Below are 57,671 nucleotides of genomic sequence, written 5' to 3'. Positions count from 1 at the left end.
GAAGGCGAGCACGCTTTCCTCGGTCAGGCTGAACTCGGTGATGTTGCCGAATTCGAGCCGGTTCACCACCGTTCCCGCGACCGCGGCGATGGCGATCGGCGCGAAGGCATGCACGGCGAAATGGCGCAGCACCACCTCGAGCGCGAAGAGCGTGCCCGCGATCGGCGCGTTGAACGAGGCCGACACGGCCGCGGCCACCGCGCAGCCCAGCAGGTCGCGGCCGGTCATGCCGCTGGCGTTGATGCGCTGGCAGACCCAGGTCGAGATCACGCCGGCCATGTGCACGACCGGCCCCTCGCGTCCCGTTGAGCCGCCGGTCGAGAGCGTGACCAGCGACGCCAGCGCCGAGGCGATGCCGGCGCGGATCTCGACCCGCCCGTCGCGGAGCGCCGCGCCGTTTATGACGTCGGCGACACCGCGCGATATCCCGTCGGGCGTCATGGCGTTCAGGATGATGCCCACGACAAGCCCGCCGATCACGGGGACGATCAGCACGACCCACCAGGGCAGGGTTTGCAGGTGACTGGCCAGCATCACGTCGTCGGTGCCATAGATCAGGGTCTGCAGCGCCGAGATCCCCTTGCGGAAGAACAGCGCCGCGAAGCCGGCGGCGATCCCGATCAGAAGCGCGATCAGCCAGAACTGGATCTGGCTCGGTCCCTTCTCGCGCATGGTGCGCCAGGCATGCCGGAGGTTCCTGACCCCGCCGGTCAGCTCCCGTTCGAGAAACTCTCGGATCTGCCTGAGCACCGTTCCCTACCGCATGGCGAACCGGCTTTTCCCTGCCGCCGCACTGGCCTAGTGTCGGTCCGACCCGGAACAGGAGGCTCAGATGTCGATCCAGCAGGCAATTACCGAACTGCAGGCAGTCTTAGGCGATCGCATCACCACCTCCAAGTCCGATCTCGACCTGCACGGTCAAAACGAGACCCATTTCCCGCACCTGCCGCCCGACGCGGTGGCCTATCCCGAGACCACCGACGAGGTTGCCCGGATCGTGCGAATCTGTGCGGCGAACGACTGCCCGATCATTCCCTGGGGCGTCGGTACCTCGCTCGAGGGCCACGCGCTGGCGCTCAAGGGGGGCGTGACGATCGACTTCGTGCGGATGGATCGCCTGCTGGAAGTCAACGACGCCGACATGGACTGCACCGTGCAGCCCGGCATCACGCGCGAAGCGCTGAACACCGAACTGCGCGCCACGGGCCTGTTCTTTCCCGTCGATCCCGGCGCCAACGCCACCATCGGCGGCATGGCCGCGACGCGGGCCTCGGGCACCACGGCCGTGCGCTACGGCACGATGCGCGACAACGTCCTGGCGCTCGAGGTGGTGACGGCCGACGGGCGGATCATCCGCACCGGCAGCCGGGCGCGCAAGACCTCGGCCGGCTACGACCTGACCGGGCTTTTCCTGGGCTCTGAGGGCACGCTCGGCGTCATCACGGCGCTGACGCTGCGCCTGCAGGGCCAGCCCGAGGCGATTTCCGCCGGCATCTGCGCCTTCGACGAGATCGGCGACGCGGTCAGCGCGGTGATCACGACGATCCAGATGGGCATTCCCATGGCCCGGATCGAGTTCGTGGACGAGGCCACCGCCGCCGCCTTCAACGCGCAATCTGGCGCAGGCATGCCGGAAAAGCCGCACCTGATGGTGGAATTCCACGGCTCCGATGCCGGCGTGGCCGAGCAGTCGGAACGCTTCGGCGAGATCGTGGCCGAGTTCGGCGGCTCCGAGTTCCAGTGGTCCAAGCAGACCGAGGAACGCAACCGGCTCTGGAAGATGCGCCACAACGCCTACTATTCCTGCTTGCAACTGCGCCCCGGCGCGACCGCGGTGGTCACGGATCTCTGCGTGCCGATCTCGCGGCTCGCCGAGGCGGTGGCGGAGACCCGCGCCGATATCGACGCAAGCCCGATCCCGGGTCCGATCCTCGGCCATGTGGGTGACGGGAATTTCCACGCGATCCTGCTGGTCGAACCCGGCAACCACGCGGAAATGACGGCGGCCAAGGCGCTGTCGCACCGGATGGTCGAACGCGCGCTCAGGCTCGGCGGCACGGTCACCGGCGAGCACGGGGTCGGCATGGGCAAGCTCGACTACATGGAAGCCGAGCACGGCGCCGGCTGGGACGTCATGGGCCAGATCAAGCGGGCGCTCGATCCGCAGGGCATCCTGAACCCCGGCAAGATGATCCGCGGAGCGTGAGGCGCGATGCTGCCCGCCACGCCCGGTGATTTCCCGCGCGCCTTCGCAGAGGCCTGGATGAACCGCGACGCGGGCGCGCTGGCCACGCTCTTCGCCGAGGACGCGGATTTCGTGAACGTCGTCGGCATCTGGTGGGAAGATCGCGCCGCCATCCGCCGCGCCCACCAGTACGGGCTGACCACCTTCTTCGCCGAGAGCCGGCTTGCCCTGGGCTGCGTCAAGACGCGTGCTCTCGGCGCCGGCATGGCCGTGGTTCATGCGCGGTTCCGGCTCTCGGGACAGCTGCGGCCGAAGGGCGGCACCGCGCCCGACCGGCAGACGATCCTGGTCGCCGTGCTCCGCGACACCGGCGCGGGCTGGCAGGCCGTGGCGGCACAGAACACCGACATCGTGCCGGGGGCGGAAACCCACCTGGCGGGCGAGGACGGGCTGCGTGCCGCGGATTACCGGGCCTAACCCCCGAGCAGCGCCTCCGCCGCGGCCCGTGCCTCGTCGGTGACGCGGTCCCCGGCCAGCATCCGGGCGATCTCGTCCACCCGCGCGGCCCCGGACAGGGGCACCACGGCCGAGGTCGTCTGATCGCCCTCGACCCGCTTTTCCACCCGCCAGTGGTGGGCACCCTTCGCCGCGACCTGCGGCGAGTGGGTCACCACCAGCACCTGCGCCCCGTCCGCCAGCCGCGCGAGCCGCCGGCCCACCGCGTCGGCGGTCGCGCCGCCCACGCCGCGGTCGATCTCATCGAAGATCATCGTCAGACCCGCCTGGCGGCCCGTCAGGCACACCTTGAGCGCCAGCAGGAAACGCGACAGCTCGCCGCCGGAGGCGATCTTGTCGAGCGGCCCGGCCGGGGCGCCGGGGTTCGTCGCGACGCGGAAGGTCACGGCGTCGCGCCCCTCGGGGCCGGGCTCCGCCGGGGCGATCCCGGTCGTGAACACGGCCCGCTCCATCTTGAGCGGCGCCAGCTCGTCGGCCATCGCCGCATCGAGTCGCGCGGCCGCCTCGTGGCGGATCTCGGACAGGGCGCCCGCGGCGGCGTCATAGCCACCCTCGGCCTCGGCCAGGGCGGATTTCAGGCCGGCGATTTCCTCGGCGCCGCGATCGATCGCGTCGAGCCGGGCGCGCAGGTCGCCGGCAAAGCCGCCCAGCTCGTCGGGCAGAACGTCATGCTTGCGCGCCAGCGCGCGGATCGCGAAGAGCCGTTCCTCGATCCGCTCCAGCTCGTGCGGGTCGAAATCGAGCGCCTCGAGGCATTGTTCGACGCCCTGCGCGGCCTCGCCCAGTTCGGTCAGCGCGCGGCCAAGCGCCGCGAGCGGCGCCTCGAGCTGCTCGCCGGCCTGGTCGTGCGCATCTTCGAGCCAGCGCAGCGCGTCGCCCATCAGCCCCTCGGCCCCCTCGGGACCCAGCGCCGCATGCGCCCGCGCGATGTCCTCGCGGATTCGCTCGGCGCCCTGCATCAGGCGCCGCCGGCGGTCGAGGTCGGCCTCTTCCCCGGGCTGCGGGTCCAGCGCGTCCAACTCGCCCACGGCGTGACGCAGGAACTCTTCCTCGCGCTCGGCCTCGGCCAGCTGCGCCTCGGCCGCGTCGAGCGCCTTGCGCGCCGCCGCCCGCGCGCGCCAGGCCGCGCGCGTGTCGGCCAGCTGCGCATCCAGACCCGCATAGGCATCCAGCAGCGCCCTGTGCCCGCGCGGGTTCAGCAGGCCGCGGTCGTCCTGTTGGCCGTGAAGCTCCACCAGCATGTCCGAAAGCGCGCGCAAGACCTCGCCGGAACAGCGCCGGTCGTTGACCCAGGCCTGCTTACGCCCGTCGGGGCGGTTGACACGGCGCAGGATCAGCTCGTCGCCGGCGGGCAGGCCGGCCTCGTCGAGCACGGCGCGCGCCGGATGCGTCCCCGGCAGGTCGAAGACCGCGACGACCTCGCCCTCCGCCGCCCCGGCGCGCACCAGCTCCGCACGCCCCCGCCAGCCCAGCACGAAGCCGAGCGCGTCCAGCAGGATCGACTTGCCCGCGCCGGTCTCGCCGGTCAGCACATTGAGCCCCGGCCGGAGATCCATCTCCAGCCGGTCGATGATCAGCATGTCCCGGATGTCGAGGCTTCGCAGCATGCGAGGTGGCTCCCGTCAGAGCCACTCGCCGCGGATCGTGCGCCGGTAGACCGCGCGAAGCCAGCTGTCGCCGCGCGCCTCGGGCGCGAGGCCACGACCGGTCAGCAGCCTGTAGCTGTCGTCGTAGAACGGGCTGCCTCGGTAGTTGTGGCCGAGGATCGCGGCGGCGGTCTGCGCCTCGGCGGCGAGGCCGAGCGACAGGTAGGATTCCACCAGCCGGTGCAGCGCCTCGGGCGTGTGCGTGGTGGTCTGGAAATCCTCCACGACGGCCCGGAAACGGTTGATCGCCGCGGTGTAATGCCCCCGCTTCAGGTAGTAACGCCCGATCTCCATTTCCTTGGCCGCCAGGTGGTCGAAGGCGAGATCGAATTTCAGCATCGCGGACTGCGTGTATTCGCTGTCGGGATAGTTTTCGATCACCCGCCGGAATGCCTGCAGGGCCTGGTAGGTCAGCCCCTGGTCGCGACCGATCTTGTCGATCTGGTCGTAATAGCTCAGCGCCAGGAGGTACTGCGCGTAGGCCGCGTCCTCGTCGGCGGGGTAGAAATCGATGTAGCGCTGCGCGGCGGCGCGGCTCTGCTCGTATTCGCCGGCCTGGTGCCAGGAATAGGCCGTCATGATCAGCGCCCGCTTGGCCCATTCGGAATAGGGATAGAGCCGCTCGACCTCGACGAAGTATTCGGCCGCGCCGTCGGGATTGCCGGAGTCCAGCCGCGCCTCGGCGCGCTGGTAGATTTCCTCGGCCGAGTAGCTGTCCAGAGGGGCTTCGCGCGATCCGCCACCACAGGCCCCGAGCACCGCAAGAACCGCAAACGCGCCCAGGGTTCCCGCCAGTCTCCTGCCTCGTGCCATGAACACCAAACCCCGTCTTGTCCTGTCCGCGGCATGGCTGCCGCGCCGGTTTCTCCTAGCACATAAAAACCGGAGGAAAAACGGTTTCCGCGCCTCAGGCGACCCGGGAGAGATCGCCGTGTTCGATGCCCACCCCGGGCAGCATGGCCGCGGTCTCGGCATCGCATTCCATGACCTCCACCGCGCCGGGCGTGGCGAAGAGCTTGTGCAAAAGCGCGTTCGTGACCGCGTGACCGGCGCGCAGCCCGGTATAACGGCCGAGAATCGGCGCCCCGGCAAGCGCGAGATCGCCCAGCGCGTCGAGCATCTTGTGGCGGACGAACTCGTCGGCGTGGCGCAGCCCGCCGGGCGAGAGCACCTCGGCATCCTGCACGACGACGGCATTCTCGTAGCTGCCCCCCCTGGCGAGACCCGCGGCGCGCATCGCCTCGACGTCGCGCTGCCGGCAGAAGGTCCGGCTGTCGCACAGCTCGCGCACGAAAGCCCCGTTGGACAGGTCGAGCCGAAGTTCCTGGGTGCCGATGGCCGGTTCGTCGAACTCGATCCGGTAATCCATCTCGAACCGGTCGGCCGGCTCCAGGCGCGCCATCGCGTCGCCGTCGCGGATCTCGATCGCCTCGCGCACCCGGAACACGAAGAGCGGCGCATCCTGCGAGCGCAGCCCGCGCCGCAGGATCTCGCGCACGATCCGGGCCGAGCTTCCATCGAGGATCGGCACCTCGGGCGCGTCGATTTCGACCAGGGCGTTGTGAACCCCGCACCCGGCCAGCGCGGCCATGACATGCTCGACCGTCGAGACCTCGACACCCTCGGCGTTGACCAGCGGCGTGCAGAGCTGCGGCGCCGTGACCGCGTCGTAGCGCGCCGGGATCATGTTGTCGCGATCGGTGACGTCGGTGCGCCGGAACCAGATGCCGTGATTTGCCGGCGCCGGACGCAGCGTCATGCGCACCGGCTTGCCGGAATGCAGGCCTGTTCCCGGAATCGCGATGTCTGCCCTGAGCGTCGTCTGTACCATGCGGTCCATCTTGGAATCTGTCGCCCCGGGCATGAGTCACACCCCGGGCCGGGTTACCGCAGAGGGGTAGAGCCGCAAGGGTTACACCTCAACTCAATCTTTATTTCTCTCTGAAACATAGGGAATCCGGGGGCGCGGAAATCCGCTCATCCCGGGAAATCCAAACTCCAGGCTCTTGAAAAGCAACAAGAAAAAGGCCGGCAACGCCGGCCTCTTCCCTGGGATTGTGACGGCTTCAGTTCGCCTGGCGTCGCAGGAAGGCCGGGATCTCGATCCGTTCCTGTTCCGGATCGGTCTCCTCCTCTTCCTCGATATGGGTCTGGGCCGGCGTCGCGCGGCGCGTCGGCGGCTCCTGGACGGCGCGCGGTTGCGCGGGGGCTTCCTCGCCGTGATGGCCCGTCATGCGGTTGATGAGCGAGTTGATCCCGAAGAGCTTCCGGTCTCCATGCGCGCCGCGATCCTCCTCGGTCGCGCGCGGCTGCTGCTGCGCGCCCTGCGGCGTCTTGTTGACCGCGGCGCGCAGCCGCTGCATCGCCTCGGGCGAGGCGGTGCCGGGTGCGGGCGGCTTCGGCGCCACATAGGCATCGGCTTCGGCCGCGGGCGGATCCTGCCGGGCGGCCGGCTCGTGCTGCGGCTCCGGCTGGTAGGCCGGCGGCGGCAGGTCGTCCGCGGCAGCCCCGGGCGCCCCCCGGTTGTCGGCGGCAAAGCCAGTGCCGGTGGCGGCGGCGGGCTGTTCCTCGCGCTGGAAATCCCCGAAGAGCGACGGCTCGCCCTGCGGCTCCGCCGGCTGGTCGTGCTCGGCATGGGGGTGCTGCTGGGTCTCGAACAGCGCTGCCGCGGCGGCGGCATGTTCTTCCTCGGCGACGGTGGCCGCCGGCTTCAGCGGCTCGGAAATCCGGCGGCGCGGCACCGGCATGTCGGCATGGACGTTGGAGGCGTCGATCCCGGTGGCCACCACCGACACCCGCATGGTGCCTTCCATGTCCGGGTCGAGCGTCGAGCCGACGATGATGTTGGCGTCCGGGTCGACTTCTTCGCGGATCCGGTTCGCCGCCTCGTCCAGTTCGAAGAGCGTCAGATCATGCGCGCCCGTGATGTTGATGAGCACACCCTTCGCGCCCTTGAGGCTGATCTCGTCCAGAAGCGGGTTCGCGATGGCTTTCTCGGCGGCCTGGATGGCGCGATCTTCGCCGTCGGCCTCGCCGGTGCCCATCATCGCCTTGCCCATCTCGTCCATCACCGCGCGGACATCGGCGAAGTCGAGGTTGATCAGGCCCGGCCGGACCATCAGGTCGGTGACGCCCTTCACGCCCTGGTAGAGCACGTCGTCGGCCATCGAGAAGGCCTCGGTGAAGGTGGTCTTCTCGTTGGCAAGCCGGAAAAGGTTCTGGTTCGGAATGATGATCAGGGTGTCGACGACCTTTTGCAGCGCCTCGACGCCTTCCTCGGCCTGGCGCATGCGCTTGGCGCCTTCGAACTGGAAGGGCTTGGTCACGACGCCGACGGTCAGCACGCCCAGCTCGCGGGCGGCATGGGCGATGATCGGCGCCGAGCCCGTGCCGGTGCCCCCGCCCATCCCGGCGGTGATGAAGCACATATGCGCCCCGGCGAGATGGTCGACGATTTCCTCGATGGTCTCCTCGGCGGCGGCCGCACCGACCGACGGGCGGGCCCCCGCGCCGAGGCCTTCCGTGACCTTCACGCCCATCTGGATCTTCGACTGGGCCCGGGCCTGCGACAGCGCCTGCGCGTCGGTGTTGGCCACCACGAACTCGACGCCGTCGAGTTGTTTCTCGATCATGTTGTTCACGGCGTTCCCGCCGGCTCCGCCGACACCGAACACGGTGATCCGCGGCTTGAGGTCCTGATGATCGGGGATTGTGAGGTTCAAGGTCATCGGTTCCGTCCGCCTGTTTTCATTTCCGGCCGGGGCCGGAGTCCGCCTGTTTGATTCCACAGCGTAACCAACGCGTTCCGCGAGGTCACCAAAAAAACGCCAATTTGACACAATATATGGGCGCTTTCCCCGCCAATTCGGCGGGATTTTGCTGAGTTCCCCAGATATTGCGGTTTACCAGTTGTCCCTGAACCACTTCACCGCCCTTTTCAGCGATCTGGCCGGGTAGCGTTCGACCGGGATCTCGAAGTCCCACCATTCGTCCTGCGGATGCGCTGCGAACAGGCAGAGCCCCACCGCAGAGGAAAAGGCCGGCCCGGTCGCGGCCTGCGGCAGCCCCTGCACGCGCAGCGGGCGCCCGAGCCGGACATGCTGGCCCAGGATCTTGCCCGCCAAACCGTCGAGCCCCGGGATCTGGCTGGCCCCGCCGGTCAGCACGATCCGCTGGCTCGGCAGATGCTCGAAGCCGGCGGCGTCGAGCCGCTCGCGCACCTCTTCGAGGATCTCCTCGACGCGCGGGCGCATCACGCCGATCAGCTCGGCGCGGCTGACCGTACGCCGGTCGTGTTCCCAGTCGCCGGTCTCGCCGCCGATCTCGATCATCTCCCGGTCGTCCATGCCCGTGGCCACCACGCCGCCATAGAAGGTCTTGATCCGCTCGGCGGTCTGCATCGGCACCTGCAGGCCCTTGGAAATGTCGAGCGTGACGTGGTCGCCGCCCAGCCGCACGCTGTCGGCATAGATCATGTGCTTCTTCATGAAGATCGACAGCCCGGTCGCGCCGCCGCCCATGTCGATACAGGCCGCGCCAAGCTCCTGCTCGTCCTCGACGAGGCTCGCGATGGCCGACACATAGGCCGAGGAGGCGATCCCGGCCAGCTCGAGATCGCAGCGCTTCACGCAGTAGAGCAGGTTCTCGACCACCGCCCCGTCGACGGTCAGCAGATGCATGTCCACCGAGAGCCGGTTGCCGATCTGGCCCCGCGGATCCCCGAGACCGCTGCGATGGTCGATGGCGAAATTGACCGGCTGCGCGTGGAGCGCCTCGCGCCCCGCGCCGTAATCCGGCACGTCGCAGGCCGACAGGACCCGTGCGACGTCGCATTCGTCGACCGCGCCGTTCTCGAGCGGGATCGCCCCTGCCAGGCCGTAGCTGCGCGGGCGTGCGCCCGAGAAGCTGGCGATCACGTGATCCACCCGGACATTGGCCATCTTCTGCGCGCCCTGCACCACGGTACGGATCGCGCGTTCGGTTTCCTGCATGGCGTCGATCTCGCCGAACCGCACCCCGCGCGAGCGGGTCGTGGCGGCGCCGATGACGCGGAACCGCGATTGCCCGGCCATCGGCCCGACGCCGTCGGCGGTCTTGACGGGATCCAGGCCGTCGAAGCGCAGCACGAGACAGGCGATCTTGGACGTGCCGACATCCAGAATGGCGACGACGCCCCTCTGCATGGCGGCCTGGCGCTTGTTCCGCATCGCGCGTTGGGACTGGTAGAGATCGGTCATCAGGCGTCTTCTCCGTCATCCAGGCTTCTGAAACGGCGCAATTCTTCCAGCGCCTTGCCACTGAGCCGCAGCGTCGGGCGGCGCCCGTCGCGCATGTCCACGACGCTGACGTCGCGGGCGAGCACGTCCTGCGCATCATCGAGCGCGATGACCCGTTCGAGCGCCGCGACCGGGTTCCTTTCGGGCAGCATGATCCGCTGGTCGCGGTCGAGCACCAGGTCCCAGCGCCGCTCGCCCATGCGGGTCAGCCCGCGCACGCGGTCGCCGATGGGCGTCGCCGCGGCGAGCACCTGCAACGCCTCCGCCACGACCCGGTCGGCACCGTCGCCGGCGACGAGCGGCAGGTCCGGGCGCGCGTCCCGCGCCGGGATCGCGGCGACGCGGTGACCGCCCTCGTCCAGCAGTTCGAGCCCCTCGCGAGACCGCCACACGACCGCCGGCAGGCGTTCATCGACGCTCACCTCCAGCACACCGCCCGCGACGACGCGCAGTTCCGCGCCCGCCACGGCGTCGAGGCCGGCGACCTGTGCGCGCATGTGATCCAGCTCGAGATCGAAGGAGCTGACGGGAAAATCCACCGGCAGGATCTCGCGGATGTCGGCGGAAAGCTCGGGCGACGCGCCCTCGATCCGCATCAGGTCGACCATGAATTCGGGGCGCTGCTCGATCGAGCGGCGGATTTCTGCGACGTGGCCGCGCAGCGCGTCGAGCCGGTCGGCATCGCCGAGATACCAGGCGGCGCCGCCGGCGATGACGGCCACCGGCAGCCCCTTGCGCAGAAGCGCGCGGTAGAACGGCGTCAGCCACATCCGTTCGATCCGGTAGGCCCAGCGGCTCGGCGCCGGATCGCGGCGCGGGGTTGGATCGCGCCTTATCGGCCGCATGATGCATCCTCCACCAGCCAGCGGCAGAGCGGCCCGAACCCCATGCCGCAATACTCTGCCTGCTCGGGGGTCAGGGAGGTGGGGGTCATGCCCGGCTGGGTGTTGGTTTCAAGCAGGTAGAGCCCCGCGGCCCCGGCGGACTCGTCCCAGCGGAAATCGGTCCGGCTCACGCCACGGCAGCCCAGCGCCGCATGGGCACGACGGGCATAGTCCATGCAGGCGTCATGGATCTCGGCCGGTACGTCGGCGGGCACCTCGTGGCGCGACCCGCCGGCGGCGTATTTCGCCTGGTAGTCGTACCAGCCCTCGGTGAGGATGTCCGTGACGGTGAGGGCGCGGTCCCCCACGACGCTGACGGTCAGCTCGCGCCCGGCGACGTACCGCTCCACCATGACCGTGGCCGGCATGTCGTCCGCCAGGCGCGGCGGCGCGTCGGCGCCCTGCGGCACGATGTAGATCCCGACCGAGGATCCCTCGTTGTTCGGCTTGATGACATAGGGCGGGTCCATAGCGTGGGCCGCCGCGGCCACGTCACGCGCCACCAGCCGGCTCTCGACCACCGGCAGGCCGCTGGCGGCGTAGACCTCCTTGGTGCGCTGCTTGTCCATGGCCAGCGCCGAGGACAGCACGCCGGAATGGGTATAGGGCAGGCCCAGCCATTCGAGCAGTCCCTGCACGCAGCCATCCTCGCCCCAGCGCCCGTGCAGCGCGTTGAAGGCGACGTCGGGGCGAATGGCGTCGAGGCGCGCGGCCAGGTCCCGGCCCGCATCCAGCTCGATCACTTCGAATCCCTCGTCCCGGAGCGCGGCCGCGCATTCCCGCCCCGAAGAGAGCGAAACCTCGCGCTCGACGGACGGGCCGCCCATCAGCACCGCAACTCTGGGGGATGTCCTGCTCGACATACCCGCCTCTGTGCCTCGTGGACCTGTCGCGCAGGTCCTTGGTTATTCGTTGTTTTCCGGGGCCGGTTGGCCGACCCTCATGATCTCCCACTCTAGCGAAATTCCGCTGTGTTGGAAAACTCTTTTTCGAACCTCTTCGCCGAGAGATTCCAGCTCGGCCGCCGTGGCCGTGCCGGTGTTGGTCAGGAAGTTGGGATGCTTCGGGTTCATCTGCGCCCCGCCCCGCCGCGCGCCACGCAGCCCGGCCGCGTCGATCACCGACCAGGCCTTCAGCTCGTGGCTGTCATCGGCCTGCCCGGTCGAACTGAAGCCGGCGGGATTGCGAAAGGTCGACCCGGCGGTGCGGTCCTTCGTCGGCTGGGATGCGTCGCGCCGGGCGAGCTGGTCGGCCATCTTCGCCTCCAGCGTGGCCGGGTCGCCCGCCCCGCCTTCCAGGACCGCCTCGACGATCACCGTGTCGGGCGCCAGATCGGTGCGGCGATAGGCAAAGGCGAGATCCGCGGCCGTGAGCGTCACGATCTCCCCGGCCCGCGTCACCGCCGTCGCCTCGACGAAGACATCGGCCATGTAGGTGCCGTAGCAGCCCGCGTTCATCCGCACGGCGCCGCCGATCGCCCCGGGTATCGTGCGCAGGAAGGTCAGGTCGATCCCGGCCGCGGCCGCGCGCCTGGCGACCTGCGCATCGAGCGCGGCGGCGCCCGCGCGCACCCGGGCGCCCTCGACCGCGATGCCGTTGAACCCGCGGCCGAGCCGGATCACCACGCCGCGGATGCCGCCGTCACGCACGATCAGGTTCGAGCCGACCCCCATCGGGAAAACCGGCACCGCGCGCGGCAGGGCCTTCAGGAAGGCGGCCAGATCGTCGATGTCGGCCGGCTGGAAGAACCACTCCGCCGGGCCGCCCACGCGCAGCCATGTCAGATCGGAGAGCGGGCGGCCTGCGGTCAGGCGGCCGCGGGGGGCGGGCATGGTCGTCGGGCTCATGGCTCGGCCGGTCCCTCGCCCCCGAACCGCCGCCGCAGCCAGCGCCAGAAATGGTAAACGGGCCAGCGCAGCATCGAAGCCCCCGCCGCGAGCACGAGCAGTCCCACCCAGGGCCCGTTCTCCCAGGTCACGTAGCCCAGCAGCGGAACGCCCACGGCGATCAGCCCGTAGGCGGCGGGCCAGTGGTCGCGCTTGCTCGGGAACATCGCGATCACGTTCGCCACCAGCGCCCAGAGGCAGGCCAGGATCAGCGAAAGCGTCATGCCGCGAGATCCTCGACCAGCCCGTGCGCCCAGGCCGAGATGGTGCCGGCGCCGAGACAGATCACCATGTCGCCCGGTTTCGCCTCCGCCGCGACGAGCGCCTTGAGTTCCGCCTCTCCGTCCAGCGCCACCGCGTGGCGATGGCCGTGGCGCACCAGCCCGGCGACCAGGTCGTCGCGGCTGGCACCGGGAACCGGCGCCTCGCCCGCGGCATAGACCTCGGCGATCGCCACGACGTCGGCGTCGTTGAAGCAGGAGCAGAACTCCTCGAACAGGCTCGACAGGCGCGAGTATCGGTGCGGCTGGTGCACTGCGATGACCCGGCCCTCGGCCGCCTGGCGCGCGGCGCGCAGCACCGCGGCGATCTCGACCGGGTGGTGGCCGTAATCGTCGATCACCGTGGCGCCGTTGACGGTCCCCACCCGCGTGAAGCGGCGATTGACGCCGCCGAACGCCGCCAGCGCGGCGCGGATCTCGGCGCGCTTCATGCCCAGGTGACGGGCCACCGCCACCGCTGCCAGCGCGTTCGAGACGTTGTGATCGCCCGGCATGGGCAGACTGCAATCCTCGATCCGCGTGCCCTCCGCCCGCAGCGCGATGTCGAAGCGGGCGATGCCGCCCTCGTAGTGCAGGTTCTCGGCGCACACGTCGGCCTGGGCGTTGAAGCCGAAGGTCACGACTCGGCGGTCGCGCACCCGCCCGACCAGCGCCTGCACCTCCGGGTGATCCGTGCAGCACACCGCCAGCCCGTAGAAGGGAATGTTCGACACGAAATCCTGGAAGCCCTGGCGCAGCGCGTCGAAGCTGCCCCAGTGCTCCATGTGCTCGGGATCGATATTGGTGACGATGGCGATGGTCGCCGGCAGCCGGTTGAAGGTGCCGTCGCTCTCGTCGGCCTCGACCACCATCCATTCGCCCCCGCCCATCCGCGCGTTGGAGCCGTAGGCATGGATGATGCCGCCATTGATCACCGTCGGGTCCAGCCCACCTGCATCGAGCAGCGTGGCCACCATCGTCGTCGTGGTGGTCTTGCCATGGGTGCCGGCGACCGCGATGTTCGACTTCAGCCGCATAAGCTCGGCCAGCATCTCGGCGCGGCGCACCACCGGCAGGCCGCGCCGGCGGGCCTCTTCCAGCTCGGGATTGCCGTCCTTGATCGCGGAAGAGATCACCACGACCTCGGCCGCCGCCAGGTTCCCGGCCGCCTGCCCGATCGTCACGCGGGCGCCCAGCTCGGCCAGCCGCTCGGTAATCTTGGACTGCTTCAGGTCAGACCCCTGCACGGTGTAGCCGTGGTTCAGCAGCACCTCGGCGATGCCGGACATGCCGATCCCGCCGATACCCACGAAATGGATCGGGCCCAGTTCCAGGGGCAGTTTCGTCGCCGCGTTCATGCCTCGTCCTTTCCGGCCAGCGCCTCGACCAGGCCCGCCAGCGCCTCCGCCGCGTCGGGCCGTCCCTGCGAGACCGCCGCCGCCGACATCTGCCGCGCGCGGTCCGGATCGCCCAGGATCGCCTGCATATGCTCCGCCAGCCGCCCGGCATCAAGCCCGTCCTCAGCCAGCACGACCGCCGCGCCGGCCTCTTTCAGCCCGCGGGCGTTCGCGGTCTGGTGATCCGCCGTCGCGGCCGCGAAGGGGATCAGGATCGCCGGGCGTCCGACGACCGAGATATCCGCCACGGACGAGGCCCCGGCCCGCGCGATCACCAGCTGCGCCTCCGACAGGCGGCGGGGCACGTCGGCGAAGAAGGTCGCGACCTCGGCCTCCATGCCGAGATCGCGGTAGGCGCGGAGCACGCGTTCGACATCTTCCTCGCGCGCCTGCTGCGCCACCCGCAGATGCGCCCGCAGCGGCGCCGGCAGTTCGGCCACCGCGGCGGGCACGAGGTCGGCCAGGATCCGCGCGCCCTGGCTGCCGCCGATGGCCAGCAGGCTCATCGGGTAGTCGCCGGGCGGGATATAGCCCGCGCCCGCGCGCTCGCGGATCGCACCGCGCACGGGGTTGCCGGTATGAACGGCCTCCACCCCAGCCGGCAGCGCCGTCGGCCATGTGCCGCAGGCGACCCGGTCGACCCGTTTCGCGAAAAGCGCGTTGACCCGGCCGAGCACGCCGTTCTGTTCGTGAATCATCCGCGGCAGGCGCAGCGCCCAGGCCGCGGCCATCGCCGGGATCGCCGGGTAGCCGCCGAACCCCGCGACCACCGCCGGGCGGTCGCGCAGCATCGCCGCCAGCGCGCCGATCACCCCGGCGGCGATGCGGAACGGCGCGGCGAGCTTGGCCAGGGCCCCGCCGCGCGCGAAGGTGGCCGAGGGCATGACCCGGACCTCGACCTCGGACGGAAAGCCATGGGTGTACCGCGCGCCGCGCGCATCCGTCGACAGCCGGACGCGCCAGCCGCGCGCCAGCATCTCCTCGGCCAGGGCCTGCGCGGGGAACATGTGCCCCCCGGTTCCCCCGGCCGCGATGATCAGCAACGGCGCGTTCGTGTGCATGCGGGCCTTTCTAGCGCCAGCTGCGGCGCAGGATATCGCTCATCTCGCCCTGAGGGCGGCTGCGGGTGAAGGCCAGGAGCATACCGATCGCGATGCCGCCCGCAACCAGGGAAGATCCGCCGTTCGAGACGAAGGGCAGCGTCATTCCCTTGGCCGGCAGCAGCCGCACCGCCACGCCCATGTTGATGATGGCCTGCAGCCCGAAGAGACAGGCGATGCCGGTGCCCGCGAGCCTGATGAAGGGGTCGCGCTCCTTCATCAGGCGAAACAGCGAGCGGACGGTCACCACCGCGTAAAGCGCGATGATGAACAGCACCAGCACCAGCCCGTATTCCTCTGCCGCGACGGCGATGATGAAGTCGGTATGCGCGTCCGGCAGCGACCATTTCACCGTGCCCTCGCCGACCCCCACGCCGAAGAAGCCGCCCTCCTGGATGGCGTTCGTCGCGTAGCCGATCTGGGTGGTCGGGTCGACCTCGGGCGAGAGGAACCCGTCGATCCGCCGCGCGAAATGCTCGGAGTTCTGATAGGCGACCGTGCCCGCGAAGACCGCCGCGCCGGCCAGGCCGATCAGCAGGATCAGCGGCGCGCCGGCCACGAAATACATCACGCCCCAGCCGAACAGCACCAGGACCGCCTGGCCGAAATCGGGCTGCATGGCCAGGAAGGCCACGATGATCAGCGCGAGGATGAGCGAGTAGAGCTTGCCGGGCGGGCCGTTGATCTCCATCGAGGCGGCCATCAGCCAGGCGCCCAGCACGATGAAGCCCGGTTTCAGGAATTCCGAAGGCTGGACCGACCCGAAACCGAGGGAAAACCAGCGCACCGCGCCCTTGCCGAAATCGGTGCCGAAGACGGGCAGCAGCGCCAGCCCCGCGAAGGCGATGAAGAAGCCCAGCACGCCGAGGCGCCGCACCAGCTTGGGCGACATCATCGAGGTCACGAACATCACCAGCAACGCCGCACCGCCGAACACCGCCTGTTTCTTCACGTAGTAGAAGGGCTCGAACCCGTTCTTGGCCGCCAGCGGCGGGGACGCCGCGAGCCCGAGCAGGATACCGATGCCGAACAGCAGAAGGATCGCCGAAAGCGACCAGCGATCCACCGTGCGCCACCAGCGCGGCAGAACGGGCTCGCCCGGCCGCGCGGCCACTGTGCCATAGACCATTTCCGTCATGGGATACCGCCTTACTGCCTCGTCCGTCGCCCGTTTTCCGGGTCTGGGGCCAGCATAGCGCCAAACGGGCCTTCGCGCCAGTCGCGATCTCGCCCGATCCGGCGATGCCCTCTTGCCGGGGCGCGGCATCCATGCTCGAAGGCGCGCATGACGGCCATGGAGACATATGACACGGTGATCCTCGGCGCGGGCGCGGCGGGGATGATGTGCGCGGCCCACGCGGCGGCGCACGGCGGCCGCGTGGCGGTGATCGAACACGGCAAGGCCCCGGGCGAGAAGATCCGGATCTCGGGCGGGGGGCGCTGCAACTTCACCAATCTCCACACCGCGCCCGAGGCCTTCCTGTCGGACAATCCGCATTTCGCCCGCTCGGCGCTGGCCCGCTACACGCAGTGGGATTTCATCGACCTCGTCGGCCGGCACGGGATCGCCTGGCACGAGAAGACGCTGGGCCAGCTTTTCTGCAACGGCTCCGCCAAGGAGATCATCCGGCTGCTGATCGACGAGATGGCGGCGGTCGGCGCCGAATTGCATCTCGGCACGACCGCCGACGAGATCGGCCATGACGGCGCGCGGTTCACCCTGCGCCTCGGCGGGGCGGGCGGCGGGCGCGCGGCGACCGCGCGCCAGCTCGTCGTCGCCACCGGCGGCAAGTCGATCCCCAAGATGGGCGCCACCGGCTACGGCTATCACCTGGCCGAACGCTTCGGTCACCGGCTGATCGCGCCGTGCCCGGCCCTCGTGCCCTTCACCTTCGGCGGTGCCGAGCTGGCCGCCGCCCGCGCGCTGGCCGGCGTCGCCACGCCGGCCCGGGTGCGTGCCGGCGGCGGACCGGCCTTCGAGGAGGCGCTGCTGTTCACCCATCGCGGCCTCTCAGGCCCGGCGACGCTGCAGGCGAGTTCCTACTGGCACGACGGCGCGCCGGTGGAGATCGATCTCCTGCCCGGCGCGGACAGCCGCGACATCCTCGTCGCCGCGCGCAACACGGCCGGGCGCCGGCAGGTCGCGACCGTCCTGGCCGGATACCTGCCGCGGCGCCTTGCCGAGGCGGTGACGGGGGATCTGGGCCTGGCGGGCAACGTCGCGGATCTTCCGGCAGAGGCCCTCGACCGCCTCGCGGCGCGCCTGGACCGCTGGCAGGTGCACCCCACCGGGACCGAGGGCTACCGCACCGCCGAGGTCACCGCGGGCGGCATCGACACCTCCGGGCTCTCGTCCAAGACGATGGAATCGCGCCATCTGCCCGGTCTCTTCTTCATCGGCGAGGTCGTGGACGTGACCGGGTGGCTCGGCGGATACAACTTCCAATGGGCCTGGTCCTCGGGATGGGCCGCGGGGACCGCGATCGCCGAACGCAGGGCCTGACGGCCACCCGTGCGCGGGCGCCTTCGGCGCCGGAGTCCATGCCTCCGGCGGGGATATTTCCGCCCCTTGGAAAACACCGCCGCCTCCAAGTGGGACAAGTATCCCCGCCGGAGGCCGCGCGCCCGGCAGGGCGCGCAAGAAAGGGCGTGGCGCGCGCATGCGCGCCGCCGCTCAGTCGCGCCGGGACGCGATCCAGGCTTCGACGCGGGCGGTGAAATCGGCGCCGCGGGCCTCGAAATCGGGATATTGATCGAAGCTCGCCGCCGCCGGCGCCAGCAACACCGTGTCGCCCGGTTCCGCTTCCGCGGCCGCGCGGGTGACGGCGGCCTCCATCGTTTCGCAGACCTCGTGCGGGATATCGGCCAGCGCAAGCGCGAAATCGCGGGCGTCATGGCCGATCAGGTAGGCCTTGGCGACAGTGTCGAGCGCCCCCAGCGCCGCGCCGAGGCCGCCCTCCTTGGCCAGCCCGCCGGCGATCCAGCGAATGCGCGGAAACGCCTTCAGCGCCTGCGCCGCGCTCTCGGCATTGGTGGCCTTGGAATCGTTGACGAAGCGCACGCCGCCGGCCTCTCCCACGAGCTGGCTGCGATGGGGCAGGCCACGGAAGCTGGCAAGGCCCGCCGCGACGGTCTTCGGCGCGAGCCCCAGCGTGCGCGCCACGGCGTAGGCCGCGCAGGCGTTCTGGTGGTTGTGCGCGCCCGGCAGCCCGGGGATCTCGCGCAGGTCGATCGCGCCCACCTGCCGTCCCTTGCGCCACTCGGAGAGAAAGCCCTTGCGCGCGAAGACCGACCACCCCGGCCCCGGGAGCTTGCGCGCGGCCGAGATGCGGATCACGCACAGATCCTCGGGCGCCTCGGCCATCTGGTTGGCAAGGTAGCGTCCCTCGTCCTCGTCCACGCCGATCACCGCGCGGTCCGGCCCGCCCTCGGCGAAGAGACGCCGCTTGGCGGCGAAATAGCCACCCATGCCGCCATGGCGGTCGAGGTGATCGGCGCTGAGGTTCAGGAACACCGCGATGTCGGGGGTCAGGGCGCGGGCCAGCTCGGTCTGGTAGCTGGACAGCTCCAGCACCACGATCTCGCCGTCCTGCGGCGGATCGATGTCGAAGACGCCCCGCCCGATATTGCCGGCAAGCTGGACCGGGCGGCCGGCCTCGGCGAGAAGATGCGCGATCAGCGCGGCCGTGGTCGACTTGCCGTTGGATCCCGTCACCGCGACGACGCGCGGCGGCTGGTCCATGCGCGCCCAGTCGTCGTCCGCGAAGGCCCGGAAGAACAGCCCGATATCGTTGTCGACCGGCACGCCGGCGTCCCAGGCGGCGGCGATGACCCGGTGCGGCCCGGGGTAGAGATGCGGGATGCCGGGCGAGACAACCAGGCAGGCGACGTCCTCGAAGGCACCCTGCCGGGTGAGATCATGAAGCGTGTGGCCCGCCTCCTCGGCACGGGCGCGCGCCTCGGCGCTGTCGTCCCAGACCAGGGCCTCGGCGCCGCCGGCCGCCAGCGCGCGCGCCACCGCGAGGCCCGAGCGCCCGAGCCCCAGCACCGCCACGCGCCGGCCGGCATATTCGCGGACCGCGATCATGTCACCGCACCTTGAGCGTGGCGAGACCGATCAGCGCCAGGATCAGCGCGATAATCCAGAAGCGGACGACGATCTGGCTTTCCGCCCAGCCCTTCTTCTCGAAATGGTGGTGGATCGGCGCCATCAGGAAGACCCGTTTGCCGGTGCGCTTGAAATAGAGCACCTGGATGATGACCGAGAGCGCCTCGACCACGAAAAGCCCGCCGACGATGGCCAGAACGATCTCGTGCTTGGTCGCCACCGCGATCGCGCCGAGGGCGCCGCCCAGCGCGAGCGAGCCGGTATCGCCCATGAAGACCGCCGCGGGGGGCGCGTTGTACCACAGGAAGCCGAGCCCGCCGCCGATCAGCCCGGCGGTGAAGATCAGGATCTCGCCGGTGCCGGGCACGTAGTGGACGTCGAGATACTCGGTGAAATCGACCCGACCGACGGCGTAGGCGATCACCCCCAGCGTTCCGGCCGCGATCATCACCGGCATGATGGCGAGGCCGTCCAGCCCGTCGGTGAGGTTCACCGCGTTGGCCGCGCCCACGATCACGATCATGGCGAAGGGCACGAAGAGCAGCCCCAGATTGACCAGCACGTCCTTGAAGACCGGCAGCGCCAGCTGGTTGGTCAGCTCGGCCGGGTGCACCCAGGCCGCCGCGCCGCCGGCGATCGCCGCGATCAGGAAACCGAGCGCGAGCCGCACCTTGCCCGGCACGCCCTTGTGATTGTTCTGGCTGACCTTCTGGTAGTCATCCACGAACCCCACCAGCCCGAAGGCGATGGTCACGAAGAGCACGATCCACACATAGGGATTATCGAGCCGCGTCCAGAGCAGGGTCGAGACCACCAGCGCGCCCAGGATCAGCACCCCGCCCATGGTCGGCGTGCCGCTCTTGGTCAGCATGTGGCTTTCCGGCCCGTCGTCGCGGATCGGCTGGCCGTTGGACTGGCGCTTGCGGAGCAGGTTGATGAGGGGACGGCCGAAGAGGAACCCGAAGATCAGCGCCGTGAAGAACGCGCCGCCCGCCCGGAAGGTAATGTATCGAAACAGGTTGAACAGGTCGCCGCCGTCCGACAGTTCACTCAGCAGGTAGAGCATTCACTCGGTCCCCCGGTCTTGGTTCGGGGTGGCTTGCCCCAGTTTCCGGAGCGCGTCAACGACGAGGCTCACCCGCGAACCCTTGGACCCCTTGACCAGCACGACATCGCCGGGGTCGGCCAGGGTATGGGCGCGCGCGGCCAGGTCCTCGGCGGTCTCCACCCAGGCCCCGCGCTGATCTTGCGGCAGCGCCTCCCAGAGGCTTCTCATCCGCGGTCCCACGCAGTGCACCCTGGCGACGGCGGCCATCGATGGCTCCCCGGCCAGCGCCGCATGGGCGGCCATTTCGCCCGCGCCCAGTTCCAGCATGTCGCCCAGCACCGCGATGCGCCGCCCCCGCGAGACCCGGCCCACCCCGTCCACGGGATCGGCCGCGGCCAGCACGTCCAGGGCCGCGGCCATCGAGGCCGGGTTGGCGTTGAAGGCGTCGTCGATGAGGTCGAAACCTGCCGCCTCGTCGTAAAGATCGAGCTGGACCCGGGCCCGGTCGCCGCGTCCCGCGGGCGGCGCCCAGCGCGCCAGCGCCACCGCGGCAAGCGCCGTGTCCGCCCCGAGCGCCTCCACCGCGCCGAGCACGCCCAGCGCGTTCATCGCGAAATGCCGCCCCGGGCTCGCGATCTTGAACATGAGCTCGGCGCCGTCCATCCGCGCCTTCACGACCGTCGCGTCCGCCGCGAGCGTGACCGAAAGGCCGCGGATATCCGCCACGGCGCCGATCCCGAAGCTTCGGATCCGCGCGCCGGCCTCTGCCGCGCGGGCGCGCAGGATCGGCAGCGTGTCGATGTCGGCGTTCAGTACCGCGATACCGCCGGGTTCGAGCCCCGCGACGATGTCGGCCTTTTCGCGGGCGATGCCCTCGATGCTCTCGAAGGCCTCGAGATGGGCCGGCGCAACCGTGGTGATCAGGGCCACGTGGGGCCGCGCGAGCCGCGACAGCGGCGCGATCTCGCCGGGGCGATTCATGCCGATCTCGATCACCGCGAAATCCGCGTCCCGCGGCAGCCGCGCCAGCGTCAGGGGCACGCCCCAGTGGTTGTTGTAGCTCTTTTCCGCGGCGTGGGTCCGGCCCTGCGCGCCGAGGACGGCGGCCAGCATTTCCTTTGTCGAGGTCTTGCCGACCGAGCCGGTGATGCCAACGACCCGCGCCGCGCTGCGCGCGCGCCCCGCACGGCCGAGCGCGGCCAGCCCTTCCAGCACGTCCGGCACCACGAGAAGCGGCGCATCCGCGGCGACGCCCTCGGGATGGCGCGAGACCATGGCGGCGGCCGCGCCGCGCGCCAGCGCGTCGGCGACGAAGTCGTGGCCGTCGCGCCGATCCGTCAGCGCCACGAAGAGATCGCCCGGCGCCAGGCTCCGCGTATCGATGGAGACGCCCGTCGCCTGCCAGTCGCCGTTGACCGTGCCGCCGGTGGCCGCCGCGGCCTCGGCCGCTGTCCAGAGCGGCGCGCTCACGCGACCCTCCCGTCAAGCGCGGCGACCGCCATGCTGGCCTGCTCGACATCGTCGAAGGGGAAGACATCCTCGCCCACGACCTGGCCGGTCTCGTGCCCCTTGCCGGCGATCAGCAGCGCGTCGCCCGGCTGCAGCGCGTCGACGCCGCGCAGGATCGCCTCGGCCCGGTCATGCACCTCGACCGCCTCGGGACAGGCGGCCATGATCTCGGCACGGATCGCGGCGGGATCCTCCGTCCGCGGATTGTCGTCGGTGACGAAGGCGAGATCGGCGTGATCCGCCGCAGCCTGCCCCATGAGCGGGCGCTTGGTACGGTCGCGGTCGCCGCCGGCGCCGAAGACGACGATGAGCCGCCCCATGACGTGCGGGCGCAGCGCCTGCAGCGCCGTGGCCAGCGCATCCGGCGTGTGGGCATAGTCGACGAAGACGGCCGCGCCGTTCTCGCGCGTGGCCGCCAGTTCCATCCGTCCGCGCACGGTCGACAGGTGGCCGAGCGCGCCGAAGACCGCGTCGGGGGCCTCGGCCGCGGCGATGGCCAGCCCCGCCGCCAGCAGCGCGTTCTGCGCCTGGAAGCCGCCGATCAGCCCCAGCCGCAGCTGCCGCGCCTGGCCCTGCCAGCGGAAGCGCAGCTCCTGGCCGGTCGCGTCGAAGCGCTGGCTCTCGATCCGGAGATCGGCATTGTCGGCGCGGCCCACCGTCAGCAGGCGCTGCCCGCGCGAGGTGGCAAGCGCCGCCATGACCGGGCCTTTCGGATCGTCGATATTGATGACCGCGCCCCCGTCATCGGGCAGGACGCGGGTGAAAAGCCCCGCTTTCGCGGCGAAATAGGCGTCGAAGCTGCCGTGATAGTCGAGGTGATCCTGGCTGAAATTGCTGAAGGCCGCGGCGGCCAGGTGCACCCCGTCGACCCGGCGCTGTTCCAGCCCGTGGCTCGAGGCCTCCATCGCGACATGGGTGACGCCGGCATCGGCCATCCGGGCCAGCGCCCGATGCAGCGTGATCGGCTCGGGGGTGGTGTGGGCGAGCGGCGCGGAAAAGGCCCCCTCGATCCCGGTGGTGCCCATGTTGGACGCCGCACGCCCGAGCACCGTCCAGATCTGGCGGGTGAAGCTGGCCACCGAGGTCTTGCCGTTCGTCCCGGTCACCGCGACGGCCACCTCGGGCTGGCGGTCGAACCATCGCGCCGCGGCCCTGGCCAGCGCCAGGCGCGGATCCTCGGACAGCACCAGCGTCGCGTCGCTTTCGGCCAGCGCCTCGGCGGCGATGGCGGCGCCCTCGGAATCGGTCAGCACCGCCGCCGCCCCCATGCGCAGCGCGTAGGAAATGAACTCCGCCCCGTGCACCCGCGTGCCCGGCAGCGCGGCGAAAAGATGGCCCGGCCTGGTGTCGCGGCTGTCCACCGACAGCCCGGTGACGCGCCGCGGCCCGCCCTCGGGCAGACCGAGCGCGTGGAGTGTCCTGGTCTCTGCCCGGTCCGTGGTCATGCGGTGTGGGTCCGACTCTGCCTCAGTTGCCCGTCAGCTTTACCCCGAAGGCCGGACCCGGTTCAATCTCGGGCCGCATGTCCAGAAGCGGCGCGACGCGGCGGATCAGCTCGGACGCGACCGGCACGGCGGTCCAGCCCGCGGTGCGCTGCGCCTCGCCGAGCGCCGAGACCGTCGGCTCGTCCAGCGTCACGATCAGAACGTAGTCGGGGTCATGGGCCGGGAAGAGCCCCGCGAAGGTCGCGATCACGCGGTCCTCGTAATACCCGCCCCGCGGGCGCGGCTTGTCGGCGGTGCCGGTCTTGCCACCCACCGCGTAGCCCTCGACCTCGGCGAAGCTGGCGGTGCCGCGGGTCACGACCTCGCGCAACATGCCGCGGATCGTGCGCGACGTCTTCTCGGAGATCACCCGCTCCGCGCAGCCCGGTTCCGGCGCGCGCCTGACAAGCGTCGGCGCCACCTTGCAGCCGCCATTGACGACAGAGGCATAGGCCGCCGCCAGGTGCAGCGGGCTGGCCGAGAGGCCGTGGCCGTAGGAAATGGTCATGGTCGACAGCTCCGACCAGCGCGCGGGCAGCAGCGGCGCGATGCCCGGCGCCTCGACCAGCTCGACGGGCGTGGGCTCCGTCAGGCCCAGCCGTTCGAGGAAGACCCGCTGGCGGTCGCCCCCGATCTGCTGGGCAAGCCGTGCCGTGCCGATATTCGAGCTTTTGACGATCACGTCGGTCAGGCTCATCTCCGACCCGTAATCGTGGAAATCCCGGATGCGGAACTTGCCCCAGCGCAGCGGCCCCTGGGTGTCCACCATCGTCCCGGGCGCGGCCACGCCCATCTCGAGCGCCTGCGCCGCGGTGAAGACCTTGAAGGTCGAGCCCAGTTCGTAGACCCCCTGCACCGCGCGGTTGAACAGCGGGCTGTCCGACGGGTCGCCCTCGGTCAGCGGTACGGGCCGGTCGTTCGGGTCGAAATCGGGCAGCGAGACGAGGCTCACCAGCTCGCCCGTCCTGGCGTCCATCAAGATCGCGGTCGCGCCCTTGGCGTCCATGATCTTCATCCCGCCCTCGAGCACGCGGCGCGCGGTGGCCTGCACCGTCAGGTCCAGCGACAGCTCCAGCGGCGCGCCGCCATTGGCCGGATCGCGGAGGTAATCGTCGAAGGCCTTTTCCACCCCGGCCACGCCGATCACCTCGGCCGAATGGACGCCCTCGCGCCCGAAGCCGGCGCCGCCCAGCACATGCGCGGCCAGCCGGCCATTGGGATAGAGCCGCATCTCGCGCGGTCCGAAGAGGAGGCCCGGCTCGCCGATGTCGTGCACCATCTGCTGCTGCTCGGGCGATATTTTCCGCTTGATCCACAGGAACTTGCGCTTTCCGGTGAAGTCCTCGACCAGTTCCTCCTCGTCGAGATCGGGGAAGATTTTCGCCAGCTCGCGCGCCGCGCGCGCGGGCTCAATCATCATCGGCGGCTGGGCATAGAGCGCATTGGTGACCAGGTTGGTCGCCAGCAGGCGGCCATTGCGGTCCACGATGTCGGCGCGCTGCGCCACGATGCTCTCGCCACCGGCCGAGGCCCGCGGCTCCGAGGGTTCGGTCGAGGCGAGCACCCCCATCCGCGCGCCCACGACGGCGAACAGCATGACGAACATCACCGCCATCATCAGCAGGCGGCTCTCGGCGCGGACCCGCATGCGGTCGCGCATCCTCTCGTGGCGCAGCCTGATGTTCTCGCGCTCGATCGCGTCGGGGTTTTCGCCCTTTGCGCGGGCCTCGAGCACGCGGGCGAGCGGGCGAAGCGGCGTACGGGTCATTCGGCGACTCCCTCGATCAGGCGGGCCGCGACATCGACCGGGTCCAGGATCTCGAAGCGCGGCTCGGGCGCGGGATAGGCGACCTCGGCCACGCTGCCGAAATGCTCGGGCGCCAGCGGCATCAGCTGCAGGTCCGGAAAGTTCAGCTCCGACAAGTCACGTAGCCTCTCGGGGCGGTTGAGATAGGCCCATTCGGCGCGCAGAACCGCCAGCCGCTCGCGCGCGTCGCCGATCTGGCGCTGAAGGCTCTTGACCTCGCGCAGGGCCTGCTGGGTCTGGTAGTTCTCGTGATAGGCCCAGTAGGCCAGCGCGATCACCGCAAGGGTCGACAGGACATAGATCAGGCCACGCATCAGATCTCTCCACTCAAAGCGATCCGCGGCAGGCCCAGCGCCTGCCGGTCGACGGGTTCGGCCGGCGCGTCGGTCCGCCGCGCGACCCGGAGCTTGGCCGACCGCGCCCGCGGGTTGGCGGCGCGTTCCGCCGCGTCGGGGGTGACGGCCTTCTTGGTGACCCGCTCGAAGCGGGGCGTGTGCGCGGCGGCGGCCGGGGCATGGCGGCTGCCGCCGCCCCCGGTGCTCGACCGGTCCTGGATGAACCGCTTGACGATGCGATCCTCCAGCGAATGGAAGGTGACCACGGCCAGGAGGCCGCCCGGCGCCAGCGCCCGCTCGGCCGCGGCCAGCCCCTCGGCCAGCTGGCCCAGCTCGTCATTGACCGCGATCCTGAGCGCCTGGAAGGTGCGCGTCGCCGGGTTCGGCTGGCCCGGCTTGGGGCGCGGCAGGCAGCGCGCGACGATCGCGGCGAGCTGCCCGGTCGTGGTGATCGGCGCCTCGGCGCGGGCCGCCGCGATGGCCCTGGCGATCCGGCGCGCAGCACGGTCCTCGCCGTATTGGAAAATGATGTCGGCCAGAACGCCCTCGTCGAGCGTGGCGACCAGATCGGCCGCGCTGCGGCCCTGCCCGCTCATCCGCATGTCGAGCGGGCCGTCCTGGGCGAAGGAGAAGCCGCGCGCCGCCTCGTCGATCTGCATGGACGAGACGCCCACGTCCAGCACCACCCCGTCGAGCGTTTCGGCGCCGGCCGCGGCCGCGAGGACATCGAGCTTCGCGAATTCGCCTTCGAGCAGCGCCAGCCGGTCGCCGTAGTCCCCGACCCAGCCCCGCGCACGCTCGAACACGGTCGGGTCGCGATCCACCGCGATCACCTGCGCGGCGCCCGACTCCAGCAAGGCCCGGGTATAGCCGCCCGCGCCGAAGGTGCCATCGAGCCAGGTGCCCCGCACGGGCGAGACGGCGGCGATCAGCGGGTCCAGCAGGACCGGGATATGGGGTGCGTCGGCAGGTGCGGGGGCCCGGGCCGCCATGGCCTAGCCCCCATCCGGCTGGTCGAGCAGGACGAGGGGGTCGAAATCCTCGTCGTAATCGTCGTACCAGGTCTCCATCTCGGCCTCGTGCGCCGCGTAGGCGTCGGGCTCCCAGATCTGGAAGGTGTCGCCCGTGGCGATGAAGAAGGCCTCGCCGGCGATGCCGATCTTGTCGCGCAGCTTCTGCGGCAGGACGAGCCGGCCGGTCTCGTCGACCTGGGTGGCCAGCGACTGGCCGTTGAAGAGCTTTTCGAGCAGGCGCCGCGATTTCGAGCCGCGCGGCAGGCGGGAAATCTTCTCGTCCACCTCCTCGATGGCGACCATGTGGAAGCCCTCGAGGTAGTTGCGGCGCTTGTCGCCGTAGACGATGACGATGTTGGGGTTGAGACCCTCTTTCCAGTCGGGATCGTTGTCCTCGAGGACACGGCGAAACGCGGCGGGGATCGAGACCCGCCCCTTGCCGTCCACCTTGTGGACGCTTTCGCCTCTGAACGTCCGCGCCACGGCGTCGCTCCCTTGCTGTCCCCGAGACGAAACGGCGGACCGAGCCGCTGCCATAGCCCGATCCGCCGCCCTCGTCCCATCTCTGGGTCTGTCCGGCTGCGCTGCCACCTGGGGGGATGTCTGCTCGCTGGCGCGCCGGATCTCTTGGTTCGATGAAAAAGCGGGGCCTGTATGAAACCTGACTTTGGGTTGGTTGGGTCTTGGTGCCCTTTAATTCCCGTTCCTCATCGGTGAATTAGGGATGCCATGGGAAAACATGGAAATCAACTCCAATCTATGGGAACAGGTGCCTTTCTGCTCGATCATGGACGCGCACCAGGGTGGTGAGCGCCTGTCATTCCGAGAATTTTTCGAAGGGGTTGCGATCAACTACGCATGAAACACAATATATGGTGTTTTTATCCGCAGGACGGCGCGTTCCCATCATTTCCCGAAAAATTCCAGGGGAAACGAGGTCAAAACGGGAACATCCTGCGGGAGACCGGCAGCACGGGACGAATCATGCGGGAAATGATGGGACGCGGGGCGTGATTCGCCCCGATCAGGCGACCCCGTCGGCCACGAGACGGGACGCGAGCCCGGCATAGGCCTCGGCCATCGGGCCATCGCCCGCCGCGATCGGCGTGCCGCTGTCCCCGGCCACCCGGATCTCGAGCGAGAGCGGCACCTCCCCCAGGAACGGCATGCCGCGCGCCTCGGCCTCGGCGCGGACGCCGCCGCCGCCGAAGAGATGGGCCTCGTTTCCGCAATGGGGGCAGACATAGGCCGACATGTTCTCCACCAGCCCGAGGATCGGGGTGCCGAGCTTGTCGAACATGTCCATCGCCTTGCGCGCGTCCAGAAGCGCCACGTCCTGCGGCGTCGAGACGATCACCGCGCCGGTCACCGGCGCCTTCTGGCACAGCGAGAGCTGCACGTCGCCCGTGCCGGGCGGCAGGTCCACGATCAGCACGTCCAGGTCGCCCCATTCCACCTGCGTCAGCATTTGCTGGAGCGCGCCCATCAGCATCGGCCCGCGCCAGACCACCGCCTCGTCGGCCTTCAGCATGAGCCCGATCGACATCATCGTGACGCCATGGGCCCGGAGCGGGATGATCGTCTTGCCGTCGGGCGAGGCGGGCCGCTTGGACACCCCCATCATGCGCGGCTGCGAGGGACCATGGATGTCGGCGTCCAGAAGCCCGACGCGGCGCCCCTGCCTTGCCAGCGCCACGGCAAGGTTGGAGGCCAGCGTCGACTTGCCGACACCGCCCTTGCCCGAGGCAACGGCGAGGATCCGCGCGACGCCCGGCACCTGTTGCGGCCCCTGCTGCGGCGTCGGGTGCCGGCCGATCTTGAGGCTCGGGGGCTCGCCCCCCTGCCCCTGCGCCGGCTGCTTCGGCGGCTGCTTGGCCGCAGGCGCGTGGGCGGTCATGGCCACGGCCGCGCTCTCCACGCCGTCCAGGCTCTCGACCACCTGCTGCACGGCGGCGCGCACCGGCTCGAACTTCCCGGCGGCCTCGGGGTCGACCTCGATGACGAAGCGCACCTTGCCGCCATCGACGTTCAGCGCCCGGATCATGTCGCGCGACACCAGGTCGCCGCCATCGGGCAGCGCAATCGTCTTGAGGGCGTCGAGCACATCGTCACGGGTCACGGGCATTGGGGCCTCCGGTCGGCATCATCTGCGTTCAGGCCTTACTTGATGCAGGACGGGCCGGGCGGCAAGGGTCGCCTGCCGGTCATCGCCGGGCAAAGAGCCGGCGATCCGCCGAGACCACCGCGACGACGAGCGCCAGCAGCCCCAGCGCGCCGCCGCCCGTCAGCGACACGGCGAGACCCGCCGCCTCGGCCACCGCGCCGAGTGCAAGCGCCCCCAACGCCACGGTGCCGAAGCCGAGCATGACCCAGAGGCTCATCACCCGGCCGCGCAGCTCGTCGGAAAGCCCGGCCTGGATCGCCGCCTGCAGGCTGACACCGACATAGGTGCCGCAGAAACCCAGCGCCGCGACCGTGGCCAGCGCCAGCGGCCAGGACCCGGTATGTCCCAGCACGATCACCAGCGCGAGCCCGGCCGCGGCGGCCAGGATCACCGCCGGCGGGATCCGCCCGCCGGCCTCGCCCCGGCCAAGCGATTTGGCGAGCGCTGCCGTCAGCGCCCCTGCCCCGGCCGCGGCCGAGATCAGGCCAAGACCCGGCGCACCGCGTCCGAAGGCCCCGTCAGCGATCACCGGCAGGATCTCCAGCACGCCGCGCCCGGCGACGGCGAAGACCGACGTCACGATCACGGCGGTCCGCACGAGCGGCGTGCGCCAGACATGGGCCACCCCCTCCGCGAAGGCAGCCGCGAAGCGCGGCCGTGGCCCGGCGCCGTTGCCGATGGCGCGCGGTGTCAGGCGGTGCAGCACCGAGAGGATCGGCAGGTAGAGCGCCGCCGCGACCCAGAGCGCGGCAACCACGCCGGCCCGGTCGATCACCCAGCCCGCCAGGGCCGGCGCCACCAGCCGGGCGACGTTGAAATTGAGCGCCGAGAGCGCGACCACCGAGGCGACGCGCGCCCGCGGGACCAGCCGCGGGGCCAGCGACATCCGCACCGGATGATGGCCCGAGGCGATGACCCCGATCGCCAGCGCGATCGCCGACAGCAGGAACGGCGTCGCCATGTCCGCGGCGTGCAGGGCCGCCAATGCCGCGATGCAGAGAGGCATGGCCCCGTTGGTCAGGTAGCTCGCCCGCAGGATATCGGCGCGATCGACCAGGACCCCGAACACCGGTCCGGAGACGAGCATCGGCGCCAGGCTGAGCGAGGCGACAAAACCCACGAAGGCCGCGGACCCGGAAATTTCCCATGCAATCCAAGCGACTGCGATTCGCTGGAACCAGATCGCGTTCACCGCGAAAACCGCGCCGAGAAAGTAGTATCGAAAGGCCGGGACGGCCAGAGCGCCCAAATTCATCTCACCTTGCCCAGCCCCTGTGCAGACCCTGCACGGGGCTTGCATTTGCTGCATAGCAGCATTGTCCGATCCCAGGATTGTCGCAGCGCAGCATTCGCATATCTTCGTTCGTGACAGCGGCGCAGACGGGCCTGGCCCCGCGCCGCACCGCGCAAACGAGAGGTGCTTCACATGGCACTGGTACAAGCACATGGCGGCATGCGTGACGGGCTCGGCGCCCGGATCGCTGCGATCGCGGCAGGGATGCGCGAGGCATACGCCCGCTACCGCATCTACCGCAAGACCAAAGCGGAACTGCATGCGCTGGACGCCCGCGAACTGACCGATCTCGGCATCGTGGCCCGCGATATTCCCGCCCTGGCCCGCGACGCGGCCCGCCGGGCACAGATCTAGACACCGGGTTCAGAAAGCCCCTCCTCCTCCCTGGGTTTTCTGTGACGATGCGGCGGCGCCTCCTCCTCCCTGGCGTCGCCGCTTTTCGTTTCACCACCGCGCCGCCGCGCCCAGCCCGGGCCGGCGGCGTTTTCATGTGCGCAAACAAGGTCAGTAATACGTATGTATTTTCTGCATAGCGGCGTTGATCATTCGGCGGATTGTGCAGCCGCGGCAAAGCCATATGTTCCGTCTCGACAGCGGACGGACGGGCCATCCGGGCCCGCGCACCGCACCGCATGACGACGAGAGCAGAGGAAAAGAACATGGCTTTCCTGAACGACACCCGCGGCTTCGACATCACCCTGGCCGACAGTATTCGCAGCGCCTTCAAGGCGCAGGCGGAACGCCGCGCGCTGCGCCGCGCCTACCGCCGGACCCGTGACGAGCTGGCCGGCCTGTCGGGCCGCGAACTGGCCGATCTGGGCATCAGCCGCAGCGAGATCACCCGGGTCGCCCACGAGGCCACCTACGGCGCCTGAGCGCGCCCGAACGAACACCAGGCCGGTCCTCCCCCGGTCCTGGGCCAGCGACGGCGCGTTCCTCCTCCCTCGCCGCCGTCGCGCAGATCCGGGGCTCCTCCCTCCCCGGTCCAGACGTCGCCGGGTCTTCCTCCTCCCTGAGACCCGATACGTCGCAGGAACGGCGGCGCCCTCCTCCCGGGCGCCGCCGTTTTCGTTTCCCGGTTTCCCGTAACGCTTCCGGGCGCGCGTGCCGCTCAGAACGGCACGTCGTCGGCCCGGTCCGCGGCGACGACGAAGCGCGCCACCACCTTCTTCAGGCCCGCCTTCTCGAACGCGATCTCGAGCTTGTCGCCCTCGATGCCCGTGACGTGGCCATAGCCGAATTTCTTGTGAAAGACCCGGTCGCCCTGGCCGAAGCTCGACACCGCGTCGAGATCGATGACCTGCGAGCGGCTTTCCCGCGGCTGGCTCACGGGCCGCTGCCCCGCGCGGGACTGCATCCGCCGCCAGCCGGGGGAGTTGTAGACATTCGCTTCCGAGGCGCGGTCTTCCAGCGTCGAGGCCGGCACCACGCCGGCCGCGCCGAACCCGCCGCCGTAAAGCCCCGGCGGGGTCAGCACCTCGACATGATCCTCGGGCAGCTCGTCGATGAACCGCGAGGGCAGCGCCGACTGCCACTGGCCGAAGACCCGCCGGTTGGCGGCGAAGGACACGGTACAGAGCTCGCGCGCACGGGTAATGCCGACATAGGCGAGCCGGCGCTCTTCCTCGACGCCCTTGAGGCCCTGCTCGTCCATCGACCGCTGGCTGGGGAAAAGGCCGTCCTCCCAGCCTGGCAGGAAGACGGCGGGAAACTCCAGCCCCTTGGCCGCGTGCAGCGTCATGATCGAGACCTTGGGCTCCTCCGCCTCGGTCTCGTTGTCCATGATCAGCGCGACATGTTCGAGGAAGCCCTGCAGGTTCTCGAACCCCTCGAGCGCCTTGACGAGTTCCTTGAGGTTCTCGAGACGGCCCGCGGCCTCGGGCGAGGTGTCGGCCTGCCACATGGCCGTGTAGCCGGACTCGTCGAGGATCACCTGCGCCAGCTCGGTATGGGGCATCTCGCCGGTGCGCGCCATCTCGCGCCAGCGCGCGATGCCGTCCAGCAGTTCGGCCAGCGCCTTGGCGCCCTTGCCGGTCAACCCGCCCTCTTGCAGCAGCAGGCCCGCGCCCTCGGCCAGGGCCACGCCGTTGGCCCGTGCCGTGATCTGGATCTTCTGCTGCGCCTTGTCGCCGAGCCCGCGCTTGGGCGTGTTCACCACCCGCTCGAAGGCGAGATCGTCGTCCGGCGAGATCACCAGCCGGAAATAGGCCATCGCATCCCGGATCTCCATCCGCTCGTAGAACCGCGGACCGCCGATGACCCGGTAGGGCAGCCCGATGGTCAGGAACCGATCCTCGAAGGCGCGCATCTGGTGCGAGGCCCGCACCAGGATAGCGATCTCGTCGAGCGAGAACGGCCGCAGCCCGCGGGTGCCGCCCTGCATCGCCTCGATCTCCTCGCCGACCCAGCGGGCCTCTTCCTCGCCGTCCCAATGGCCGATCAGGCGCAGCTTCTCGCCCTCGGGCATGTCGGTCCACAGCGTCTTGCCAAGCCGCGATTCATTGGCGGCGATCACGCCCGAGGCGGCACCGAGGATATGCGGGGTCGAGCGGTAGTTCTGCTCGAGCCGGACGACGGTCGCGCCCGGGAAATCCTTTTCGAACCGCAGGATGTTGCCGACCTCGGCCCCACGCCAGCCGTAGATCGACTGGTCGTCATCACCCACGCAGCAGATGTTGCGATGCCCCTGCGCCAGCAGCCGCAGCCACATGTACTGCGCGACGTTGGTGTCCTGGTACTCGTCGACCAGGATATAGCGGAACCAGCGCTGGTAGCGCGCGAGCACGTCCTCATGGGTCTGGAAGATCGTGAGGACATGCAGCAGCAGGTCCCCAAAATCCACGGCGTTCAGCTCGCGCAGCCGCGTCTGGTAGGCCGCGTAAAGCTCGGCGCCGCGGTGATTGAAGGCCGAGGCCTCGCTCGCCGGCACTTTGCCGGGGGTCCAGGCGCGGTTTTTCCAGTGATCGATCAGCCCGGCGAGCTGGCGCGCGGGCCAGCGTTTCTCGTCGATATTGGCCGCGGCGATCACCTGTTTCATCAGGCGAATCTGGTCGTCGGTGTCGAGAATGGTGAAGCTCGACTTCAGATCCACCAGCTCGGCATGGCGGCGCAGGATCTTGACGCAGAGCGCATGGAAGGTGCCGAGCCACGGCATGCCCTCGACCGTCTCGCCCAGCAGACGCCCGACGCGCGTCTTCATCTCGCGCGCGGCCTTGTTGGTGAAGGTGACCGCCAGGATCTCGTTGGGCTGCGCGCGCCCGGTGTTCAGCAGATGCGCGATCCGGGTCGTCAGGGCCTTGGTCTTGCCCGTCCCCGCCCCGGCCAGCATCAGCACCGGGCCGTCCAGCCGTTCCACCGCCTGGCGCTGCGCCGGGTTGAGATCGTCCAGGTAGGGGGCGGGACGCGCCGCCATGGCCCGCGCCGCCAGCGAGGCGCGCGCGCCCTGCTCGAAGGCGTCATCTTCATCGAAACCGCTCATGGCGCGCAATCTAGCCCGACCGGTCGCGAAGTTAAAGATTTGTTCGCAGATTGTTCCAGCCCTTTTCGGTCATGCGGCACAGGTTTACAGAGGGGACGTCCTGCCCGAGGTCACCAGATGCCACAGATCGCCGAAGCCCTGCTTTACGCGCTGCTTGCCGGCGCCATGATCCCGCTTGGCGGGATACTGGCCCAGCGCGAGAACATCCGCCCGAACTGGCTCGAACAGGAGTTTCGCCACAGCGTCATCGCCTTCGGCGGTGGCGTGCTGCTGGCCGCGATCGCCTTCGTGCTGGTGCCCGGCGGCACCGAGGATCTGCCGGTCTGGGCCAGCATGGCGGCGATGGCCGCGGGCGGGATCGCCTTCGCCCGGCTGGATCACTGGATCGCCAACAGGCTCGGCAAGGCCGGGCAGCTCGTGGCGATGCTGGCCGATTTCCTGCCCGAGGCGGTCGCGCTCGGCGCGCTGTTCGCCGCCGGCTCGGAGGCGGCGCCGCTGCTGGCGCTGATGATCGGGCTTCAGAACCTGCCAGAAGGTTTCAACGCCTACCGCGAACTGGCAGCGGCCGGCCATCACGGCCCGCGCCGGGTGCTGACCGTCTTCCTGGCCTGCGCGGGGCTGGGCCCGCTGGCGGCACTGGCCGGGATGGCCTGGCTGGCGGCGGCCCCGGCGGTGACGGGGGCGCTGATGCTCTTCGCCGCGGGCGGACTCCTCTACCTTATTTTCGAGGATATCGCGCCGCAGACCCCGCTCGAGCGGCGCTGGGCGCCGCCGCTCGGCGCAGTGGCGGGCTTCATGGCGGGGCTGCTCGGGCATCTGCTGCTCGGCGTGCAGTGAGCCCGGCTTTCCCGTCCCGGCGGGCACGGCTATAAGGCGGGCATGGATCTCGATCTCAGCCACCCGGCGCTCAGCGATCTCAAGGCCAGCTGCCGCCGCCGCGTTCCCGGTTTCGTCTGGGAATACGTCGACAGCGCGACCGGCACCGAGTCGGTCAAGACGCGCAACCGCGCCGCGCTCGACGCGGTGACGTTCCTGCCCGCGATCCTGCGCGGCCAGATCACGCCCGACCTGACGACGCGGCTGCTGGGCCGCGACTGTGCCCTGCCTGTCGGCATCGCGCCGGTCGGCATGTCCGGCCTGATCTGGCCGGGCGCCGAGCAGGCGCTGGCCCGGCTGGCCGCCGCCGAAGGCATTCCCTACACGCTCTCGACCGTGGCGACCCGCCTGCCCGAGGAGGTCGGCCCGCTTGCCGGGGACCAGGGCTGGTTCCAGCTCTACCCGCCCACGGACCCGGAGATCCGGCGCGACATCCTGCGCCGGGCGCGGGAGGCGGGCTTTCACACCCTGGTCATGACGGCCGACCTGCCGGGGCCGAGCCGGCGCGAACGCCAGCGCCGGGCGCGGCTGACGATCCCGCCGCGCCTGACGCCGGGGATGGTCCTGCAGATGATGCTGCGGCCGCGCTGGAGCCTGGCGACGCTGCAGAACGGGGTGCCGCGGCTGCGGCTGATGGAGTCCTATCTCGAGACCGGCGGGGCCGCGGACTCGACCGGCCATGCCGGCTACCTGCTGCGCGCCGCGCCCGACTGGGACTACCTCGCCGCGGTACGGGCGGACTGGGAGGGCCCGCTGGTGGTAAAGGGCGTGATGGAACCCGCCGACGCGGCCCGGATGAAGGAGACCGGGATCGACGCGGTCTGGGTGTCGAACCACACCGGCCGCCAGTTCGACGGCGCCCCGGCGGCGCTGACCGTCCTGCCGGCCGTGCGCGCGGCGGTCGGGCCCGACTACCCGCTGATCTTTGACGGCGGCGTGGAATCGGGGCTCGATATCCTGCGCGCGCTGGCCTTCGGCGCGGATTTCGTGATGCTGGGACGCGGGTTTCACTACGCGATGGGCGCCTTCGGTGCGACGGGCGCGGCGCATCTCGTGCACATCCTGCGCGAGGACCTGGTGTCCAACATGGTGCAGATGGGGATCACGCGCCCCGGGAACGCCGCGTCGCGCCTTTCCGCGCCGCCCCCGGCGACGGCTTGACGACTCTGCACCGCGGCGTCGAGAATGCGGCAGCGCGGCGACGCCGTCTGTCCCGCCTTCGGAATTGCCGCCGGGAGGGTCGCAAACCGCGTTTGCGCTGCGCCGGCACACTGCGTAAAAGCGAATGACATCAGATCAGGGGGTCAGGGGAACAGCATGGCAGAGTTCAAGAAGGTCCTCGTCGCCAACCGCGGCGAAATCGCGATCCGCGTCATGCGCGCGGCCAACGAGCTCGGCAAGAAGACGGTCGCCATCTATGCCGAGGAGGACAAGCTCTCGCTGCACCGCTTCAAGGCCGACGAGGCCTACAAGATCGGCGAAGACCTGGGCCCGGTCGCCGCCTATCTCTCGATCCCCGAAATCATCCGCGTGGCCAGGATGAGCGGCGCCGACGCGATCCATCCGGGCTACGGCCTGCTGTCGGAGAACCCGGATTTCGTCGATGCCTGCACCGAGGCCGGCATCACCTTCATCGGCCCCAGGGCGGACACCATGCGCGCGCTCGGCGACAAGGCCAGCGCGCGGCGCGTGGCGATCGAGGCGGGCGTGCCGGTGATCCCGGCCTCCGAGGTGCTGCCCGACGACATGGGCAAGGTTCGCGAGATGGCCGAGGCCGTCGGCTACCCGATGATGCTGAAGGCCAGCTGGGGCGGCGGCGGGCGCGGAATGCGCCCGATCCTGTCGGCCGACGAGCTGGAAGAGAAGGTCCGCGAGGGCAAGCGCGAGGCCGAGGCGGCCTTCGGCAACGGCGAGGGCTACCTCGAGAAGATGATCGAGCGCGCCCGCCATGTCGAGGTGCAGATCCTCGGCGACGCCCACGGCAACATCTTCCATCTCTACGAGCGCGACTGCACCGTGCAGCGGCGCAACCAGAAGGTCGTGGAACGCGCCCCGGCGCCCTACCTGACCGAGGAACAGCGCGGCGAGATCTGCGAACTCGGCCTGCGCATCGCGCGGCAGGTGGGCTACCAGAACGCGGGCACCATCGAGTTCCTGATGGACATGGACACCTCCGAGTTCTTCTTCATCGAGGTGAACCCGCGGGTCCAGGTCGAGCATACCGTGACCGAGGAAGTCACCGGCATCGACATCGTCAAGGCGCAGATCCGGATCGCCGAGGGCGCGACCCTGGCCGACGCCACCGGCACGCCCAGCCAGCAGCAGGTGCTGCTGCGCGGCCATGCGCTGCAGACCCGGATCACCACCGAGGATCCCCAGAACAACTTCATCCCCGACTACGGCCGCATCACCGCCTACCGCTCGGCCACCGGCATGGGAATCCGGCTTGACGGGGGCACGGCCTATTCGGGCGGGGTGATCACGCGCTACTACGACTCGCTGCTGGTGAAGGTCACCGCCTGGGCACCGACGCCGGACGAGGCCATCGCCCGGATGGACCGGGCGCTGCGCGAGTTCCGTATCCGGGGCGTGGCGACCAACATCAACTTCGTCGAGAACCTGCTCAAGCACCCGGTCTTCCTCTCGAACGCCTACACCACCAAGTTCATCGACACGACGCCCGATCTCTTCGACTTCAAGAAGCGCCGCGACCGGGCGACCAAGATCCTGACCTACATCGCCGACATCACCGTCAACGGCCACCCGGAAACCACCGGGCGCGGCGGCCCGCCGGCGGAAGCGAAGGCCCCGCGCCCGCCGCGCCACCCCGAGGGCACGCCGCCCGCGGGCACGCGCACCCTGCTCGAGGAAAAGGGCGCCCAGGCCGTCGCCGACTGGATGGCGGCGCAGGACCGAGTGCTGCTGACCGACACCACGATGCGCGACGGCCACCAGTCGCTGCTGGCCACCCGGATGCGCTCGATCGACATGATCAACGTGGCCGGCGCCTACGCGCACCGTCTGCCCGATCTCTTCTCGGTCGAGTGCTGGGGCGGCGCGACCTTCGACGTGGCCTACCGCTTCCTGCAGGAATGCCCCTGGCAGCGGCTGCGCGACATCCGTGCCCGGATGCCGAATATCATGACGCAGATGCTGCTGCGCGCCTCGAACGGGGTGGGCTACACCAACTACCCCGACAACGTGGTGCAGTTCTTCGTGCGCCAGGCCGCCGAGACCGGCGTCGACGTCTTCCGCGTCTTCGACAGCCTCAACTGGGTCGAGAACATGCGCGTCGCCATGGACGCCGTGATCGAGAGCGGCAAGGTCTGCGAGGGCACGATCTGTTATACTGGCGACATCCTCGACCCGGACCGGGCGAAATACGACCTGAAATACTATGTCGAGATGGGCAAGGCGCTCCGCGACGCCGGGGCGCATGTGCTGGGCGTCAAGGACATGGCCGGGCTGATGAAACCGGCCGCGGCGCATGCGCTCTTCCCCGCGCTGAAGGAAGAGGTCGGCCTGCCGATCCATTTCCACACCCATGACACCAGCGGCATCTCGGCGGGAACGGTGCTGGCGGCCTGCGCGGCGGGCGTCGACGCGGTCGACGCGGCGATGGACGCCTTTTCCGGCGCCACCTCGCAACCCTGTCTCGGCTCCATCGTCGAGGCGCTGCACCACACCGACCGCGATACCGGGCTCGACATCGCCGCGATCCGCGAGATCTCAGGCTACTGGGAACAGGTCCGCAAGCAATACGCCGCCTTCGAGAGCGGGCTGCAGGCCCCAGCCTCGGAGGTCTATCTCCACGAGATGCCAGGCGGGCAGTTCACCAACCTCAAGGCCCAGGCGCGTTCGCTGGGGCTGGAAGATCGCTGGCCCGAGGTCGCCCGCGCCTATGCGGATGCGAACCAGGTCTTCGGCGACATCGTGAAGGTGACGCCGTCCTCGAAGGTGGTCGGAGACATGGCGCTGATGATGGTCAGCCAGGGCCTGACCCGCGCCGACGTCGAGGATCCGGACACCGACGTGGCCTTCCCCGACTCGGTCATCGACATGATGCGCGGCAATCTCGGCCAGCCGCCCGGCGGCTTTCCCGAGGCCATCGTCAAGAAGGTGCTGAAGGACGAGAAACCCGACAGGTCGCGCCCGGGCAAGCATCTTGACCCGGTGGACCTGGAAGCGACGCGCAAGACGCTTTCCGAGGAACTCGAAGGCTTCAAGATCGATGACGAGGACCTGAACGGGTACCTGATGTATCCCAAGGTCTTCCTCGACTACATGGGCCGGCACCGGATGTATGGCCCGGTGCGCACGCTGCCGACGCGCACCTTCTTCTACGGGATGGAACCGGGCGAGGAGATCTCGGCCGAGATCGACCCCGGCAAGACGCTGGAGATCCTTCTGCAGGCCGTGGGCGAGACCAACGAGGACGGCGACGTGAAGGTCTTCTTCGAACTGAACGGCCAGCCGCGCGTCATCCGCGTGCCCGACCGCAAGGTCAAGGCCGAGGCCGGCCAGCGTCCGAAGGCCGAGGACGGCAACCCCAACCATCTCGGCGCGCCGATGCCGGGGGTCGTGGCCAGCGTCTCGGCCCAGGCGGGCAAGAAGGTCAAGAAGGGCGACCTGCTGCTGACCATCGAGGCGATGAAGATGGAAACCGGCATCCATGCCGAGCGCGACGCCAAGGTCGCGGCGGTCCATGTCACGCCGGGCCAGCAGATCGACGCCAAGGACCTGCTTGTCGAAATGGAGTGAGGCGGCACACGGCCGTGGACGCGCGGCCGGAATCGGCTATGCTGCCCCGTGTCACGAGTTCACGGCCGGAACCGTCCCATGTTGTCAGTCACGCCGCTTTACGCCGGTATCATCGCCCTCTTCTACGTCACGCTCAGCCTGTCGGTGGTGATGTACCGCTTTCGCAGCGGCATCCTCCTGGGTGACGGGGACGATCCAGAGCTTCTGCGCCGCGGCCGGGCGCACGCCAACATGGCGGAATACGCGCCGCTGGCGCTGCTGCTGATGGCCCTGGCCGAATTGCAGGGCGCGCCGGGCCTCGCGATTCACCTGCTCGGTCTGCTGCTGGTCGCCGGCCGGATCGTCCATGCCCTGGCGATCCGCCTGACCGATCCGCCGCTTGTGCTGCGCACGCTCGGCATGGTCGCGACCTTCTCGGTGATCCTGCTGGGCGCCCTCGGCAACATCTTTCACGCGCTGGGCTGAGCGGCCCGAAAAATCCGGCGGCAGGGGCCAATTTTCCCCTTGCAGGCCCCGGCGAGACTGGTTATCTCACGCTCCACACAAGGATGCGGGTGTAGCTCAGGGGTAGAGCACAACCTTGCCAAGGTTGGGGTCGTGGGTTCGAATCCCATCGCCCGCTCCATTTATATCTCTTAAAGCACTGAAAAATAGAGATATTCTGGGCGTCCTTTGTGTTCAATCCACCTCGGAATACACCTTGACTTCTTTAATTGCAGTCAGCTGGACCGGCTTGCCTCAACGGCCGCCAATTCGACTCGCGAGAGCAACTAGAGTGGCTGTCGCCCAATCGTAGTCGATACCCCACCCATAAGCAGCCTGTTGTCCAATACATTCGTGCCCGCATGTCCCTGGACTACAGACCACAAAATCCGGGTTCCAATTCTCTCCTGAACGCTATTGCCTGTAGTTGGCGATTGGCCCGAACTCTTCATGATTGGCTGTATTCAATTAAGAAATCGTTGCCACGCTTATGTCCGGCAAGCTGGCATTTGCCCGAAGTATCACTCCTGACCTGTGAAATTCGCGACAATCTCTTCGAGCCGCTTGACCCGTTCCGAAAGTGTCGGTCGTTTGCGATCGTCGGGATGATCGACACTTGAGCCGCGTGGCAATTCATTTTTCCAAAAGCCGGTTTCACGGAGATACATCTCGACTGCCCCGGCGATGACGCCGTTCCTGTTCTCGTCCGGATGCGCCTCAAGGTAACGCTCCAGAGCATCCATTCTGCGAGCGCCGAGCCTGACGGATATGGGTTTGTCTTCCATTGAGCAGCCTCCGTAACACGAAATGTATCACTCTTTCAAAAAAAGTAACACAGAAACCTTGTAATACGTAACACGTATCACTATATTGTCGAGTGAGGCCGCAACAGGTCTCAGTTCCTTGACATCATTTGTGAGGCAAGCGCATGAGCCAGATCTGGCGGGGCGCTTGGGGTCCTTGGAGGACACACGATGGCAAGAGCATGCCCGTGTCCAAAGGCTCCATCGTCGAAGTATTTTCAGCAGAAGATCCGAAGTCTGCACGGGACGGGGTGGTACAGAGGATCGGCATCGCCGGCATCGACCTCATCCAGTCCTGGTATTGGACCGCGAAGAGTCGCACTACACAGCGGTCTCTCCCAATCGACCGATACCGCGTGATGGGGTCCCGACAGGCCGCTGAAACGTCCCTACGGGACGTGGAGGTACGGCCACCCGAGCACGCCTAAGCGTTGAAAACATGAGTTATTTCATGAGAGAGGTAGTAAGTGTTCGATATCATTCCCGACATCCATGGACAGGCAGATAAGCTTACCGCGCGGCTCACTCAGCTCGGCTACGCGAAACGATACGGAGCGTGGCGACACCCCGACGCCGAGCGCACCTGTATCTTTTTGGGCGACTTCATCGACCGCGGCCCAAAGAACGCCGAGGTGATCGACATCATCCGCCACATGATAGATGCGGGGACGGCGATGGCAGTGATGGGTAACCACGAGCTCAACGCAATCCAGTTTCACACTGTCGATCCCGAGAACGGCCTTCCGCTCCGCCCACATTCTCACAAAAATCTGAAGCAGCATGCGTCGTTTCTGAAAGAGTTTCCGATTGGCTCCGACCCCACCTCAGAGGCGATCAACTGGATGAAGTCGCTTCCCTTGTTTCTCGAATCCTACGGGTTCCGGTTCGTTCACGCCTGCTGGGACGAGGACGTCGTCTCGCGGCTTGCGAAGGTCACAATCAATGGGCGGCTCTCCGACGATCAGTTCATCGAAGCTGGAAAGATCGGTGAGGCGCTTCACGGCCTCGTCGAGACGACGACGAAAGGGCCCGAAAGCGAGCTACCGGAGGGTTATTCGTTTGTCGATGAGGGTGGCAACTTGAGACGGGAAGTAAGACTCCAGTGGTGGAATGGGGATGCCCGCACCTGGAGAGACATGGCGCTCTCGGTCCCCGATCCGACGGAACTGCCCAACTTGGATTTGCCCGCGCATATCAGGCCTTCGGTCTACGCCGAAGACGCACATCCGGTCTTTTTTGGCCATTACTGGCTGAGCGGTGAGCCCGAGCAGCAGTCACGCAACGCTCTCTGCCTGGACTATTCGGCAGGCAAGGACGGACCGCTGGTCGCATACCGCACCTCCGAACTTGGAGAACGGATCGACCTCGCGAACATCGTGGTCGATTGAGCCGAGAAAAGACGACGATCCGTCGACCGAACTGGGCCGACGAGAACGAACGAAAGGATACATGGCCATGACCATCGACGAAGAAACGGGCCGAGACGTCGTCTGCCCGATTTGCAATTCTCCCGAGTACTGGGAATGCGGACATCTCGTCGCCAGCCTCGACCGAAGCTTTCTGGATTGCTACGGCGGTGCACTCTTCGATCGTTACGGGGAGGTTTCCAGCAGGATTGAGGAGGCCTTCGTGCGACGCATATCGGAGAACAGGGATCCTGTTTTCAAGAACCAGGACCTTGATCACATCTGGAAATACGCCAGAGAAAGATTCCAGCCAGAAGACGAAGATGTCGAAATTGAAGGCTATGCACTTCAGCGCCTCATCGTCACCCTCTTGGAAGACGCAGGCGCGCACGATCTTCCAGGGTCCTTGATGGATCCGGGTGGTCCTGGCATGACGTCGTCAATGAGCGTGCTTTTTGCGCACGAGCCAAACAAGGTTGTACGCAAAACGTTCTATCGATTGGCACGACTACTCAAGAATGACGAACTCGAAACTCATCCAATGGATTATGGAGCATGAAGCTCATCGGGTACGTACCTCATACGCCGACATCGGCACCCGTTGCAGATCGAGAGTAGTTCGGGCTTTTGTCGGCCGATTCGGCCCGAGGAAAGACAGCGTCCGTTGACTTTTGCACCGACGAAGTGCTCGGCCGACCCTTGCAAAAAGCCAAACCCATCCAGGCAAAAGTTCGTGGATATTCCGGAGACGATCAAGAGTTGATGGCAATTTAATTGCGATTTCGCTTTTTCTTCGCCCGAAACTCACTTGCCTCACTATTAAGCCCTGAGGTCCCACAGCTCTGGATCGAGTGGCTCAAGCATCTTTGTACTCTGACCTTTAGGCTTCACCAACATGAGTGCGCGCATCGCGCGCGTCATTGCGACGTACATCATTCTTCGTTGTAGCTGACGAAGTTCCTCGATCTCACCCGAGCTGGCTCCCTTGGGAACGAAGGGGTAGTCGGACGGCCACAATCCAGCGATCACCACAACCGGAAACTCCAGCCCTTTCGCAGATTGGAAAGGCACGACTTTCACGGCATCGCTCGTGATGTCCAGCTCACGACCCAGAGAAAATTCCGCCGGTGCCCCAAGCCCAGAAAGCCCGGATGCTATTCTGCGACCTTGTTTCTTGGTGGGCACCAGTATCACACACGATGACATGGGAAGTCGAAGTTCCTTCGCCGCACCTTCGATGTATCGGGCAATCAATCGAACCTCGCTCTCTTCGTCGTCAGCTGCCAAGACTAATGGAAGGGGCCCCTCGTGGGCGTAAAGTTCCTCATGTCTTTGTACTGGCTTCCCTTCCCGAAAATAACTCTTGGCTGCTTTGTCTATTTGTTCGGTCGAGCGATAGTTCCCCGGAAGTTCCGATATCTCGACCTCCAACCCGAGCGACGAAACCACCTCGGCCCAATCGAAACCCGAGCGGTAAATCGATTGCCGACTGTCGGCGGTCAGGAAAACGGTGCCCTGTCGGTCACTCAATTTCGCAAGCAGGGAGACGACAGAGGGTTCGAGGTCCTGAACTTCGTCGACAATTACTCCATCGAACGACAGGTTCGTCGCTTGGCTTGTGACCAACTTTGCAGCCTTAGACCTTAGTTCACTCCAAGTCTCAACCTTCTGAAGAAACAACTCGGACAAGAACAATCGGGAAATTTTCCATACAAGCTTGCGTTCGGTCTCGGACAGCGCCTCCATCCGCCCGATCCGGGGTGCATCAAGGTACGACTCTATGTCCGGCAGGTCATGCGCGAGGACAACTGCACAAATCTCGTCCAGCAAGTAGCTCTCCGAAAAACGAGAAATAGCGTCCTTGTTCCTCTTTCGCTCCAGTGCATTTTCCCCGAGCGACGCCTGCTCCAGAGCGCGGCGCAGCGCTTCCCGCATTTGCACCTCGTTCGCCGGGGCGAAGCGAAGCCCACTTTCTTCAATTATCTCCCTCACCAAGCTGTCGGCAGTTTTGACGACGACCGCCTCTGGCCGCTCAGGAAAGAGCGTTCGCAGCAGAGAGTTGGAGACGTTGGTCAGAGCGTTCGTATAGGTCGTAAAGAGTATTCGCGGTTCCCTCACTCCCTCTCTGGCCAACATTCTAGCGGTTTCGGCTGCGCGATAGAGCGCAACAGTACTCTTTCCGCTGCCGGGGCCGCCCTTGACCAAAGTCGGCCTCGTGCTCTCTAAATTGAATCTTACAAGCGCTTCCTGCCCCGGGCTCAACTTCAAAAGAAACCCTGGAAGATCGCCTGACTTGTATCGGAACAGGTCATCCACGCTGTCTGCAATAAATTCAGGCTGCCGAAGCACCTCGCTCAAGGGCTTTTCGAATAAAGCTTCGTGAATTGTAAGAAGGAGCTCGTCCTCGACCCCTGGACAATCGAGAAGCTCTTCCTCCGAGCCGACCGCGAGTAGGCGCTTGTGTAGTTCTTTCGGTATGAACAATTGGTCGAGAAACTCGGACGTCAGCGGTTCTGGAAGCGGACGTTTATCCGACTCTTGTTGCTGTCGGGCGAACTTCTCCCAATAGGCCGCTTTGGACACACTGGCGTCTTTGACGGGCCATCCTTCGGCAGCCTCTGGACCACCGAAGTTCAAGGCTTCGATTTCTTCGTCGTAAGTGTCTTCGCTCCGCCGGCGTAGAGCCAAAAGACTGATGAACGGCTCTTTTATACTGTAGAATATTCTATAGTCCCCGCTGCGGATCCGATAGACGTTTCCGCCCTTCCAATTCTTCAGCTGTTTTTTGACCTTGGCGTCGGGTAACGGGTCTTCCACTAGCTGGCTAAGCTTTTTTTGGATCTGCGCGTTTTCCTTGGGCGGGAGCGCGAGCAACTCGGACTGAAAGTTCTTCCTTAGACTGATGGTCCATTCCGTCATTATCCGAACACCTCCGCGAGTTGCCGATTGATTTCAGCAGCGTCGATCGAACCATCCGCACCATCTCGCGTAATGACGAGCATTGCCCGTCGACCACCATCCGTCGTGACGCCATTCGATGCGTACCATTCCAGTTTTCGTTCCCAAGCGCTTTTGTATCCGGGATGATTGAGCATTCCTAAATGCTCGATCAGGATAGTTTGGCCGGTGTCGTCGTCTTCGACAGTGAAATCCGGAAAGCGTGACGTTCCGTCATAGCCCACGAAGCGCTTCTCGTAGGTGTACTCAAGACCGAGATCTGTCAAAATATTCGCGACGATGACCTCGCTTTTCGACCTCACGAAATCATTCGTTGTGGTTCGATGAACCAAACTGGCTTCCATCAATTTGGATGCATCGCCTCTCTTCACCAAAATCGGCTTGGGAGCGTGAAACAAGTTCGTCAGGCGTCGTGCAATTTCCGAGTTCTCGGCCGATGAGTAGTCTTTCAGCTCGTTTACGTCGCCCTGATGCAAAACCGTGAGCGCCGATTTATGCCGCGTGACCGCAGTATACAGAAGTTCGCGGCTCAACACGGGACTCTTCCGGGGCAGCACAAGAAACACACGGGAAAATTCGCTTCCCTGAGATTTGTGAACAGTGATCGCATAAGCGAGTTGCAAAGGTGGAGAGCCGGCTTCGCCCTCGAGCGTATTGCGCCAGTAGGTATACTTGTGGCCTTTTTGAGTCGAGAATTCGACTTCGAGATGCTTCGGTACAGCTTTCGCGTTTCTGCCCTTGAACTTTCCCACAACGCTCCCAATTTCACCGTTCGCGACATAGAAAATCGAACCGGCTTCGGGATAGACAGAGCTCCTTCGCTCGTTTCTGACGTTGATCACCTTGTCTCCGTAAATGATCCTCTGCGGACCGACGGGTTTGGGTACTCTGCGCTGGCGATGGTCGCTATTCATCGCTCGTTCGATTGCAGCTCCCCGGTATTTTCGATGGATGTAGTCGTTCAGTGCCTCGACGCCCCAATCCCTTCCCCATACCGGCGATAGGATTTGCCATGCTTCTGCGCTTTCACCGGCCCCGGGACGCGCATCTCGCTTTGGGTGAAAATAGATATGATCCTTGAATTCGGAACCCCCGATCGATTTCTCGAACCAAAATCGATCTTCGTTCGCTCGAAAGTTTGTCTCGAGCCGCTCACTCAGAGCGGCATTCAATTCGCTCGGCGTTTCCCATTGGATGAACTCGACACCGCTTTCCTCGGCTCCGTTTCGGATCGCGTCCCACACTTTATCACTATCGGGGTCGTCGCGACGATCGGTGAACCAACTCGCCAGAAGTGTATCGAGCCGCTGCTCTCCGGCCTCTTGACGCTGTTGAATCGAAAGTTCGCCAAAGCCACGCCCCTTCGCTCTTAGGTACTCGGCAATGTCCACGAACGGCCGACCCGCGCCTATCGGAGGAAGCTGTCTAGTATCGCCCACCAAGACGAACCTTTTGACGCCTTTGAGGGCATCGATTGTCGCTGCGAGCTGCTCCTCCGTCAGCATGGAGGCCTCGTCTATGATAACTGTTTCGTGGCTGCCCGATCTATCTTCTGCGCCTCTTAGAAAATATCTCCCCGTATCTACAGAGTAACGACGGAACTTCAGCAAGAACTGCGCGATGGTTTGTGCTCCGGTAACGTCCGTCACCTGCTCGAGCCGCACGCGCGCCTTGCCTGTCGGTGCCAATAACAAAATCCCGCCACTCGCCACATCCGGAATCCCCTTCAACGCTCTCAGCAGCGTCGTTTTCCCCGTTCCGGCGGGCCCAACCAAGACGGACAACCGAGACGTGTATATCTCTTTGAGTGCGTCGGCTTTTTCCTTCCGACCCTCCTCATCACGGCTATCCCCGTCGGCCACCGGCTCAATAATTGCGTTATCGACGAGCTTACGCCAGTCATGCTGGGCGTCATGACGTCCTGCCTCCTCGGTTCGCCTCACGACATAGCGGCGTATTACATCTCCGATCTTCGACAATCTAACGAGCTGAAAATTTATCTGATGGTCTTCTTCCTCGATTTCGACGATTTCCGCTTCGAGGGTGTCCGCGTAGAAATCGACCAAGTCCGTCGTAACGTTGCACTTCGGCTCGACAGCTTCGTCGCGTATCCGACGAATGAGCTCGTCCTTGGGCATTACAGTCGACCCTTCATCCCGGGCGCACCGCTCCAGCAATTCAATCGCGAGGGCTCGCACTCGTCTAGGGTCGTCGGATTCGCGCACCGGCTCAGAGCCGGGCAGCGGATACTTTTCCAAAATGCTTTCTTTTGCGAAAACACCTCTATCGATCGTCGAAAGCCGGATGGGATCGGATGACCTACGATCCCCCTCGTAAAGAAGATAGGGATTAGCGATTAATTCGGCGTCCGATGCTTCGATTTTGGCGAGCCTTCGTTCGGCGACCTCGAAGAATCTGTTCGCCTGGTCAGCCGATAGCGAGAAGCGGCTCAAAAGCATCAAAAGGTCTCGGCGCTCCTTCTTCAATCCCTTGAAAAGCTTTAGCTTGTTCGGCCCAAGATACGTGCGGGCCGCTCCGGGTAGTAAAAACGGATCCTGAAGCGCCGCCTCAACTAGGTCCCATGGGTCCTGTTTCCACTCGCCGCTCTCATCACGAAGGGCACGTTCGATTTCCATTGCGACCAGAGTACCGTGGCTGACGCCGAAGGCCTCCAGAGCCGATCCCAGTCCCGGGAACGGCCCGCGCATTCGCCAGATCCGATTCAGCTCGGAATTCACCCAGGCGATAGCGCCCGCCACATCGAATGCAACCTCGGCGGGAATCGCTTCTAGAGCGCGCAATACGGACATGAGCGAGGCAATTGCCTCGTCATCAGTGACGTGTTCCGTACCGTACGAGAAGGCCTCGAAACTCTCGTCCGGCGCGAAAGCAACCATAGGCGTTGGATCGAAGCCTTCGTTCCTCTCGGCTAGTTCCAGGATTTTCTGATAGGGGAGCAAGAAGCCATCGTCGAACTCCGGGCGGACCGAATGGTGGACGTTCCTCTCCCAAATGATCGATCTCGGGTGGTCCTCTGTCGCATGTTCGTATTCGTGATGCGCATCCACCCTTTTTACGCGACCGACACCCACGATGACCCTCCGCGGGTCCTCGCTGAGTGGCGTCGCCTTCGCATAAAAGAAGCAGAGCGAAAGTTCCGGTACGAGAGCGCTGAAGAAGGTATCCAGCAACGCGATTTGGTTTTTTCGCTCTTGAACCCAGGTCTTGCCTGCGGACTTCAGTTCCGGCTCTCTATTTGGATCAAAGTCGATACCGTACCGGAGTGCGGTTCCTTCGTCGCCTTCGGTCTCGCCTTCGACTTTCCCTCTCAACATCCAAGCATAGGGAATACAGGCCGCCGAAAACGCAGGATGCTCAAAAGTAGTCGTCCGAAATCCCCTGTAGCTCGGTTCGTAGTTTGCATAGGGATGATTGAGGCGGCGGGCATAGGGCCGCTCTGACATGAATGCACCATGCTCATCGGCGCAAGGCGGCAACTGATCTATCGACAAGTCGGACCAAGCTTTGCCGGCAACGGACTGTTCGAAATCGTCTTTTCGGTTTTCGGAGATCCGGCTCAAAGCCAGACAGGCATGGTTGCCTGCTGGGTTGTCGCAAACGTATCCCTGCCATCCGTTATCACTCCACGGAACCCGAATCGAAACATGGCGCACTGGAAGCGCTTTCTTGGAAATTTGATTCATCGGAATAGCTCCCTCGATGCAAACCACGAATTTTCATGGTTTCTACTAGAGCCGGCACGATACACCCGCTTCACCCTACTAGTGCTGCATGCCGTTCAATCATTCGGCCGTTCTTGAACTCTGGCCTCATCCCTCATAAAAATTTTCCTCGAACGCCTAGGCGCTCTGGAATTTCTCCAGTCGTGTCCTCGCCCTCCAGCCATGCCTTCACATCGTTCGCGACGGCCTCCGGTGCCCGAGCGAACTTCCCTACGAATTCACATTCCCAGACCGTCAAAACACGCCAACCCGAGTCACGAAGAGATTTTGATTTTCTTGCGTCGCGCTGGCGGTTGGCGATGAATTTTCGCAACCAATGCTCGGTGTTACTTTTCGGCGTTGTGCTTCGATAGCATCCGTGCCGGTGCCAGTAACATCCATGGACGAAGACAGCCGCGTTGAATTTGGGGAAAACGATATCGGGACGCCCCGGCATTTTGGAGACATTTACGCGGTATCTAAGCCCAAGCTTGTGGAGTGCTTGCCTGATTATCAATTCTGGGCCGGTGTTCTTTTGCCGGACAGCGCCCATAATCCTCGAACGAATTTCCGGTGGAACTGTATCCATCATGAACTCGCAATTATTCGTGTTGTGACGAGAGCCTCCAAGTGTTCTTCGAGGCGTCGAGGTGTATCTCCACCCTCTATCAGCACGCCCGCTTCGATATTCTTCTCGAATGCATGACCGGTCAAATTGGCACTGGACACGAAGCACAGTTTTCGATCGGCAACCGCAACCTTCGCATGCACTTTCCCGCCCGTGAACTCGGGCGCCTTTTCCTTCCAGAAGAACACTTGTGCACCGGGAAGTGCCGACCTCATTTTCCCGATAACGTCGAAGCTGACTTCACCTCCATGTTTTTCGCTCGACTCTAGAACCAGCGCAACCTCAACGCCTCGCTTTATGGCCAACTTCAACGCCCGCAGAACGGGCGCAACGTCATATGCGACGAAGCTCGTTAGGAACAGCGACGAATTGGCGGAGTCGATCACTTGAAGAAGAGCGCTCTCGGTTCGCCGGGTTGCGACGATCGGCGTCGATGGGCCCGTCAAAACTAGTTCGACAACCTCTTCTGCCTTTTCTCGATGGTAAGCGTGCGCCGCGCCGACAAGCAGACCGGCCAACATAGAATTCGTCACCTTGGCATTTGCGGCCGCGGTCTCCAGCCGCGAGATCCTTTGCCGAGCACCGACAGATATCGCCCAGCCGGTCGTTGCGTCCGCGACACTCATGCCACGAGCGATCCTATCGGCAAATTGCTCGACCCGCGCCGGAGGCGTATTGGATACAAGACCTATGACCGCCTCCAGTAGTTCGTTCATGCATCCGTTCTCCAAAAGAACGCAGCACTTGTGGCGTCGAGCGTCGGCACCAAGAACGCCCGATCGATATACCGGTTACCGTTCTCGCAGGAGGTCTCCGAAACGAACGAGCAGGCATGGCACGCCGCCGCATGGAGTGAGCGGTCTTCTTTGGGATCGTGCTCGGAACATAGAGGATCGGAGGAACAAATAGACCCGCGAGCAAGCGCCTGATCGAGCAATCGGCCCAAGTTTTCGGGTCGACCGAGATCAACGAGGCCGCCCAGAGTTCCATCGGAGTCCGCAGCCGAGGTGTATATCAGTATGCCGGCTTGTGGAGCTCCGGAGGCCGTCTCGGCATAAATCCGCTCTCGGATGCTGGCGGAATTGTAGCCACACTCGAGAGCAAGCTCGCGTATCAATAGGTGAGAAAGCGAGTGGAGCATAACGTAACGTGCTCCCGGATATGCTGCGTCCGGATCGAGTTTTCGTGCGTTGCGCCAACCACGATGCCCGGCAGTCAGGCTGTCGTTTCGAGCTCTCACCGAGGGCAGATCTTCCCAGGCCGCGACAACCTCCTCATCGAAACGAATGAAGATCCCCTCTCCGTGCACTTGTGTCGCCGGCACCCAAGCCGGCGAACGTTTGGTTAGGGCAGCGTGCACAGGCGCATCTTCGGGTTTTTCACTGTGTTCGGGCGCTTCTACACGAGTGAACCCCAGGAGCGCGTTGACCTCCCGAAGACGTTCGATAAGCGAAACACTCGCGATTAGTCCCTTGTATCTTTCCGGCACAGCGGTCGGCTCGGCCATGAAATCCGGCCAGTCCTTCCGAGGCTTCGTCTCGATTAGAACCTCCCATTCCGGCCCTTTGATATCGGCCATATCGACATTGTCATGACCAGCTCCGTCACGCTTTGCGACGATAGCATCCCAGATCTGATCCAGCGAAAACTTCGACAGGCCGGGATGCGCTTCCCGCCGCTTCAGCATCGGGAGAACCACACCGAGAACGGCTTTTTCAGTCACACCTTCCAAGTCGTCCCAAAAGTGTTCGACCACGTCTAGCGCCGAGCCCGTGGGTGCCGGAATGTGTAATGCAGACAAGGTGATAGGGAACCAACTGTTCGTGGCACCAAGAAGGACGGCGCGCGGCTTCTCGGAACACGTACCGTCGAACGTCTCCAGATGCGGATGCCGCCCACGGCATTTCGGAAGGTTTTGTTGGCCGACTTGTCCGAACGCCTGGGCCATGCTGCGAGAGGCCAGGCAGCCGTCGCACTTCACCCAAAGGTTTTCGGTCTGCAAAGAAGCCCCACTCTCGTAGAAGCGCAGATTTCCCTTGCAGTCGGAAGGACCGTTGTGGACGAAGTAGTGCCAAGGGAAATCGTCGAGATGGCCCGCCCGACAGGCCAAAAGGAAGCGTGCGGGCACCGCGTCGGCGTCCCTGGCTTTCTTGTTTCCCCTCGACCCCGTACAGCCTTTGTGGACGAACTTCGTTCGCTCCGGGCGATAGCGATCTTCTTTTGGGTGGAACAAATCGTCATCGAGTGGAGACAAAAGCCCACATTCCACGCATCGCAGCCATCTCGGAAATGGTTTGACGGGGACCCCGACCAACGCCTCGGCAGAATAGGGATCGATCCTTTCCTGCATGAGGAAGGGAGGCATGCGCAACGCTCCGATCTGCGGACCCAATATCTTTCGCACGGCATCCAAGAGCCGAGGCTCCTCGATCGGCTGGCAACGGACTTCTTCCCAAGTATCGGAGCCGAGAGTCACGACCGACAGGTTCGGCAGATCTATCAACGCGCCGGGACCGTAAGTCCAAAGAAGTTGAGACGGGCGAATTTCGCCGATGGGCATACGATTCGACGTCATGCTTCAGTCTCCGCGTCATCAGCGGACGGATCTGGACGTAACCAGTCTTCCCCAGGGGCCGCGTCCTTCGCGGCATTCATGATCAATCGGACACCAGGTTCGACTTCGCGCATCGACATCGGTACGGTGAATTTTTCCCAAGCTTTGATTCCGGGCCTTTTCAGAAGCGCTACCGCCGTAGCTTTGCCTTCCCCACGCTTTTCGTATTTGAGCGTTCTTCCGCCTTTGCCGGCTTCGTATTTCCAAAGGTCGACCCGTGCCTTCAGTTCGTTATCGGCGAGGTCCTTGACGTTCGCCTCGTGTGAGACACTCCAAACGCGATCCACCAAGCGAGCTATCGATCGATCGACATCTGGCATGACGGCCGCGTCCAAAGCGCCGGCACCATCGTTCGGATTGAGCGGATCGCTGGTCGACCTCAAAAGGCTGACGAAAACCCCTGTCAGTCCACGGTCCAATGCCCGCGGCGAGAACGGCGTCACCGATTGCGCCTCGACGTGTTTGTAGAAAGTCGCGTGGTAATGCTCGAAGGTCTCGTAGTGAGAAAGGTCGCGAGGTCGCGCCCAGGTGAGAACCGTGCAGACGAGGCCCGGTGACGCACGTCCGACCCGGCTTGTTGCCTGAATGTATTCCGCCGTTCCTTTCGGCTGGCCGTTGACAACCATAAGCCCCAAACGGTTCACGTCGACGCCGACCGAGAGCATATTCGTCGCGAGAACGATATCGATCGCCCGCGTTTCGTCTTTTTCCCATCTTGTGACGAACTTGCCGATCGATGGATCGTATTCCGCTTTGAACTTCACCTCGAGTTGATCGAGCTTTTTGGGGATGTCGCCGCTCGAGACACGCGAGGTCAATTCATCGACATTACCGACCCGTCTCTGCGCGAGCCCTGGTCGGTCGAGATCGCTCATTCCGACGCGGTAGGAACGCGTGTTGACGTCGTCTTCCGCCAATCGACGCATGCCGCCGAGTTCCCGCAGCGAATTGAAATACCCCACACCCGTCATGTATGGATCGGCGATCTGGCCGAACCGATTGAAGAGCGCCTGCGACGCGGTCAGAAAGGCCGCATAGACAAAGATAAGCATCGCCGGTCGTGAGCTTCCCGGCGCACAGACGCCGATGTAGCGCCGTCCCGGTATTGCCGTGACCGAGCGTTGTTTCGAGAAGAAGTTGTCCGAAGCGTCGAGCCCATACGGCGGGAAGATCGACACTTGACGCATGAACACGTTGTTCACTTGCTCGGGCGCTTTTCGAACGGTTGCCGTGGAGGCCACGATCTTGGGTTTTACCGAGGCCTGGTCGATTTTCCAGGTCGAAAGCTCGTCGATGGCCGTTTCGTAAAGACCGACCATCGTGCCGAGGGGCCCACTGATGAGATGGAATTCGTCCTGAATGATCAGATCCGGTGGACGGATCGGGGAGATCGTTTTCGCTTGCGTTGCCGCTAGGTATCCCTTCTTTGTATGGCGCCCGGTACAGTCCGCATCGGGCCAAAGAAGCCCGTGCCGCGGACATTCGGTATCGGCTCGTCCAAACAAAGTGCGCGCTTCACCTCTCCAAGCCATGAGCGCGAACTTATCGACGGTAGCGATCATCATGGACGGCGGCCTATGATAGATTTCTTCGTCGACCACGACGACGGGAAGACCCGGGTGCGCCTTGCGGCTGGAACGTCCCTTCGAAAAGACGCAACGCCCTTTTTTATCGCCGCAGTAGATCGCCGTCCGTTTGCGATCCTTATCGACTTCGATGTCGCGTTTTTCCAGAACGTCCGAGCCACACCACGGACAGCTCGTCAGCTGAGCCGGTGTCGCCGCCCCGAAGTCCGACCGCTGTGACCCGCGACGCGCCTCTATGATTTGGTGACTGTCGGTCGTCGAACCAGGGGTGACCTTGTTGCCTACCCAAAGCCCGATGGTAAAAGGCGTTTCGCCGAGGGTGTGGTCTCCGGCCTCGGCCGCCTCTTGTCGCAGAACTTCCATAGCGCAAATGAGAGCCGTCGCGCGTTGGAACTGCTGGAGCGTCAATAGCCGCAGCGTGTACCGCATGACGACGCCAAGACCCCGAGAGCTATCGTAACCACCAAGACCGGTTTGAAAGCGCCGGATCGCCATGGCGAAGGCCGCGACGCCGAGATAGGCCTCGGTCTTGCCTCCCCCTGTCGGGAACCAAAGGAGATCGGCAGCAGCGTCGAGTGGCTCCGTCCGGTCTCGATGCTCGGGGTCGGCGAGCGCCGGCAGGGACAGCAGAACGAAGGCGAGCTGGAACGGACGCCAAGACCGGTTTTTCGGGATATCGAATTCGGCAAGTGGTTTTTCCTCACCACGGCGCTGTGAAAGCGCAAATAGAGAATGGACGCGTTGACGCGCCATGGCTCTGTTCGCGAAGCGAAAGGCTCTCAGCGCCATCTCGTCGCTCGGATCGGCCAGCACGGCGATCCCTTCACGCAACCGCTCCAGGATCGCGCGACACTTTCCCATCGCGAGTTCGGCTTGCGCATCGTGTCCTATGACGTCCTTCCCGATGCGCTCCGTCTGCTCTCCAATCCAGGCCTCGTAATCGTCCGCGAGTGCCTTGAGAACGGCGGCGAGATCGGCCCTTCCCATTGCCGCGAGGGATTCCATGTCGAGGTGGCCTTTCTGGACCATCTCACGCATGGCTGGACGATCTTCTTGTTTCGAGCCAGGCGTTTCCGTGACGGGAACCTCGTATTCCGGAATGACGGCCGTTCGCACTTCGTGACCACGCAGCGGATCACCTGCCAAGGTCTCGGAGTGGACGGATACACCGTGTCCGACACCGAATTCGACGTGATCACGATAGACCATTTCGAGTGCGTCGCGTTCTGGGTCGTCTCCGGCTTCGTCGAAAGCCAAACGCCGGCGGAAAATTGACTTTTCTTCTGAATCGTGCCCCGCACGAGCGACGATCTCGGGCTGGAATATCCACGCACTGTCTTTGTTTTGCGGGGGATCTTCTTGGGTATTGATCAAAAAGACGGTGATCAATCGGTCACCGTTGGCGTTCTTCGAACTGACAGAGCCCTTGATTTTTACATCCGGGTTTTCGGCGTCCGGAACCTGGTTCGAAAACGGCCCTTCGGCCAGATCGAGAACAAGACGTCCCCCACAAGGTATCCTTTGCCAAACCTTGAGGTTTACCTCCTCCTCTCTCGTTTCGAGTACGTTGCCTTCGGCATCCCGCTTTGTACGTTTGACAGTCTTCGTGTGGTCGTGGTCGTAGAGGCGCTCGTAGCGCCCCCAGCGTGCGTCGAGTTCGATCTTGTCGACGTCTCCATCGACGCAGAACGTGAATCCGATACTAGACGGAACCAGAGACTGGTTGTTCGAAGCGTCGATCTCGTCCGCCGCCTCCGCTTCCGCGTCGACCTTGCCGGCAACGCCTTCGAATTCGGCGCCTGTATCGTGTCGTCCCTTATGGATCTCCATATCCACGGGTTCTTCTTCATCCTCAGGCGAGGACGTACCATCTACCCCTTCGATGCCGGTCTTAGCGTCACCCGGTTGTCGCGGAGCGAGTTTGCCGACAAGGTACCGAGCACGAACATCCATATCTACGATGCGCTCATGTGGGCCATTCGCCGGACCGAGCAGGTCGTCCATGACGGCAAGCTGTAGGAGCTCTCGCACGTAGGCTTGCGCGTTTGTATGAGTTTTTTCCTGAATGAGCGGTGTTCGGTCGTAAGAAGACCCCGTGAGCTTTTCCGCAGCCTCACTGAAATCGTTCCATTGCAGCCGAGAGATCGAAGCGGACCCAGGCATAGTGAGGCCGGCACCGGCAAGGGATTTCGAGCCATCGAGGTTTTGCACCTTGTCGAAATAGGCCGTCGTTATCTCGTCGCGTGACCGCGTTCTGAGCACCGATCCGATGGCACGGACTTTTCCGTCCGAGCCCACAACGATGATCCAATCCTTTTCTTTGACGGCGCTTTGGGGGCCGACCGAAACCCAGGCGATAGAATAATTCGGGAAGCGCAGTGCCGAATTCACGCCAGGGTCGGCTCGAACGACCCAGGCGTTGCGGCTTTCTTTCGCTTCGACGCTAGGCTCTGTCGTCTCGGTTGTCATCAGATCTCCTCGCCCATCTGCGTCACTCTTGTTGCCCGGTTGCGCATCGCCCGTGTTCGCCACGCTCGACCCCTCCGATGTCACGAGTGGGCGGTACTTTCCGGTTGTGACCCACTCGATCCAGGCCGCTGGTGCATTCTCCGTCAAAGCGTTTCCGGCCGCTAAATCTTGAAGCCAGGCGCGCGCGATGACTTGCGCATCAAGCACCGTGAAGGTCGCTTTGTAGTTCTGGAATTGGCGCCCATCCCGCTTTCCTTGCAGCTCGACCAAAGCCTCTTCGGCGGGCGTGTCCTTATGCCCTGGAACAGCCATGCCGAGGAAACGAGCCGACCTTGAACTCGTCGATGTCGGCTGCCTCTCGAAGACGAAAAACGGGGGAATAGCAGCTCGCTGAGCCTGTTCGCTTTGCAGGGTTCGAAAGACATCTCGAAGCAGTCGGTTGCCGCCGGCTCGTGTATCGTGAATTTCCTGATCGGGAGATTTGTTGTCACCGAAGTAGACAAACCTTCCTACCTCGGGATGGAATTGGTCAGGCCAGTCTGCGTCCTTGCCAGTAGTGTAGAGGACAACGAATTTCTTTCGCGATTCTCTGCCAGCCGCGCGAAACCCACCCAAGTTCCCGACACCGGGCAATACCTTCGAAATCGCCTCACCGGACAATAGGCCTCCCGGTGCTCCCTCGTAGATCGCATCCACGACTAGGTCCGACGTCCCGAGATCGCTATATGGGACGAGCTTCGTCACGGATCAGCCCTTGGCCCTAAGGAGAGTCTCGTCGTCATCCTCTCGCACTAACAGATCGTCATCGGCAATCAATGCCTGGACGGCGTCTTCGAACTCCTCCTTCGACAACCCCACCGCCGCCTCAGCATCTCTACTTGCAACCCAGGTTCCGTTCCGATCGTAAAGCCAATTGTAGAGCCGCTCCGTTGGCGGCTCCGGCGTCGCGTCTCGTAGCTTCTCGGTGTTGGCGCTCCCGTCTTCGGCGAAAAAATCCGAAATCGCGGCGGTGGACCTTTCTGTTTCTTTCTTTGGAGAGGGTTTCCTGGCTTTCGACGTAGCTTTTTTCGCTGCATGCTTCTTTGAAATCGAGCCGTCTGGTTCGGCCTCGTGGCGTTCTTTGTTGAGCGCGGTCAAACGGCAAAGCATGTCCTCCCTCGCGACCTCGCTCATCGTGAGACGAAGGTTCTTGCCCTCGGGAAGGTAGGCCACTTCGTGAAAGTCGTAGTCGAGATCGACGCCTTCGAACCCGTAAGCTCGGATCACCGCCTCGTTGATCTCTGCTTGAAGTGTCCGACATTCTTCGAGTTCGGGCGTTGTCTTAGAGGGATCGTGGAAATCATTGTAAAAGGACGTCATGCCCTTATCCTGGGCGACCATGTAGTCGCGGCGCGTTTCGAAGAAGGTACGCCCGAGGTCTTCGAGTTCCTCGTGATTACCTTCCAAGATGCCATTAGGAAACGGGAAGGTCTCGAATATATCCCCATGGGTGTACCTAAGGCGTTCATGAAGCCTGGAGCCGTTCGCGTAGGCCCAAACGGCATGAATGTCGGACGATAGGCAGGCGAAAAGGCTGTAGCTCTCGCTGGCTACAACGCAAAGCGTGTTCGAGAAGATTGAGATATTCGGAACCAGAGAAAAACTTGGATATTTCGTAGCTGCAGTGGCAACCACTATCGCATGCTCGAGTTTTGGCGAGTCGGGGTCATACCCTTCTGGATGTGTGTTAAAGGATGCCCAATACCCTAACTCGTGATACAATTCTGATCTATACCATAAATGTCGCCAGAATGTATCCGCAGCTCCTCCCATGCTTTTCATATTGAGGCGCTCTCCTCTAACTTTTTCTTTTAGAATTTCGAATAGCTCCGGCGCGAATGATCTTGCTTGATCCTTCTCCCAATCCCAAAAATTGATTATCCACCTGCTCCCAGATAGATTTGGAACTCGGTTTATGTCTTGACCGGAAAGATAG

At 65.5% G+C, this 57,671-nt stretch carries 43 protein-coding genes and 1 tRNA gene (2 of these 44 cut by a window edge); 12 read left to right on the top strand and 32 right to left on the bottom strand.

Annotated features, from left to right (window positions below; genetic code table 11):
* Positions 1–750, bottom strand: the 5' portion of a protein-coding gene (locus ACQ5SP_RS03960; protein ID WP_430936666.1) for a chloride channel protein. Its footprint begins 936 nt before the window's first position; only the first 750 of its 1,686 coding nucleotides appear in the window; its start codon is at positions 748–750; the stop codon falls past the left edge of the window.
* 82 nt (positions 751–832) lie between these two features.
* On the opposite strand from ACQ5SP_RS03960, the gene ACQ5SP_RS03955 reads away from it, so the two are divergent.
* Together ACQ5SP_RS03955 and ACQ5SP_RS03950 are read left to right on the top strand one after the other, a co-directional pair.
* Complete coding sequence (locus ACQ5SP_RS03955) at positions 833–2,206, top strand: FAD-binding oxidoreductase (RefSeq protein ID WP_430936664.1); 1,374 nt, start codon at positions 833–835, stop codon at positions 2,204–2,206.
* A gap of 6 nt (positions 2,207–2,212) precedes the next feature.
* Complete coding sequence (locus ACQ5SP_RS03950; protein ID WP_430936662.1) at positions 2,213–2,662, top strand: YybH family protein; 450 nt, start codon at positions 2,213–2,215, stop codon at positions 2,660–2,662.
* Here ACQ5SP_RS03950 and recN read toward each other — a convergent pair.
* The 12 genes from recN to ACQ5SP_RS03890 form a co-directional block, all read right to left on the bottom strand.
* Positions 2,659–4,308 carry a DNA repair protein RecN gene (gene recN, locus ACQ5SP_RS03945; RefSeq protein WP_430936660.1) on the bottom strand — a complete coding sequence of 550 codons (1,650 nt, stop codon included), beginning with the start codon at positions 4,306–4,308 and terminating at the stop codon, positions 2,659–2,661. The two genes, ACQ5SP_RS03950 and recN, sit on opposite strands and share 4 nt — an antisense overlap.
* Before the next feature lie 15 nt (positions 4,309–4,323).
* Positions 4,324–5,160, bottom strand: coding sequence for an outer membrane protein assembly factor BamD (locus tag ACQ5SP_RS03940; protein WP_430936658.1), 837 nt, complete (start codon positions 5,158–5,160; stop codon positions 4,324–4,326).
* A 94-nt stretch (positions 5,161–5,254) separates the two neighbouring features.
* The gene (lpxC, locus tag ACQ5SP_RS03935; protein ID WP_430936656.1) at positions 5,255–6,178 is read right to left on the bottom strand and encodes a UDP-3-O-acyl-N-acetylglucosamine deacetylase; all 924 of its coding nucleotides are present in this window, start codon (positions 6,176–6,178) and stop codon (positions 5,255–5,257) included.
* A gap of 235 nt (positions 6,179–6,413) precedes the next feature.
* A complete protein-coding gene (ftsZ, locus tag ACQ5SP_RS03930) occupies positions 6,414–8,075 on the bottom strand; it encodes a cell division protein FtsZ (RefSeq protein ID WP_430936654.1) in 1,662 nt (553 codons plus the stop codon).
* 174 nt (positions 8,076–8,249) lie between these two features.
* Positions 8,250–9,584 (bottom strand): cell division protein FtsA, encoded by a 1,335-nt coding sequence (gene ftsA / locus ACQ5SP_RS03925; protein WP_430936652.1) that lies wholly within the window; start codon positions 9,582–9,584, stop codon positions 8,250–8,252.
* The gene (locus ACQ5SP_RS03920; RefSeq protein WP_430936650.1) at positions 9,584–10,468 is read right to left on the bottom strand and encodes a cell division protein FtsQ/DivIB; all 885 of its coding nucleotides are present in this window, start codon (positions 10,466–10,468) and stop codon (positions 9,584–9,586) included. Before ACQ5SP_RS03920 ends, ftsA begins: the two co-directional genes overlap by 1 nt.
* Entirely contained in the window at positions 10,456–11,334 is an 879-nt protein-coding gene (locus ACQ5SP_RS03915) for a D-alanine--D-alanine ligase (protein ID WP_430936648.1), read from the bottom strand. The genes ACQ5SP_RS03920 and ACQ5SP_RS03915 overlap by 13 nt, the downstream gene beginning before the upstream one ends.
* A gap of 78 nt (positions 11,335–11,412) precedes the next feature.
* A complete protein-coding gene (gene murB, locus ACQ5SP_RS03910; RefSeq protein ID WP_430936646.1) occupies positions 11,413–12,354 on the bottom strand; it encodes a UDP-N-acetylmuramate dehydrogenase in 942 nt (313 codons plus the stop codon).
* Complete coding sequence (locus ACQ5SP_RS03905) at positions 12,351–12,617, bottom strand: DUF2484 family protein (RefSeq protein ID WP_430936644.1); 267 nt, start codon at positions 12,615–12,617, stop codon at positions 12,351–12,353. The genes murB and ACQ5SP_RS03905 overlap by 4 nt, the downstream gene beginning before the upstream one ends.
* Positions 12,614–14,011 (bottom strand): UDP-N-acetylmuramate--L-alanine ligase, encoded by a 1,398-nt coding sequence (gene murC / locus ACQ5SP_RS03900; protein ID WP_430936642.1) that lies wholly within the window; start codon positions 14,009–14,011, stop codon positions 12,614–12,616. Before murC ends, ACQ5SP_RS03905 begins: the two co-directional genes overlap by 4 nt.
* Positions 14,008–15,111 carry a UDP-N-acetylglucosamine--N-acetylmuramyl-(pentapeptide) pyrophosphoryl-undecaprenol N-acetylglucosamine transferase gene (locus tag ACQ5SP_RS03895; protein WP_430936640.1) on the bottom strand — a complete coding sequence of 368 codons (1,104 nt, stop codon included), beginning with the start codon at positions 15,109–15,111 and terminating at the stop codon, positions 14,008–14,010. Before ACQ5SP_RS03895 ends, murC begins: the two co-directional genes overlap by 4 nt.
* 10 nt (positions 15,112–15,121) lie before the next feature.
* Complete coding sequence (locus ACQ5SP_RS03890; RefSeq protein WP_430936638.1) at positions 15,122–16,288, bottom strand: peptidoglycan glycosyltransferase FtsW; 1,167 nt, start codon at positions 16,286–16,288, stop codon at positions 15,122–15,124.
* Between the two features lie 147 nt (positions 16,289–16,435).
* Here ACQ5SP_RS03890 and ACQ5SP_RS03885 point away from each other — a divergent pair, with 147 nt between their 5' ends.
* Positions 16,436–17,653, top strand: coding sequence for an NAD(P)/FAD-dependent oxidoreductase (locus ACQ5SP_RS03885; RefSeq protein WP_430936636.1), 1,218 nt, complete (start codon positions 16,436–16,438; stop codon positions 17,651–17,653).
* A gap of 171 nt (positions 17,654–17,824) precedes the next feature.
* Here ACQ5SP_RS03885 and murD read toward each other — a convergent pair whose 3' ends face one another.
* The 10 genes from murD to ACQ5SP_RS03835 form a co-directional block, all read right to left on the bottom strand.
* Positions 17,825–19,237, bottom strand: coding sequence for a UDP-N-acetylmuramoyl-L-alanine--D-glutamate ligase (murD, locus tag ACQ5SP_RS03880; RefSeq protein WP_430936634.1), 1,413 nt, complete (start codon positions 19,235–19,237; stop codon positions 17,825–17,827).
* 1 nt (position 19,238) lies between these two features.
* A complete protein-coding gene (gene mraY / locus ACQ5SP_RS03875; protein WP_430936632.1) occupies positions 19,239–20,324 on the bottom strand; it encodes a phospho-N-acetylmuramoyl-pentapeptide-transferase in 1,086 nt (361 codons plus the stop codon).
* Positions 20,325–21,776 (bottom strand): UDP-N-acetylmuramoyl-tripeptide--D-alanyl-D-alanine ligase, encoded by a 1,452-nt coding sequence (locus tag ACQ5SP_RS03870; protein ID WP_430936630.1) that lies wholly within the window; start codon positions 21,774–21,776, stop codon positions 20,325–20,327.
* Positions 21,773–23,260 carry a UDP-N-acetylmuramoyl-L-alanyl-D-glutamate--2,6-diaminopimelate ligase gene (locus ACQ5SP_RS03865; RefSeq protein ID WP_430936628.1) on the bottom strand — a complete coding sequence of 496 codons (1,488 nt, stop codon included), beginning with the start codon at positions 23,258–23,260 and terminating at the stop codon, positions 21,773–21,775. The genes ACQ5SP_RS03870 and ACQ5SP_RS03865 overlap by 4 nt, the downstream gene beginning before the upstream one ends.
* Before the next feature lie 22 nt (positions 23,261–23,282).
* Positions 23,283–25,067 (bottom strand): peptidoglycan D,D-transpeptidase FtsI family protein, encoded by a 1,785-nt coding sequence (locus ACQ5SP_RS03860; RefSeq protein WP_430936626.1) that lies wholly within the window; start codon positions 25,065–25,067, stop codon positions 23,283–23,285.
* The gene (gene ftsL, locus ACQ5SP_RS03855) at positions 25,064–25,420 is read right to left on the bottom strand and encodes a cell division protein FtsL (RefSeq protein WP_430936624.1); all 357 of its coding nucleotides are present in this window, start codon (positions 25,418–25,420) and stop codon (positions 25,064–25,066) included. The genes ACQ5SP_RS03860 and ftsL overlap by 4 nt, the downstream gene beginning before the upstream one ends.
* Positions 25,420–26,433 (bottom strand): 16S rRNA (cytosine(1402)-N(4))-methyltransferase RsmH, encoded by a 1,014-nt coding sequence (rsmH, locus tag ACQ5SP_RS03850; protein ID WP_430936622.1) that lies wholly within the window; start codon positions 26,431–26,433, stop codon positions 25,420–25,422. Before rsmH ends, ftsL begins: the two co-directional genes overlap by 1 nt.
* Positions 26,434–26,436: 3 nt before the next feature.
* A complete protein-coding gene (mraZ, locus tag ACQ5SP_RS03845; protein WP_430936620.1) occupies positions 26,437–26,937 on the bottom strand; it encodes a division/cell wall cluster transcriptional repressor MraZ in 501 nt (166 codons plus the stop codon).
* A 541-nt stretch (positions 26,938–27,478) separates the two neighbouring features.
* On the bottom strand, positions 27,479–28,579 hold the full coding sequence (locus ACQ5SP_RS03840; RefSeq protein ID WP_430936618.1) for an Mrp/NBP35 family ATP-binding protein: 1,101 nt from the start codon (positions 28,577–28,579) through the stop codon (positions 27,479–27,481).
* Between the two features lie 79 nt (positions 28,580–28,658).
* Positions 28,659–29,873 carry an MFS transporter gene (locus ACQ5SP_RS03835; RefSeq protein WP_430936616.1) on the bottom strand — a complete coding sequence of 405 codons (1,215 nt, stop codon included), beginning with the start codon at positions 29,871–29,873 and terminating at the stop codon, positions 28,659–28,661.
* 171 nt (positions 29,874–30,044) lie between these two features.
* On the opposite strand from ACQ5SP_RS03835, the gene ACQ5SP_RS03830 reads away from it, so the two are divergent.
* Together ACQ5SP_RS03830 and ACQ5SP_RS03825 are read left to right on the top strand one after the other, a co-directional pair.
* Positions 30,045–30,266, top strand: coding sequence for a DUF1127 domain-containing protein (locus ACQ5SP_RS03830; protein ID WP_430936614.1), 222 nt, complete (start codon positions 30,045–30,047; stop codon positions 30,264–30,266).
* A 305-nt stretch (positions 30,267–30,571) separates the two neighbouring features.
* Positions 30,572–30,787, top strand: a complete 216-nt coding sequence (locus ACQ5SP_RS03825) for a DUF1127 domain-containing protein (RefSeq protein WP_430936612.1) — start codon at positions 30,572–30,574, stop codon at positions 30,785–30,787.
* A 236-nt stretch (positions 30,788–31,023) separates the two neighbouring features.
* Here ACQ5SP_RS03825 and ACQ5SP_RS03820 read toward each other — a convergent pair whose 3' ends face one another.
* A complete protein-coding gene (locus tag ACQ5SP_RS03820) occupies positions 31,024–33,390 on the bottom strand; it encodes an ATP-dependent helicase (protein WP_430936610.1) in 2,367 nt (788 codons plus the stop codon).
* A 117-nt stretch (positions 33,391–33,507) separates the two neighbouring features.
* On the opposite strand from ACQ5SP_RS03820, the gene ACQ5SP_RS03815 reads away from it, so the two are divergent.
* The 5 genes from ACQ5SP_RS03815 (at position 33,508) to ACQ5SP_RS03795 (ending at position 39,652) form a co-directional block, all read left to right on the top strand.
* Entirely contained in the window at positions 33,508–34,227 is a 720-nt protein-coding gene (locus ACQ5SP_RS03815) for a ZIP family metal transporter (RefSeq protein ID WP_430936608.1), read from the top strand.
* A gap of 42 nt (positions 34,228–34,269) precedes the next feature.
* Entirely contained in the window at positions 34,270–35,427 is a 1,158-nt protein-coding gene (locus tag ACQ5SP_RS03810) for an alpha-hydroxy acid oxidase (protein WP_430936606.1), read from the top strand.
* A 156-nt stretch (positions 35,428–35,583) separates the two neighbouring features.
* Complete coding sequence (gene pyc, locus ACQ5SP_RS03805; protein WP_430936604.1) at positions 35,584–39,027, top strand: pyruvate carboxylase; 3,444 nt, start codon at positions 35,584–35,586, stop codon at positions 39,025–39,027.
* Positions 39,028–39,105: 78 nt separating this feature from the next.
* Positions 39,106–39,492, top strand: a complete 387-nt coding sequence (locus tag ACQ5SP_RS03800) for an MAPEG family protein (RefSeq protein WP_430936602.1) — start codon at positions 39,106–39,108, stop codon at positions 39,490–39,492.
* Between the two features lie 85 nt (positions 39,493–39,577).
* Positions 39,578–39,652, top strand: a tRNA-Gly gene (locus ACQ5SP_RS03795).
* 379 nt (positions 39,653–40,031) lie between these two features.
* Here the strand turns inward: ACQ5SP_RS03795 and ACQ5SP_RS03790 are convergent.
* Positions 40,032–40,295: a hypothetical protein gene (locus ACQ5SP_RS03790; protein WP_430936600.1), complete on the bottom strand. Its 264-nt coding sequence runs from the start codon at positions 40,293–40,295 to the stop codon at positions 40,032–40,034.
* A gap of 485 nt (positions 40,296–40,780) precedes the next feature.
* Between ACQ5SP_RS03790 and ACQ5SP_RS03785 the strand changes: the two genes are divergently transcribed.
* On the top strand, positions 40,781–41,701 hold the full coding sequence (locus ACQ5SP_RS03785; protein ID WP_430936598.1) for a metallophosphoesterase: 921 nt from the start codon (positions 40,781–40,783) through the stop codon (positions 41,699–41,701).
* 67 nt (positions 41,702–41,768) lie between these two features.
* Complete coding sequence (locus tag ACQ5SP_RS03780) at positions 41,769–42,278, top strand: hypothetical protein (RefSeq protein ID WP_430936596.1); 510 nt, start codon at positions 41,769–41,771, stop codon at positions 42,276–42,278.
* A gap of 260 nt (positions 42,279–42,538) precedes the next feature.
* Here the strand turns inward: ACQ5SP_RS03780 and ACQ5SP_RS03775 are convergent, their stop codons facing one another.
* The 7 genes from ACQ5SP_RS03775 to ACQ5SP_RS03745 form a co-directional block, all read right to left on the bottom strand.
* Entirely contained in the window at positions 42,539–44,638 is a 2,100-nt protein-coding gene (locus ACQ5SP_RS03775; RefSeq protein ID WP_430936594.1) for a 3'-5' exonuclease, read from the bottom strand.
* Entirely contained in the window at positions 44,638–48,408 is a 3,771-nt protein-coding gene (locus ACQ5SP_RS03770; protein WP_430936592.1) for an AAA family ATPase, read from the bottom strand. The genes ACQ5SP_RS03775 and ACQ5SP_RS03770 overlap by 1 nt, the downstream gene beginning before the upstream one ends.
* Positions 48,409–48,514: 106 nt before the next feature.
* Positions 48,515–48,991, bottom strand: coding sequence for a very short patch repair endonuclease (locus tag ACQ5SP_RS03765; RefSeq protein ID WP_430936590.1), 477 nt, complete (start codon positions 48,989–48,991; stop codon positions 48,515–48,517).
* Positions 48,988–49,743, bottom strand: a complete 756-nt coding sequence (drmC, locus tag ACQ5SP_RS03760) for a DISARM system phospholipase D-like protein DrmC (protein ID WP_430936588.1) — start codon at positions 49,741–49,743, stop codon at positions 48,988–48,990. Before drmC ends, ACQ5SP_RS03765 begins: the two co-directional genes overlap by 4 nt.
* Complete coding sequence (gene drmB / locus ACQ5SP_RS03755) at positions 49,740–51,602, bottom strand: DrmB family protein (RefSeq protein ID WP_430936586.1); 1,863 nt, start codon at positions 51,600–51,602, stop codon at positions 49,740–49,742. Before drmB ends, drmC begins: the two co-directional genes overlap by 4 nt.
* Positions 51,599–56,392 (bottom strand): DISARM system helicase DrmA, encoded by a 4,794-nt coding sequence (drmA, locus tag ACQ5SP_RS03750; RefSeq protein ID WP_430936584.1) that lies wholly within the window; start codon positions 56,390–56,392, stop codon positions 51,599–51,601. Before drmA ends, drmB begins: the two co-directional genes overlap by 4 nt.
* Positions 56,393–56,443: 51 nt before the next feature.
* Positions 56,444–57,671 carry the 3' portion of an Eco57I restriction-modification methylase domain-containing protein gene (locus ACQ5SP_RS03745; protein ID WP_430936582.1) on the bottom strand. The gene runs 3,125 nt beyond the window's last position, so the window shows 1,228 of its 4,353 coding nt (coding positions 3,126–4,353); its start codon lies beyond the right edge, outside the window; it ends in the stop codon at positions 56,444–56,446.

Source organism: Rhodovulum sp. YNF3179, assembly GCF_050586465.1.
Lineage (GTDB): Bacteria > Pseudomonadota > Alphaproteobacteria > Rhodobacterales > Rhodobacteraceae > CAJXYS01.
This window is presented reverse-complemented; position numbering and strand designations above follow the sequence as displayed.

What these genes read in the sequence shown, in the direction of transcription:
- ACQ5SP_RS03955 (WP_430936664.1), top strand. Translation starts at nt 833, where the DNA reads ATGTCGATCCAGCAGGCAATTACCGAACTGCAGGCAGTCTTAGGCGAT.
- ACQ5SP_RS03950 (WP_430936662.1), top strand. Translation starts at nt 2,213, where the DNA reads ATGCTGCCCGCCACGCCCGGTGATTTCCCGCGCGCCTTCGCAGAGGCC.
- recN (WP_430936660.1), bottom strand. Translation starts at nt 4,308, where the DNA reads ATGCTGCGAAGCCTCGACATCCGGGACATGCTGATCATCGACCGGCTG.
- ACQ5SP_RS03940 (WP_430936658.1), bottom strand. Translation starts at nt 5,160, where the DNA reads ATGGCACGAGGCAGGAGACTGGCGGGAACCCTGGGCGCGTTTGCGGTT.
- lpxC (WP_430936656.1), bottom strand. Translation starts at nt 6,178, where the DNA reads ATGGTACAGACGACGCTCAGGGCAGACATCGCGATTCCGGGAACAGGC.
- ftsZ (WP_430936654.1), bottom strand. Translation starts at nt 8,075, where the DNA reads ATGACCTTGAACCTCACAATCCCCGATCATCAGGACCTCAAGCCGCGG.
- ftsA (WP_430936652.1), bottom strand. Translation starts at nt 9,584, where the DNA reads ATGACCGATCTCTACCAGTCCCAACGCGCGATGCGGAACAAGCGCCAG.
- ACQ5SP_RS03920 (WP_430936650.1), bottom strand. Translation starts at nt 10,468, where the DNA reads ATGCGGCCGATAAGGCGCGATCCAACCCCGCGCCGCGATCCGGCGCCG.
- ACQ5SP_RS03915 (WP_430936648.1), bottom strand. Translation starts at nt 11,334, where the DNA reads ATGGGCGGCCCGTCCGTCGAGCGCGAGGTTTCGCTCTCTTCGGGGCGG.
- murB (WP_430936646.1), bottom strand. Translation starts at nt 12,354, where the DNA reads ATGAGCCCGACGACCATGCCCGCCCCCCGCGGCCGCCTGACCGCAGGC.
- ACQ5SP_RS03905 (WP_430936644.1), bottom strand. Translation starts at nt 12,617, where the DNA reads ATGACGCTTTCGCTGATCCTGGCCTGCCTCTGGGCGCTGGTGGCGAAC.
- murC (WP_430936642.1), bottom strand. Translation starts at nt 14,011, where the DNA reads ATGAACGCGGCGACGAAACTGCCCCTGGAACTGGGCCCGATCCATTTC.
- ACQ5SP_RS03895 (WP_430936640.1), bottom strand. Translation starts at nt 15,111, where the DNA reads ATGCACACGAACGCGCCGTTGCTGATCATCGCGGCCGGGGGAACCGGG.
- ACQ5SP_RS03890 (WP_430936638.1), bottom strand. Translation starts at nt 16,288, where the DNA reads ATGACGGAAATGGTCTATGGCACAGTGGCCGCGCGGCCGGGCGAGCCC.
- ACQ5SP_RS03885 (WP_430936636.1), top strand. Translation starts at nt 16,436, where the DNA reads ATGACGGCCATGGAGACATATGACACGGTGATCCTCGGCGCGGGCGCG.
- murD (WP_430936634.1), bottom strand. Translation starts at nt 19,237, where the DNA reads ATGATCGCGGTCCGCGAATATGCCGGCCGGCGCGTGGCGGTGCTGGGG.
- mraY (WP_430936632.1), bottom strand. Translation starts at nt 20,324, where the DNA reads ATGCTCTACCTGCTGAGTGAACTGTCGGACGGCGGCGACCTGTTCAAC.
- ACQ5SP_RS03865 (WP_430936628.1), bottom strand. Translation starts at nt 23,260, where the DNA reads ATGACCACGGACCGGGCAGAGACCAGGACACTCCACGCGCTCGGTCTG.
- ACQ5SP_RS03860 (WP_430936626.1), bottom strand. Translation starts at nt 25,067, where the DNA reads ATGACCCGTACGCCGCTTCGCCCGCTCGCCCGCGTGCTCGAGGCCCGC.
- ftsL (WP_430936624.1), bottom strand. Translation starts at nt 25,420, where the DNA reads ATGCGTGGCCTGATCTATGTCCTGTCGACCCTTGCGGTGATCGCGCTG.
- rsmH (WP_430936622.1), bottom strand. Translation starts at nt 26,433, where the DNA reads ATGGCGGCCCGGGCCCCCGCACCTGCCGACGCACCCCATATCCCGGTC.
- ACQ5SP_RS03840 (WP_430936618.1), bottom strand. Translation starts at nt 28,579, where the DNA reads ATGCCCGTGACCCGTGACGATGTGCTCGACGCCCTCAAGACGATTGCG.
- ACQ5SP_RS03835 (WP_430936616.1), bottom strand. Translation starts at nt 29,873, where the DNA reads ATGAATTTGGGCGCTCTGGCCGTCCCGGCCTTTCGATACTACTTTCTC.
- ACQ5SP_RS03830 (WP_430936614.1), top strand. Translation starts at nt 30,045, where the DNA reads ATGGCACTGGTACAAGCACATGGCGGCATGCGTGACGGGCTCGGCGCC.
- ACQ5SP_RS03825 (WP_430936612.1), top strand. Translation starts at nt 30,572, where the DNA reads ATGGCTTTCCTGAACGACACCCGCGGCTTCGACATCACCCTGGCCGAC.
- ACQ5SP_RS03820 (WP_430936610.1), bottom strand. Translation starts at nt 33,390, where the DNA reads ATGAGCGGTTTCGATGAAGATGACGCCTTCGAGCAGGGCGCGCGCGCC.
- ACQ5SP_RS03815 (WP_430936608.1), top strand. Translation starts at nt 33,508, where the DNA reads ATGCCACAGATCGCCGAAGCCCTGCTTTACGCGCTGCTTGCCGGCGCC.
- ACQ5SP_RS03810 (WP_430936606.1), top strand. Translation starts at nt 34,270, where the DNA reads ATGGATCTCGATCTCAGCCACCCGGCGCTCAGCGATCTCAAGGCCAGC.
- pyc (WP_430936604.1), top strand. Translation starts at nt 35,584, where the DNA reads ATGGCAGAGTTCAAGAAGGTCCTCGTCGCCAACCGCGGCGAAATCGCG.
- ACQ5SP_RS03800 (WP_430936602.1), top strand. Translation starts at nt 39,106, where the DNA reads ATGTTGTCAGTCACGCCGCTTTACGCCGGTATCATCGCCCTCTTCTAC.
- ACQ5SP_RS03790 (WP_430936600.1), bottom strand. Translation starts at nt 40,295, where the DNA reads ATGGAAGACAAACCCATATCCGTCAGGCTCGGCGCTCGCAGAATGGAT.
- ACQ5SP_RS03780 (WP_430936596.1), top strand. Translation starts at nt 41,769, where the DNA reads ATGACCATCGACGAAGAAACGGGCCGAGACGTCGTCTGCCCGATTTGC.
- ACQ5SP_RS03775 (WP_430936594.1), bottom strand. Translation starts at nt 44,638, where the DNA reads ATGACGGAATGGACCATCAGTCTAAGGAAGAACTTTCAGTCCGAGTTG.
- ACQ5SP_RS03765 (WP_430936590.1), bottom strand. Translation starts at nt 48,991, where the DNA reads ATGATGGATACAGTTCCACCGGAAATTCGTTCGAGGATTATGGGCGCT.
- drmC (WP_430936588.1), bottom strand. Translation starts at nt 49,743, where the DNA reads ATGAACGAACTACTGGAGGCGGTCATAGGTCTTGTATCCAATACGCCT.
- drmB (WP_430936586.1), bottom strand. Translation starts at nt 51,602, where the DNA reads ATGACGTCGAATCGTATGCCCATCGGCGAAATTCGCCCGTCTCAACTT.